Here is a 55,426-nt window from a genome sequence, read left to right as displayed (position 1 = left end):
CATCGCGCACCTCGGGCGGGGTTTGCTGCAGCCAGACTTGCCACTGCTGGCGCGCGGCATCCAAGGTGCCGGCCTGGTGCAGGAAGAGCGCCGTGGAATGGGCATAGCACAGCGCATCTTTCACAATGCACAGTGGCGCAGGCAGCGTGGCCATCGGGTCGTCTTCGAAGTCGATGTAGCCGATCACGCCATCCGGGCAGCGCACCATGTTGCGCGCAAAAGCCTGGCTCAGGCAGGTGCCGCGCTCGTGCACCAACTGCATGGCGGCAAAGCCTTGTTGCCACAGCGGCAGCGTTTGTGCGGGCTGGTTTTTGGCGGCGGCCTCGATCTCGTCGCTGAGCGACGGCGTGGGCTCGCCGGGCGCTCCGAGGTGGCGCATCAGAAATGCGTCTTCGCAGCTGGCCAGTACCTGCGGCACGCGCAGACCGCGGGCTTGCAGGTCGCGCAGGCGGCGCACTTCGGTGGCGATGGCGCTGCGGCCGCCGGGGTTGACCACCGGCTGCAGCACCGGCACGCTCAGCGCGCGGGCCGCCAGGGCCAGGGCGCGGTAGCGCCAGGCGGCAATGCTGGGGCCGGCTTTTTTCAGCCAGACCGATTCGCCCGGCAGCTCGTAACGCACCACGTTGAAGCTTTGGCTTGGCAGGGTTTGCTGCAAGAACTGAGCATAGTCCACCGGCGCGGCGGCGCTGCCCGCAGCAAGCGGGTCAGAAGGCGGGAGCGGGGACAAAGCAGGCTCGGTCATGGCAGGCAAAGAGCGGGCAGCCGTGGGCGGCGCGTCGTTAAAAGCCTGCCATTATGGCGGTGATCAGCGCTTACTGCACTGGCGCCGTATGGGTGCTGTTGGGCACCATGGGCTGCTGGTCTTCTGGCGCCGAGGGTTTGATGACGGGCTTGGCCAGCGCTTGGAAGCTCTCGGCCTGGGCCAGAGGCCAGTAGGTGCGGAACACGTTGTGCTGGTGCTCCAGGTCGTCCAAAATCGCGCCCGGCCGCACTTGCAGCAGCAGGTGGGAGAGCTGGCGTACCTCGTTGTCGCTGACACGGCGCACGATGTGGTGCGCATCGAGCTCGCTGGGGTGCTGCAGCCCGGCCGATTGCACCAGCTCTTGCAGCGCGTGCAAGGTGCTTTTGTGGAACTGGGCCACGCGCGTGGCTTTGTCGGGTACCACCAGGGCTTGCTGGCGCAGCGGGTCTTGCGTGGTGACGCCGGTGGGGCAGTTGCCGGTGTGGCAGGTTTGCGCCTGAATGCAGCCGAGCGCCATCATGAAGCCGCGGCCGGCGTTGCACCAGTCGGCGCCCAGCGCCATCATGCGGGCAATGTCAAAAGCGGTGATCACCTTGCCCGCTGCGCCCAGCGTGATGCGCGTGCGCAGGTTCACGCCCACGAGCGTGTTGTGCACCAGCAGCAGGCCTTCTTGCAGCGGCACGCCTACGTGGTCGGTAAATTCCACCGGCGCCGCGCCGGTGCCGCCTTCGGCGCCATCCACCACAATGAAATCAGGCGTGATGCCGGTTTTGAGCATGGCCTTGACGATGCCAAACCATTCCCAGGGGTGGCCCAGGCAGAACTTGAAGCCCACCGGTTTGCCGCCCGACAGGCGCCGCAGCCGGGCGACGAAATGCATCATCTCCTCGGGCGTATTGAAGGCGCTGTGGCGCGCGGGCGAGATGCAATCCACCCCCACTGGCACGCCACGGGCAGCGGCGATCTCGGGCGTGACCTTGGCGCCCGGCAGCACGCCGCCGTGGCCGGGTTTGGCGCCCTGGCTCAGCTTGATCTCGATCATCTTGACCTGCGGCTGCGTGGCATTGTTGACAAACTTTTCCTCGCTGAAGGTACCGTCGTCGTTGCGGCAGCCGAAGTAGCCCGAGCCTATTTCCCAGATCAGGTCACCGCCGTGCACGCGGTGGTGCTGGCTGATCGAGCCTTCGCCGGTGTCGTGCGCAAAGCCGCCCAGCTTGGCGCCTTTGTTCAGCGCCAGAATGGCGTTGGCCGACAGCGCGCCAAAGCTCATGGCCGAGATATTGAAGACGCTGGCCAGATACGGCTGCGTGCAAGGCTCGACCGACTGCGAAGGCGCATCGGGGGTGCCGCCAATCCAGACGCGGAAATCGTGCGTATCGAGCTTGGTTGGCGCCATCGAATGGTTGATCCATTCGTAGCCCTTGGCGCCCACGTCCTGCAAGGTGCCAAAAGGGCGGTTGTCGGGCTCGCCCTTGGCGCGCTGGTAGACCAGCGAGCGCTGCGCGCGCGAGAAAGGCAGGGCCTCGGTATCGCTTTCGATGAAGTACTGGCGCATTTCCGGGCGAATGAACTCCAGGAAAAAGCGCATATGCCCGATCACCGGGTAGTTGCGCAAGATGGCGTGGCGCTCCTGGTTCAGATCGCTGATGCCTAGCGTGGTGAGCATGGCGCCCACGAACACCGCTATCCACCACCAGGGGCTGGCTTCCATCACCAGGGCGGCGATGCCCAGCAGCAACAGAAAAATGCACAACACCATCACGGTGTAGCGGACGGGGAAGATCTTGTTGAGCTTTCTCATGGGGAGTCTCTGTGGAGCGCGGCGTGGCCAATACCCGGCAGGCAGCAAACCAGCCGAGGCGGCGCTACACTGCAGGCCCTGCCAGGCGCGCTGCGTTGTTGTTGCAAAACCAGGCACCATCATAGGACGCCAACCGCATTGGCGATAGTGCAAGGCCTTGCCGCGCCGCGGCCGCCATAGAGAGAATCCACCATGACCCAGTCCACCCCCATTCCCGCCGGTTTGACCGAAGACCAGTTCAGCGAAATCGACCAGATGCTCGACGACATGCGCGAGCGCGAGCAAGAGATTCCGCAGTGGGAGTTCATCGACGGCATGCTTACCGCCCTGGTCTGCACGCGCCGCCCGGTGCCGGTGGAAGAGTTCCTGCCCATGCTGGCCGGCGACGGCGAAATGCTCGAGCGCAATGCTGACGGCAGCCTGCCGGTGCTGCCGGCTTTTGCCGACCGCGCCCAGCAAGAGCGTTTTCTGGAGCTGTGGCAAATCCGCTGGAACGAGGTGGTGGCCCAGCTCAGCGCCAACGTAGAGAGTCTGGAAGAGGAAGACACCTTCCAGCCCGACGCGATCGACATGCGCGGCGCCATTGCCAGCCTGCCCGAAGAAGAGCGCGCGGAGATCGAAGGCCAGGACATCCCGTCTTTCGGTCAAGTGTGGGCGCTGGGCTTCATGTTCGTGGTGGAGAACTGGGCCGAAGAATGGGAAGCCCCGCGTGACCGCGATGCCGCCCGCTGGCTCAACGATGCGCTCGACAGCGTGGTCGCCCTGACCGAAGACGACACCGGCAAGCCCACCGTCTGCATGTACGACGAAAACGGCCCCGCCAGCACCAGCCAGGAGCGCGTCGAAACCTTTGGTGAAGCCATCTGGGCGGTGTACGACCTGCGCCAGATCTGGAAGAGCATGGGCCCGCGCCAGGCCACCATCGTCAAGGGCGATGTGCCCGGCCGCAACGATCCTTGCAGCTGCGGCAGTGGCAAAAAGTTCAAGAAGTGCTGCGGCGCTTGACGCTTTCCGACCGGCGGGCGCTTGCGCCGGCCATGCCTGCCAAACAGCCACGCCAGTGGCTGTTTTTACATCTGCAGCCGTTTGTGTAACATCGGCAGCTGTCAACGGCCCTAGAATGGGCCGTTTTCTTTTCACTTCCTGTCTTTGCCCAAGGATCATCCATGAATCTCATGAACATCATCACCAAACAGCTGATCGAAATCATCGAGTGGACCGATGATTCGCGCGACACCCTGTCCTACCGCTGGCCCGATGAGGACAAGGAAATCAAAAACGGCGCGCAGCTGATCGTGCGCGAGTCGCAGCAGGTGCAGTTTGTCTCGGAAGGCCAGTTTGCCGACCTGTTCAACCCCGGCCGCTACCAGCTGACGACGCAGAACATCCCGATTCTCTCGACCCTGCGCGGCTGGAAATACGGCTTCAACTCGCCCTTCAAGTGCGATGTCTATTACATCAACACGCGCTTGTTCACCGGTAACAAATGGGGCACCTCCAACCCGGTGATGATGCGCGACAAGGACTTTGGCGTGGTCCGCCTGCGCGCCTTCGGTACCTACGATTTCCGTATCACCGATGCGGCCAAGTTCCTCAAGGAAGTAGCGGGCACGGACCAGAACTTCCGCATCGACGAGTTCGCCGACACCATGCGCTCGCGCATTGTCAGCATCTTCAGCGAAGCCCTGGCCAAGGCCCAGGTGCCGGTGCTGGACGTGGCGCAGCGCTACTCTGAGCTGGGCGACGCGCTGCTGCAACTGATCAACCCCGCCGTCAGCAGCAAGTACGGCCTGGAGATCACCAGCTTCCTGCTGGAGAACGTGTCGGTGCCGCCCGAGGTGGAAGAGGCGATCGACAAGCGCTCGTCGATGACGGCCATCGGCAACCTCAACGACTACGTCAAATACCAGATGGGCCAGGCCATGGCCAACGGCGGCGAAGGCGCGGCGGCTGCCACCATCCCCGCCACCATGGCCATGGGCTTTGGCATGGCGCAAGAGATGATGAAGGGCATGCAGCAGCCTGCAGCAGGAGCTGCCGGTGCGGCTGGCGCTGCTGCAGTGGCTGATCCTTTCTCGCCCGCTGCCGCTCAGGCTGCCCAAGCCCCGGCCGCACCCGCCGCTGGCGGCTTGCAGGTGCTGACGCCCGAGCAGGCTGCGCAGGTGCTGGGCGTGTCGCCGCAGGACGTGCTGGCCGAGCTGGAATCGGGCGCGCTCAAGGGCCGCAAGATCGGCAGCGCTTGGCGCATCTCGCAAGAGTCGCTGAACGAATTCCTCAAGGGCTGAGCGCCTGCCAGGGGTAAAGCATTCATCGGTTGGCACCGGTGAATGCTTTGTTGTTTGTGCCATTGTTCCCCGGGGCTGCCACGGCGGCAGCCTGATCTCATCGTGACTTCCTCCTCTCCTGCCAGCGATCCGTTTGCACCTCCGTCGCCCACGATGGTGGCCAAACATGTGTGCCCGGAATGCGGCGGCAACCTCGAATGGAACGCCAAGGCCCAGGCGCTGCGCTGCCCCTACTGCGGCACGCAGGTGCCGTGGACGGACGAACAGCAAAAGCAGCTGAGCGGCGACATCGTCGAGCAAGACCTGGCCGCTGCCCTGGCCAACCCGGCCAGTGGGCGCGGCTGGGGCGATGCGCGGCGCGAATACCAGTGCCAGAACTGCCGTGCCATCTCGGTTTTTGTCGATGGCCGGGTGGCGGCGCGCTGCGATTTTTGCGGCTCGCCCGCGATCCAGGCGCACGAGGAGCGCAACGATGCCATCACGCCGCAAAGCCTGCTGCCCTTCAAGATCAGCGACGGCCAGGTGCGCGACCTGATCCGCAAGTGGTACGGCAGCCGCTGGTTTGCGCCCAACAAGCTCAAGAACGCTGCGCTCACCGATACGCTCAAAGGCATCTACCTGCCGTACTGGACTTTCGACGCCCATGTACAAGCGCAGTGGCAGGCCGACGCCGGTTATTACTACTACACCACTGAGCAGTACCGCGACAGCAACGGCAACATCAGCACGCGCCAGGTACGCCAAGTGCGCTGGGAGCCTGCGGTCGGCAGCCTGCAGCATTTTTTTGACGACGAACTGGTGGCCGGCACTGTTGGCGTGCACCCCAACCTGTTGCACAAAGTAGAGCCCTTTCCCACACGCACGGATTTGAAGCCGTACTCGCCCGAGTTCGTGCGAGGCTGGACGGTGGAGCGTTACCAAGTGGATCTGCGCAAGGCGGCGCAAATCAACGAAGGCGACATGGACCAGCAGGTGCAAGCCATGTGCGGTCAGCAAGTGCCGGGCGATACCTACCGCAACTTGCAAGTGCAGCGCGCCTACCAGGGGCGCAGCTTCAAACATGTGCTGGTGCCCGTGTGGCTGGTCAGCTATACCTACGGCGCCAAGAGTTACCAGGTGGTGGCCAATGGGTATACGGGGCAGATTGCGGGAGAGCAGCCGTACAGCTGGGTGAAGATCCTGTTCGCCGTCATAGCGGCGATCATCGTGGTGGGTATTTTTATGGCGATGAGCCAGCGATAATTCTGTTCGTCTTGGTTTTTCTCGGGCGCAAGCGCTGTTCCGCAGCTGGCTGCAATGCCTGAGCGGAGAGTCTTCGTTTTGAGGTGGCGATATGGCCGCGTATGCTTTGTTGCTGCGGGGCCGGCCATCCGGCTTTGCCGTACCAAGGTACTGTCTGCAGCCAAGCGTCGCGCCTACGCGGCCATCTCGCCATTGTTGTGAACTGTTCTTGCGCCCGCTTCACTGCCAAGTGATGCTGTTTGAATACCGGGCATTCAGGCTTTTGGCTTCCCCGCCCGTTCAAGAAAATCCAACATTTGTGGACCACGGCGCGAGCAAGTGCCGTGGCGCTGTAACAGGCACAAAAAACCGGGCGCGAGGCCCGGTTGGTTGTGACAGCAGTGGCAGATCAGCGGCGGTTGCGGCGGTTGCCGTCCATGTTGTCGCCCACTTGGTGGCCGAAATAGGCACCGGCTGCGGCGCCGCCAACGGTGCCCAGCGTGGAGCCGAACACGGCATCACCCAACACGCCGCCAGCCACGGCGCCCACACCGGCGCCTATCTGGGCGTTGCTGGGGTTGCTGGCGCAAGCGCTCAGCAGCGAGGTCGCCAGTGCGGCAGTAGCCAGGGTCAAAGCAAATCGTTTCATAAATCCTCCTCGGAATAGCGGTCATGGGTGTTCAGGCAAACAGCGCGTGGCCTCAAGCGTGAACCAGACCATGACAACAGTGTGCAGCAACCGGGGCGCTGCGGTGATCGGTCAAGGCTGTCCTTGATCGTCAGACGGTTCTGACGGGCTGTTTTCACAGCCCGGATATATGTTCAACGAGTCGGCGCAGTGCATGGTTGACCGTGGCTTGGCGGATAGCGTGCCGGTCGCCTTCGAAGCGCATCACCTCGCTGAACACCAGGCCCGCCACTTGCCAACCAAACCAGACTGTGCCAACGGGCTTGGCAGGAGTGCCGCCATCGGGCCCGGCCACGCCGGTCACCGCCACGCTCACCTGGGCCTGCGATTGCTGGATGGCCCCTTGCGCCATGGCGCGGGCCACCGGCTCGCTCACGGCGCCGTGCTCGGCGATCAAGGCCGCAGGCACATCCAGCAGCGCCGATTTGGCGCGGTTGGAATAGGTGACCAGGCCGCAATCGACCCATTGGCTGGAGCCGGGGCGCTCGGTGCAGGCGCCGGCAATCAGGCCGCCGGTGCAGCTCTCGGCGGTGGCCAGCATCCAGCCCTTGGCGGTCAGCAGGTTGGCCAGTTGTGCCACGTACTCGGGCGTGGGCAACTCGTCCTTGGTCAGCAAAGCGGCAGTCGCGTTCATACAAAATGCCTCCACAGTGCAATCACCAGCAGCGTGCAAAAGGCCGCCACCAGATCGTCCCACATGATGCCCCAACCGCCGCGCCAGCCAAAGCCCTTGAAGCACTGGTCGGCCCAGCGCACGGGTTGCGGCTTGACCGCGTCGAAAAACCGGAACAGCACAAACGCCCACAGCTGGCCCCAGAAACCGGTGGGCATGACCAGCCACAAAATAATCCAGAAGGCCACCACTTCGTCCCAGACGATGCTGCCCGGATCGGCCACGCCCATGTGGCGAGCAGTGGCCGTGCAAGCCCACCAGCCCAGCGGAATTGACACCGCAATCACGATGCCGATGGCCTGCGGCGTGAGCCACAGCTGCAGCACCAGATACGCGACCCAGGCCCACAGCGTGCCCACCGTGCCGGGCGCTTTGGGGCTGAGGCCCGAGCCAAAACCCAGGGCTACCCAGTGCAGCGGATGGGCCAGCATGAAAGCCCAGTTAGGCCGGCGCGGTGCAGGCGTTTCGGCTGCGGCCGTGGTGTGGGTTGGAGAAAAAGGCGCATCGCTCATCTGCCAATCATAAGCCCGCGTCAGCCCGTGCAGGCCCGCGCGAAGCGGACAGTGGCTGCCGCTCCGCCTGTGTAAACTGTTTGGAACCGGTTTGCTTGCTGCTCGCGTCTGCCGCTGCCTGCCCATGGAGCGGCTTTTTTCATGCGCTGCGCGGCCCGCACTCTCACGACCACTGGAGGAGATTTTCATGCCCCAAACCAACCGCTTCAAACACGCACTCGCCGCCGGCCAGGCCCAGATCGGGCTGTGGTCGGCCTTTCCTTCGCCTTATGTGACCGAGCTGCTCGGCGGCAGCGGTTACGACTGGATCATGCTCGACACCGAGCACTCGCCCAACGACGTGCCGCAAGTCATGGCGCAGCTCCAAGCGCTGGATGCGTCGCTGCAACCGCGCCCCACCAGCGCCGTAGTGCGCCCGGCCTGGAACGACAGCGTGCTGATCAAGCGCTACCTCGATATTGGCGCGCAAACCCTGCTGGTGCCATTTGTGCAGAACGCGCAAGAAGCGCAGGCTGCCGTGGATGCCATGCGCTATGCACCAGCCGGCATACGCGGCATGGGCGGCTCCACGCGCGCCAGCAACTTTGGCCGCGACAGCAGCTACATCGCGCAAGCGCAGCAGGAGCTGTGCCTGCTGGTGCAGGTAGAGACGCAAGAGGCGCTGGCCGAGATCGAAGCCATCGCCGCGATTGACGGCGTGGACGGCATCTTCATCGGCCCAGCCGATCTCTCGGCCAGCATGGGCTACCCTGGCCAGCCGCGCCATCCGGCGGTAGACGCCGCCATCAACGACGCCATCCGCCGCATCCGCGCTGCCGGCAAGGCGCCCGGTATTCTGATGGTGGACGAAACCCGCGCCCGCGAATGCCTGGCCTTGGGCGCGCAATTCGTGGCCGTGGCCATGGATTTGATCTTGCTGCGCAGCGCCGCCGATGGCGTAGCCGCCAAGTTTGTGGCCGACAGCGGCACCGTGGTGCAGACGGCTTACTGATGCGGCTGCGCTGGCGGGGCGGGCAAAAAACAGGCGTTTCAGCCCGGATCGTCAGCCCGCGCTGACAGCGCCGGGCGGACGCCTGGTTTTTAATGGAGGTTTGCTGGCGCTGCTTTGGCAGCGCTGTCCCTTTGTTTATCCACAGGAGAAACCCATGGCCCAGCTCGACAAGGTTTTGTACACCGCACGCGCCCACAGCACCGGTGGCCGCGAAGGCGTCTCGCGCAGCGACGACGGCAAGCTCGACATCACGCTCACCGCGCCCGGCGGCAAAGGCGTCAACCCCGAGCAACTGTTTGCCAGCGGCTACTCGGCCTGCTTTCTGGGCGCCATGAAGGCGGTGGCGGCCCGGCAAAAAATCACGCTGCCGGCAGAAACCGCGATCGACGCCGAAGTGGATCTGGGCCCGGTGGGCGATGTATTCGGCATTGCCGTGCGCATGACCATCCACCTGCCCGGCATGGACAAAGCCGCTGCCGAAAAACTGGTGCATGACGCCGATCTGGTCTGCCCTTACTCTAACGCCACCCGCGGCAACATCAACAAGACACTGACTGTCGCCTGAGGCGGCGCAGCACCAGCCGCACCTCAAGCGTGTTTGCGGCTACCATCGTGGCGAGTTTGGCCCCATAACACCCAAGATTTGCCACGATGTCTTCTCCCACCGCCAGCCGCTGGACCACGCCCGAGAACCTGCTGCGCATCTCGGTCGTCGTCGCCATTGCCACCATTGCGCTCAAAACCGTGGCCTGGGCCATCAGCGGCTCGGTCGGCTTGCTCTCTGATGCGCTCGAATCATTGGTCAACCTGGTGGGCGCCCTGTTTGCGCTGGGCATGGTCACCATCGCCAAACGCCCGGCCGACGACGAGCACCCCTACGGCCACACCAAGGCCGAATACTTCTCTTCCGGCTTTGAAGGCCTGCTGATTTTTGGCGCCGCCATGGCCATCTTGTGGGCCTCGGTCCACCGCCTGCTGCACCCGCAACCCTTGGAACAACTGGGCTGGGGCATGGCGCTGTCGCTCATCAGCACCGTGCTCAACGGCGGGCTGGGCGTGGTCATGCTGCGTGCCGCCAAGCAGCACCGCTCGGCCGCATTGGAAGGCGATGGCCGCCACCTGATGACCGATGTCTGGACCTCGCTGGGCGTGGTTGCCGGCCTGCTGCTGGCTATGTGGACCGGCTGGCATTGGCTGGATGCCGTGCTGGCCATAGCGGTGGCGCTGCACATCTTGAGAGAGGGCGGAAAGATGATCTGGGATTCATCCCAAGGGCTGATGGACGAAGCCGTCGAACCCGAAACCCTGGCCCGTATCGAAGCCTGCGTGCAAGACTTTGCCACCCGCACCGGCCAGGGCGTGTATTGCGACAAGCTCAGCACGCGCCGCGCAGGTGCGCTCAACTTTATCGACCTGCATCTGCACATGCCCGGCGATTGGAGCCTGGAGCGCGCCACCCGCAAGCGCATGGATCTGGAAGCCGCCTTGCTGCAAGCCGTACCCAGTGCGCGCATCACCATGGAAGTGCTGCCCACCGGCGTGCAGACCCGCAGCGAAGTAGCCGAACAGGCCGAGCAGGCCGAGCAGGCCGGACAGGGCCTATGATGGCGCGCTTGGCTGCATGTGGCAGCCCAGGAGTGTGAGGAATGATCAGCGTGTTGCAACGCGTGCGCGAAGCGCGTGTCGAAGTCGATGGCCAGGTAATCGGCCAAATTGGCCAAGGCCTGTTAGCCCTGGTATGCGCCGAAAAAGGCGACACCGAAGCCGAGGCCGACAAGCTGCTGGCCAAAATGCTCAAGCTGCGCATCTTCCAAGACGATGCCGGCAAGATGAACAAGAGTGTGGTCGACGTGGCCGGCGGCCTGCTCATCGTCAGCCAGTTCACGCTGGCCGCCGACACCACCGGCGGCAACCGCCCCAGCTTCACCAACGCCGCCCCGCCAGCCGAAGGTGAGCGGCTTTACGACTACGTGGTGGCGCAGGCCCGCAAGCTGCACCCGGTGGTTGGCACGGGCAGTTTTGGTGCGGATATGAAGGTGTATTTGATGAACGACGGGCCGGTGACGATTCCTTTGCGGATTGCGCCGGTAATTGGGTGACAAATTTATGGTTTGTAGTTGCCTGTATGCGTGAAAAGTGGGTAGATCTTATTCCTGCACTTACAGGGGACTTATGTAAGGTAATGGACTCTAACTACCTTCATAACTTCATTACAGATTGGAGTTGAGAAACTGCGTATGGATCAAGAGTTACAAAGGTAACTCCTCCACTATGCTGATAGGGGATCGGCCGGTCTAGTCGTTGAATTTTTTCGAGAACCCATGCATGACGGTAAGCGGCCACTTCTTCTGAGTCAATGCGATCAGTAGTGATGCCATGATGTCGAACTGTTTTCTCCATTTCCTCTCGACTTAGTGGTCCACGTGAATCTGTAATGTGAGCGATTCCATAGATGGCCTTGCTTCCCTTTTTAATGAGTGCGATTGGCCCCCTTATTTTTGTTGCCCTAGAGCGCATTTCCCAGATTTTTTGTCCGGATAATATTTTTTCTAATGGCTCCGGTCGAATAATCAGCCCGCGATTAAGCTCAAACATCGGTTCTGTATTTTTGCTGGTCACTGGTGTCTTCTGGGCTGCGTTCGGTTTTTTGAGGCTTTGCGAATCACTAACTGGTACAGTCATGTCTAGTTGGCCTGCATCGTGAAGGCGGTAACATTCTGCACTCACTATTGCTTCGACGATTTCATTGGCCACCTCGTTGAGGTGATCTCCAATTGCAATGGTTTCTGCAAGAGTAAGCTCGGGCAGGACTACCTTGTTCATGAAGTACTGAGCCTCTGAATTCCAACGGCTACCATCAATAATTCCATAGGCATCCTTTGTAATCCCTGATCGCCGCTTCAACACTAATGTTTGAAGATGTTTCTTTACAAGCTGTCTAACCTTGGATTTGCCTGTTTCGAGAGGAGTCAATTTCGGAGTAGAACGAAAAAAGGAAAACATAAAATTTAGTACTCAGTCACTATTTAGACAGAGATCACTTAAAGAAGTTTTGAACTTGTAGTCTAGAGCATGTTGAGAGTAGTTCAAACGTCGCCAATTACAATCGAGACAATATTTTTTGGAGGGTGGAAAAGTTCCACCCTCGTCTTTTGATAACCAGAGACCGATCCTATGAAGACCGTATTTCGTCACACCGCGCTGGCCATCAGCATTGCGCTGGCTTGTGCCGCTGCCCAGGCTGATTTGCTCAAAAAGCCGGCACTCGATGCCATTGCTGCCGATGCCATCAAGACGCCGGCTACTTTCCCGCAGTTTCTGATCAATGCGGCGCAGCAAGACGCGAGCATTGGCAATGCCGTGCAGCGTTATGTGCAGGGCGAGCAGTTGCAAGGCGAAGAGCTGGCCAATGTGGCGCGTTTGCTGGGGCTCTACACGCGCCTGACGCAAGAGCAGCAAGTGCTGGGAAGCATCACGCAAATGGTGGCTTTGCCCACGGTGCGCGATGCCAAGATTGCGCCGCACGAGAACAAGGCCATCATCGACTTTGGTGTGATGGTGGAGAAGATGGCCAAGGACTTTGGCCTGCAGTACCGCAACGTCGACAACCGCATTTTTGAAGTCACTCTGCCTGGCACGGGCAGCGAGGAATTCGGCATTCTCACGCACGCCGATGTGGTGCCTGTGGTGCCTGCCGAATGGGTGGTCGATGGCCAGCAGCTCGACCCCTTCAAGGTCACCCGTATCGGCGACAAGCTCTACGGCCGCGGCACTATCGATGACAAAGGCTCCATCGCGACCGTGCTGTATGCGATGAAGGCGGTCAAAGAAGCCAAGCTGCCTTTGCAGCGCAGCATCCGCCTGATGATCGAAACCACTGAAGAAACTGGTGGCGATGCGATGAAGTACTACCAGGGCAAGACCAAGCTGCCCGAGTACAACATCGTGCTCGACAGCAAGTACCCCGCCGTGGTGGCCGAGAAGGGAACGGGCGCTATCAAGGCGTACTTTGCCGATGTGAAGTCCGATGCACAGCAGCCCGCCATCACTGCCATGGTGGGCGCGGCTTCGTCCAACGCTATTGCGCAAACCGCTACCGCTGCCATTGAAGCGGGTGATGCGGCTGCGCTGGCCGCCGTGGCGCAAAAACTGCAGGCCGCCAAGGATGCATTCGTGGCGCAGAACCAGCAGTTCGGCCAATTCAGCATCGACATTGCGCCTGCTGCCAACAAAATCGACATCAAGGTCACCGGCAGCTCCGCCCACGGCTCGCGCCCCGAAGAAGGCGTGAACCCTGTGCCGCGTTTGGCGCTGTTCCTGCAGCAAACGCTGTTGGCCGACGCCAAGCCTTTGGTGCAGGCCAACCAGTACAGCAACGCGCTGCGCTACATCAACGGCGTGTATGGCTTGGATTACTTTGGCAAGGGCCTGGGTCTGGCTTATGCCGACGACTTTATGGGCCCGCTCACCATTTCGCCCAACTTCATCAAACCTGGTAACGGCCAGTTGGAAGTCACCGCCAACGCCCGCATGCCGCGTGGCAAGACGCCCGAGCAACTGAAGGCCGAAGTGGAGAAAAGCATTGCCAACTGGAGTGCGGCCGCGAATGTGCCGGTGAAGATCGACTACACCCAGGGCAACTGGATGGCCCGCGATCCCAAGGGCGCGTGGCTCTCGACCTTGCTGAACATCTTTGGCGACACCACCGGCCTCGACGCCAAGCCCGTGCCCACCGCCGGCAGCACCACCGCCAAGCTGATGCCCAATGCCATCAACTTTGGCCCTGCGATGCCGGGCAAAAAGTACACGGCGCACAACGCACTGGAATACAAGGAAGTGCCGGATCTGCAAGCGGATATGCAGATGTTTACCGAGATGCTGGTGCGGATTGGTAATCTGCAGAAGATGCAGTAAGCCTCTTCTTTAACGATAAAAAATTGCCCGTTGGCCATTGGGGCCGATGGGCATTTTTTTATTACGAGTCAAAAGAAAAATCTGGCAGCGACGTCACTCTCAGTGATTCAAGCTTCTGTTCCAATGCCGCTTTCTGAGTGGTGTTCAGCACAATGCCATCCAGCCAAACCCGTTTGATACTGGGCAGTTGCAGAACCAGTTGGCAGACCGCATCTGCATCTAACTGAACATGCTGGTCATAGTTGCCAAGCGAGAGGTATTCCAAGTTCGGCAGGTCTTGCAGGCGTGGCAGATCAGCTTCCGTGATGTGTGTAGCCCACAGATCAAGCGATCGCAGTTGCTCCATTCGCAGCAAATATTCCAGACCGATGCCGGTAACAGGCGTGCCGCCAATATCCAGTGTTTCGATGGTTCTAGAGCTGCTGAGTCTTTTTGCCATGCGGTCATCAAAGCGCGTGGCCTCTATGTCCAGCCTGGTCAATTGCGGCAGTGCCAAGATGGCGGCAAGAGCGTCGGGAGTCAGTTCTGAGCCCTGCGCACTGATCTCTTTGAGTGTCGGGCATTGGGCAACTTCCAGAAGATCTTCCCGCGTCATGTACAGGTTGGCGCGGAACTCCTCCAGACTCTGCGCCTTGGCAAAGTATCTCAAGCTGCTCGGCCCTGTCATGCTGAAAACATCCAGAACCCGAAGACCGGGAATTTGAATGATCTGCCGCATGGCGCGGCGGGTCACCTTGGACCAAAGCCACAGCCTGTCGACCGGAAGCTCTACCAGACGTTTGGCCAGCTTGACGGTGACCAGCGGGACCTTGGAGACTGAGAGTTGGGCAATGGGGCCGGCCTGTCGAAGTTGTTCAACGGCACAGAGTTCAATATCGCGCTCCAATGCATACCATCCCTGCGCGTCTGGGGAGATGGTCATATGCGCTGCCTCCGGTTACGCATTGCAGCTATGTACTCAGCTGTTCTGCAAAGCACGCCAATTGCCCGCAAAAGCCTGCGCATCCAAGCCCACTTGCGCAGCCGTCTTTCCGGGTTTGAACAGCGAAGAGCCAATGCCAAAACCGGCGGCGCCGGCTTGCAGCCAGGGTGCCATGTTGTCGGGCGAAATGCCGCCGACCGGGTAGATGCCGGTGCCCTTGGGCAGTACGGCCAGCAAGGCTTTGACGACGGCGGGGGAGGCGAGTTCGGCGGGGAAAATTTTCAGGCCGTGGGCGCCGTGTTCCAGTGCCGTAAAGGCTTCGGTTGGCGTCAGTACGCCAGGCAGGCTGATGAGGCCGAGCTTGACCGACTCGTCGATCACGGCTGGGTTGCAGTTGGGCGAGATGATGAGCTGGCCGCCGGCGGCATGCACTTCGCGCACTTGTTGCACGGTCAGCACCGTGCCTGCGCCTACCAGTACTTCGGGGTAGGCGGCTCGCATGTTGGCAATGCTTTGCAGCGGCTCGGGCGAGTTCAGCGGTACTTCCCACAGGCCAAAGCCTGCGGCGTGCAACGCGGCACCCACGTCGACGGATTCACTCGGTTGCAGGCCGCGCAGAATGGCGATCAGCGGCAGCTGGGCTTGCAGGGTTTGGAAGCGGTCAATCAAAGTCATGCGGTGGTCTTTGTGAGGTGGTCGTAAATGGCTTGGTGGCCGGCCCAGGTGGCTTCGTCGCCAAAGGCTGCGGTTTCGCAGCCCGCGTGTTGCAAGGCCAGCGTGTAGCGCTGCAGCAGTGCGGGCGAGCCGATCAAGGCCACACGGGTGCCAGCAGCAGGCTGCATGGTGCTGAGCTCTTGGCCTATCAGCAGGCCCGACAGGTAGCTGGCCGCTTGCGCCGGGTTCATGGCGTTGAACAGGCTCAGCGCGCGCATGCCGAACAGCAGGTGGCTGAGTGCGTCGCTGCTGCGGGCGCGCTCCAGGCCTTGGGTAAAAGCTGCTTCGTCCAGCGGCGCGCTGCTGTCCAGCGTTTTGCCCAAAATCGAGTGCTGGGCGAGCAGCGCAAACAGCTCGCCCGTCATGAAGGTTTTGAAGCTGGTGATGCTGTGCTTGTGCGCCTGCACCCACTTGCTGTGCGTGCCCGGCAGCACCAGCAGGCCGCTGCTTTGCTGCATCAAACGCAGTGCGCCTATCACCTGGATTTCTTCGCCGCGCATCACGTCCGGCACGCCGTTCACCGCATCCACCTGGGCTTGCGGCGCGGTGCTCATGCCGGGCACGATGGCGGTGGGCACGCCTTGTGCGCTGTCCAGCCACAGCAGCTGGCGGCACAGTGCGTCAAAGTCGGCCGGGCAGGGGCAGTAGGGCGCTTCCTGCCAGCCTTGGCGGCTGCCGATCATGCCCGAGAGCAGGCAGACATCGGGCTGCAGCGCAAGCCAATCGCCAAAGTGCTGGGCAAAGGCGTCGGCAAACTCGCCGGCTTGCACTTGCAATATGCCTTGCGGCAGTGCGCGTTGCGCAGCGATCTGGCCGCTGGCATCGACCAGCACGCCGCGCAGCGAGGTGGTGCCCCAGTCGATGGCGATCATGCGCGGGCGGGTGTCGCCAGGGCGGCGGGCAGCAAACTTGGGTGGGCTGGACATGGCGCTGTAGGTGGCTGTGGTGAAGGGGCAAAACAAAGCACCAGCGTGCAGGGCAGGCGCTGGTGCGGATTGTAGAAGTGCGTGGGCAGCAGGCGCGTCGCGTGGTGGACCGGCCTGGCTGCGTGCATGTAAGGAATTTACAGCGGCTTGTAGGCCGTCACGTCGATCTCGACCTTGGCGTCGATCATCAAGCGCGATTCCACGGTGGAGCGGGCCGGGCGGTGCTCGCCAAAGCATTCCATGTAGACGCGGTTGAAGGCGGCGAAATCGCGCGGATCGTCCAGCCAGACATTGACCTTGGCCACATCGGCCAGCGTGCAGCCGCCCAGGGCCAGCGCTTCTTCGAGGCGCTTGAAGACCTGGCGCGTTTGCACCTCGATACCGCCTTGCACGACCACGCCCTGGTCGTCGGTGGGCACGGTGCCCGAGACAAAAACAAAGTCGCCAGCGCGCACGGCGGGCGAGAGGGGGCGCGCCAGACGATCGGACGCGACGGGGGATTGACCTAGGGTAACTACTGGCATGAAAAAGCCTCCTTTATGTAAAGATATTACATCAACAACACCAAAAACTGTCAAATTATCCGGGTTTGATGCAGTTTATCGGGTTGTTTATGTAATTTATTTTCTTCAACCACGACAAGAAAGCCCACGCCATGAACGCCTTCGCCCTGCTTCCCCAGACTACGCGTCGCCAACTGCTTGCCTCGGCCCTGGTGGCGGCGGGCGTCCTCGGTTTGCCTGCAGGCGCGGCCTGGGCGCAAGCGGGCGCCAAGGGCGGTGCGGCCAACCTGGCCATGATTGGTGAGCCCCAGAGCCTCGACCCGATGATCAGCGCGACCGATCTGGTCGGCACCATCATGCAGCACGTGTACGAGCCGCTCTACACTTTTGATGCGCAGTGGAACATCAAGCCGCTGCTGGCCGAAGGCATGCCGGCGATCTCCGCTGATGGTCTGACCTACACCATCACCTTGCGCAAGGGCGTCAAGTTCCACAATGGCAAAGAGATGACGGCTGACGATGTGGTGGCCTCGCTCACGCGCTGGATGGAAGTGTCGGCTCGCGGCAAGGCCGTGGCGCAAGAGGGCGTGACCCTGGCCGCCAAAGGCCCGCTGACGGTGGAGTTCAAGCTCAAGGCGGTGTACGCGCCGCTGCTGGCGCACCTGGCCATGCCCAGCGGCATGGCCGGCATCATGCCCAAGGAAGCGGTGGCTGCGCAGCTCAAAGACTTTATTGGCACCGGCCCCTACAAGCTCAAGGAGCGCAAGCCCGACCAGTACACCGTGCTGGCCCGTTTTGACGAATACGCTGCCCGCAGCGAACCGGCCAGCGGCTATGCCGGCAAGCGCGAGGCGCTGCTGGACGAGCTGCGTTTTGTGCCCGTGCCCAATGCCACGACGCGCGTGGAAGGCGTGCTCTCGGGCCAGTTCCACTACTCGGATCTGCTGCAGGTCGAATCCATGGGCCGTATCGAAAAGGGCGCGCCCAATGTGGTGCCGATCCTGACGCAGAACTTCGGCTTCCCTTACATCGTCTTCAACACCAAGGAAGGCGTGCTGGCCAAGAAGGAGCTGCGCCAGGCCGTGCAAACCGCCATGGGCCCGGCAGAAATGCTGCAAGCCGGTTTTGGCGACAAGCGCTTCTTTGCCGCCGAGCCCAATTTCTTCCCCAAGGGCACGCCTTACTATTCGGACGCCGGCGCCAAGCAGTACAACCAGAAGAACCCGCAAGCGGCCAAGGACCTGGCTGCCAAGGCCGGCTACAAGGCTGAGCCGATTCGCATCATGGCCAGCCGCCAGTACGAGTTCCACTACAACATGGCGCTGGTGATGGCCGAGCACTTGAAGCGCGCCGGTTTCAAAACCGAGCTGCAGGTGGTGGACTGGGCCACCCTGGTGCAGCGCCGCAACGATGCCAAGCTGTGGGACGTGTACATGACCCACTCCGGCCTGTTCCCCGAGCCCATGCTGTCGCCGCCACAAATGGGCAGCGGCGCACCTGGCTGGTGGGAGACGGAGACCAAGAAGGCCGCGCTGCAAGCCTTCAATGGCGAGCCTGACGTGGCCAAGCGTGGCCCGCTGTGGGGCAAGGTGCAAGGCCTGATTTATGACGAAGTGCCGTTTGTCGAAGTGGGCAAGTTCAACGCGCTGTCGGCCCGCTCGGCCAAGCTGCAAGGCTACGCGCCCATGCCCTGGCCCTTCTTCTGGAACACCTCGCTCGCCAAGTAAGCAGCGCTCTCGGGTTTAGCCATGGTGCAATTTCTTCTCAAGCGCCTGGGCGGCGCGCTGGTGGTGCTCGCCATCGTCGCCGTGCTGGTGTTTCTGCTCACGCGCCTGGCCTCGGGCGATCCGGTGGCGCTGCTGCTGGGCGACCAGGCCACCGCGGCCGACATTGCCGCCGCGCGCGTGCAATACGGTCTGGACAAGCCACTGACCACGCAGTTCGTGCTGTGGATCGGCCAGGTGCTGCAGGGCAACCTGGGCCAGTCGCTGTTCTTGCAAATGCCGGTCACGCATGCGCTGCTGGAGCGCGCCGAGCCCACTTTGTTTCTGGCGCTGTTTGCCGTGTCGATTGCGGCCTTGATCGGCGTGCCTTGCGGCATGGCCGCTGCCGTGTGGCGCGGCAGCTGGGCAGACCAGATTGTCAGCACCGTGGCCATGCTGGGCGCCAGCATTCCGAGCTTCTGGTTCGGCCTGATTCTGATCCAGATTTTTGCCGTGCACCTGGGCTGGTTTCCGGCCTCGGGCTATGGCGATCCGGATGCCTCTTTCCTCGACCGCATCCAGCACCTGCTGCTGCCCGCCATTGTGCTGGGCGTGCTCAACTCGGCGCTGGTGATCCGCTTCACCCGCGCTTCGGTGCTCGACATTCTGGGTGAAGACTATGTGCGCACCGCCCGCGCCAAGGGCCTGGCCGAAGGCGTGGTGCTGATCAAGCATGTGCTGCGCAATGCGCTGGTGCCGATCGTCACCGTGCTGGGCCTGACCCTGGCTTTGATGATTGGCGGCACCGTGGTGACCGAGACCGTGTTCAACCTGCCCGGCGTGGGCAACCTGGTGGTGCGCGCCGTGCTGCGCCGCGACTACCCGGTGATCCAGGGCACCTTGCTGGTGATTGCGGCGATCTACGTGTTCATCAACCTGGCGATCGACCTGCTGTACACCGTGGTCGATCCACGCATCCGTCTGGAGGGCAAGTGATGAATGCAACAACTGCTCCCGCTGCTGTGGCCGCAAGCTCCAGCTGGGCCAACGCCAACTGGGTCAAAACCCTGAAGCGCCTGTTCGCCCGCAAGATTGTGCTGGTGAGCGCCATTGTGCTGCTGCTGATTGCGCTGCTGGCCATCTTCTTCCCGATGCTGACCGATGCCGACCCCAACGACATGAACATCAGCCTGCGTCTGCATGCCCCTTCGTGGGCGCACTGGGCGGGCAACGATGAGTTGGGCCGCGACGTGATGCTGCGCATCATCTACGGCGCCCGCTATTCGCTGATGATCGGCTTTTTCACCGCCGTGGGCGCCGTGGTGCTGGGCACCCTCATCGGCATGCTGGCCGGTTACTTCCGCCGACTCGACGCACCGCTGATGCGCCTGGTCGATGCCATGATGGCCTTCCCCGACATCTTGCTGGGCATTGCCCTGGTGTCGATCCTGGGCGCCTCGCTGTGGAACGTGATTCTGGCGCTCACCATCGTCTACACACCGCGTGTGGCGCGGGTGGTGCGTGCCTCCACCCTGGTGCTGCGTGAGCTGCTGTTTGTGGATGCGGCCAAGGCTTTGGGCGTGAGCACGCCGATGATTCTGTGGCGCCACATTCTGCCCAACCTGCTCTCGCCGGTGCTGGTGCAGGTGACCTTCATCTTTGCCTACGCCATCTTGGCCGAGGCCGGCCTGTCCTTCCTGGGCGTGGGCGTGCCGCCCGAGATTCCCACCTGGGGCACGATGATTGCCGGCAGCCTGGAATACGCCGACAAGGCTTTCTGGACCATCCTGACGCCCGGCATCGCGATTGTGTTGACCGCCTTGTCGCTGCAACTGCTGGGCGACGGCGTGCGCGATTTGCTCGACCCCAAGCTGAAGAAAAAATCATGATGAGCACTGCAACGGAAAACACCAGCGCTGCTGCCACCGTTACACCCCGGCTGGAGGTGCGCTCGCTCTCCACCTCGTTCGCCACCGACGGCGGGCGCGTGCAAAGCGTCTCGGACGTGAGCTTCCGCATCCTGCCCGGCCAGACGCTGGCGCTGGTGGGTGAGTCGGGTTCGGGCAAATCGGTCACCAGCCTGTCGCTGATGGGCTTGCACGCCAAAACCTCGCATGCGCAGGTCGATGGCCAGGCGAACTTTGTGCTGCGCGATGGCCGCACGGTCGATTTGCTGCGGCTCGACGCCAAGGCGCTGCGCGAGCTGCGCGGCAACGAAATGGCCATGGTTTTCCAGGAGCCGATGACCAGCCTGAACCCGGTGCTGACCGTGGGCGAGCAAATCGCCGAATCGGTGCGCCTGCACATGGGCTTGGACAAAGCGGCGGCTTTGAAGCACGCGCAACGCATGCTGGAGCTGGTGGAGATACCAGCCGCCGCGCAGCGCGTGCACGAGTACCCGCACCAGCTCTCGGGCGGCATGCGCCAGCGCGTGATGATTGCGCTGGCCATGGCCTGCAACCCGACCTTGCTGATTGCCGACGAGCCCACCACCGCGCTCGATGTGACGATCCAGGCGCAGATTCTGGCGCTGATGGGCCGGCTGCAAAAAGAAACCGGCATGAGCATTCTGTTCGTCACGCACAACCTGGGCGTGGTGGCGCAGTACGCCGATGCAATTGCGGTGATGTATGCCGGCCGCATTGTGGAGACGGCCAGCGTGCACGATCTGTTTGCCTCGCCCCGCCACCCATACACGCAAGGCTTGTTGGGCTGTCTGCCCGGCATGGCGCGCAAGCGCGAGCTGGAAGCCGTGGCCGCTGAAGTGCGTGCAAACGGCAAAGCCGCCTTTGTGCCCAGGCGCCGGCTGGACGCTATTCCCGGCCAGGTCTCCAGCCTCATGAGCCCGCCACCGGGCTGTGCCTTTGCGCCGCGCTGCAGCCACAAGCTGGCCGCATGCGAAGCCGCCATGCCCGGCCTCGATGTTTTGAACGCAGACAGCTGGCCTTTGCGCCAGGTGCGCTGCATCCGCGCAGGAGAAAGCGCATGAGCACTACCAACACCTTGGAGCGCCCCGCTGCCGTGTCCGCCAACCAGGCCGAGCCGCTGGTCCGCATCCAGAACCTGAGCAAGCAGTTTGGCACCGGCGCACACCCGGTGCGGGCGGTGGAGAACGTGTCCTTCGACATCTTCCCCGGCGAAACCCTGGGCCTGGTGGGCGAATCCGGCTCGGGCAAAAGCACCATCGGCCGCTTGCTCACGCGCCTGATCGAGCCCAGCGCTGGCAGCCTGCAGTTCCGCAAGGGCGGCAAGACGGTCGATCTGGCGCACCTGAGCCAGCGCGAGCTGCGGCCGCTGCGCTCGGATATACAGATCATCTTTCAAGACCCGTACGCCAGCCTGAACCCGCGCATGCGTATTCGCGATGTGCTGGGCGAAGCCTTGTCCACCCACGGCATGGCCACCGGCGCAGCGCGGCAAAAGCGCATCGAAGAGCTGCTGGAGCAGGTGGGCCTGCGGCCCGAGCACGCTGAGCGTTTTCCGCACGAATTCTCGGGCGGCCAACGCCAGCGCATCGGCATTGCACGCGCCCTGGCGGTGCAGCCGCAGTTCATCGTGGCGGACGAGCCGCTGTCGGCGCTGGATGTGTCGATCCAGGCCCAGGTGGTGAACCTGCTGGGCGACCTGAAAGACCGTTTGGGCCTCACGCTGTTGTTCATTTCCCACGACCTGGATGTGGTGGAATACCTCTGCGATCGCGTGGTGGTGCTCTACCTGGGCCGGGTGGTCGAGGTGGCACCGACCGAGGCCTTATACGCCCGGCCGCGCCACCCGTATACGCAGGCCTTGCTGGCGGCCGCGCCGATCCCCGATCCGGCGCAGCGCCGCACCATCCCGCTGCTCTCGGGCGATCTGCCCAGCCCCAAGAACCCGCCCAGCGGTTGCGTTTTTCGCACGCGCTGCCCGCAGGCCGAAAGCCAGTGCGCCCAGGCCGACATGCAGTTGCGTGCCGTGGGCGACGGCCATCTGCAGGCCTGCTGGAAAGTCAAAGATTGAAGGATTTGGACATGCAACCCGATTTCGAGTTGAACCACCGCTGCAAGAGTTTTCCGCTGAACGCGGCGCCCGTGCAGGCATCGCAAATCGCCGCCCGTGGCTGGAATGTGCTGCGCGACGATTTGCCTTACCCGCTGGCAGTCATCCGCCAATCCGCGCTGGCGCACAACGCCCGCTGGATGCAGGATTACGCGGCGCGGCGCAACATCCAGTTTGCGCCGCACGGCAAGACGACCATGTCGCCGCAGCTGTTTGATCTGCAGCTCAAAGGCGGCGCCTGGGGCCTCACCTTCGCCACCATCTACCAGTTGTCGGTAGGGGTGGAAGTGGGAATGCGCCGCGCCATCATCGCCAACCAGGTGGGGGCGCCGTCTGACCTGGATGGGCTGGACGCCTTGCTGGCGCAGCACAGTGATTTGCGCGTCTGGTTCCTGGTGGATTCCATCGCGCAACTGCGTGCCATCGAAGCCTGGGCGCAAGCCCGCAAGAGCCAGCGCGTTTTTGACGTGCTGCTGGAAGTCGGCATTCCCGGCCAGCGCACCGGCGTGCGTACTTTCGACGAAGCCATGGCGCTGGCCCAGGCCATCCACGCTTCGAGCGCTGCGCGCCTGGGCGGTATCGAGTGCTACGAAGGTGGCCTCACCCAGTGCAACAGCGCGCACGATGTGCCGGCTGTGGCCGAGCTGGTGCGCCGCGTGGTAGAGATTGCCAAGGCCTGCGATGCGCAAGCTTTGTTGCCCGACGCCGAGCCGATTCTGAGCGCTGGCGGTTCGGCCATTTTTGACTTGGTGGTGCCGCTGCTGCAAGGCGCGGGCCTGGCGCGCAATTTCATGGGCGTGCTGCGCTCTGGCTGCTACATCACGCACGACCACGGCAATTACCAGCGCTTGCTCAAGCTGGTGGAGCAGCGCGAAGGGCTGCAGGATTCGTTGCAGGCCGCGCTGGAAGTGTGGGCCATGGTGCAGTCGGTGCCCGAGCCGGGCTTGGCGCTGCTGACCTGCGGCCGCCGCGACATTTCTTATGACCTGGAGCTGCCTTCGGTACAGCGCTATGCGCCGCAAGGCAACAGCACTGCGCAGGCCGCTCCGGCCGGTTGGAAGATCAGCGCACTCAACGACCAGCACGCCTATTTGCGCTTTGACCCGGCGCAGGGCACGCCAGCCGTGGGCGACCGCATTGCGCTCGGCATCTCGCACCCCTGCACGACCTTCGACAAATGGCGCTGGCTTCCGGTGGTCGACGATGCGTGGAACTTGGTTGATGCGATCGAGACAAGGTTTTGACATGAACAGCAACCGGCCCGCACTGACCTTGCAGGTCCTGCAGCAACAGCAGGCTGAATTGCCCCTGGCGCAGCGCCAGGTGATCGACGTCATCTTGCAAGACCCGGGTGCCGCCGTGCTGGCCACGGTAGAGCAACTGGCGGCGCAGGCGAATGTATCCATGCCGACCATCGTGCGCATGTGCCGCCGCTTTGGTTTCGACTCGGTGCGCGAGTTCATGGTGGCGCTGGCGCAGACGCTGGCGGTATCGGGCTCGCACTTGCACCGCAGCGTGCAGGCTGACGATTCGACCGAGGCAGTGATCAGCAAAATATCCCACGCTGCGGCCGAGGCGCTGACCAACCTGGGCCGCAATCTGGATGCGAGCGTCATCAACGCCGCTGCCGCCAAAATGGCCAAGGCCACGCGCATCGATTGCTATTCGGTGGGCTCGGCCTCGTCCTTCATGGCCGAAGAACTGCAAAGCCGCTTGTTCCGCCTGGGGCTGACCGCGAACGCGATTTTCGACGCCCACCAGCAGCTGGTGTCGGCATCGACCTTGGGCAAAAAAGGCGTGGCCTTTGTCATCTCGCACGTTGGCCGTATGCCGTACACGCTGGAGGCGGCGCAGTTTGCCAAAGCGCAGGGCGCCACCGTGGTGGCGCTCACCCAGCCCGACACGCCGCTGGCCGAGATCGCCGACCATGTGCTGGCCGTGAGCGTGCCGCAGGACGCGGTGATGCGCGTGGGCACCGAGGCCTACCTGGCGCACCTGGTGGTGATCGAGATTTTGATGGTGCGCCTTGCGCAACTGGTCGACCCCAGCGTGGTCAGCAGCATGGCCCAGTACAAGCGCCTGCTGGAGACGCATGGTTTCGACAGCTACGAATACATGGGCTTCCAACAGCCGGCACAACAACGCCGCAGCGTGGAAGTGGCAGACGCCGCCTCGGCGCTCAAAGCCGCCAAAAAGAATCGAAAAAACGGCTGAACCAGCCGGTGCAACAGCGCGGAAAGCAAGCAATGGAACGCAGAGTGTGGTTGAGGAATGGCGTGGTGGTGGACGGCACCGGCAGCGCCGAATTTAACGGCGATGTCTGGCTGCAAGGCGATCGCATCATCGGCGTCTTGCCGGGCAACGATGCGGCCGAGCCGGCCTGGGTCAAGGCCTGGCAGCAGGAAGACCCGCTGGTGGTGGATTGCACCGGCAAGGTGATTGCGCCGGGCTTTATCGACGTGCACACGCACGACGATGCCGCCGCGCTGAACTCGCCCGGCATGCTGCCCAAACTGAGCCAAGGCGTGACCACGGTGATCGCCGGCAACTGCGGCATCTCGCTGGCGCCCGTGGTGACGGACAAGCCGATTGCGCCCTTGTCTTTGCTGGGCGACAAGCAGTTTCGCTTTACCAGCATGCACGAATACGCGGCAGCGGTTGACCAGGCGCAGCCTGCCATCAACATTGCCGCGCTGCTGGGCCACACCTCGCTGCGCATCAAGCACATGGCCGATCTGGACCGGCCCGCCAATGCCCAAGAGCGTGCGGCCATGGCCGAGGATATGCGCGAGGCCATGGAGGCGGGTGCTCTGGGCTTGTCCAGCGGCATTTTCTACCGCGAAGCCTATGCGGCCGATATGGACGAGCTGGTGGCCGTGGCCACCGTGGCTGCCAAGCATGGCGGCGTGTACGCCACGCATATTCGTGATGAGCTCGAAGGTATTCTGGACGCCATGCTGGAAGCCGCTGGCACGGCCAAGCAATCGGGTTTGCCGCTGGTTTTGTCGCACCACAAATGCGCCGGTTCGGCCAATTGGGGCCGCACCTTGCAAACCTTGCCGCTGGTGGACAAGCTGGCGCAAGAGCAAGAGCTGGCCATGGATGTGTACCCGTATACCGCCGGCTCCACCGTGCTGCGCGAAGACCTGGTTGATGGCGTGATCGACATTCTCATCACCCGCAGCGAAACGCACCCCGAGGTGGCCGGCCGCTACCTGCGCGACATTGCCAAGGAATGGGGCCAGAGCGAGTACGACACCTGCGTGCAGCTCAAGCCCGGCAATGCCTGCTATTTCCAGATGCGCGAGGACGATGTGCAGCGCGTCATCACGCACCCGCTGGCCATGATCGGCTCGGACGGTCTGCCCAACGACGAGCGCCCGCACCCGCGCCTGTGGGGCGCTTTTCCGCGCGTGCTGGCGTTGTACTGGCGCGAGAAGGGCGTGCTGGGTTTGGCGCAGGCGATCCACAAGATGACGGGGCTGTCGGCGGAGCGGTTCCGTATGGCCGACCGCGGCGTGCTGGCCGCTGGCAAGGCCGCTGATGTGGTGGTTTTTGACCCGCGCACCATCAAAGACAACGCAACCTTTGAAAACCCCAAGCAGGTCAGTGACGGCATTGAGGCGGTATGGGTGAATGGCGTGCTCAGCTACACCGGCGCGGAAGGTGCTTTGTCTGCGCGTGGGGGGCGCTTTGTGCGGCGGGCGGCGTGAGGGTTTGATGCTGGCGGCATCAAGCGCTAGGACGGTTGTTTAACTGGCGTTGTTTGGCCTTTGCTGGCGGCAGTTGGCCGGGTCTCGCCCCGGCAGGCGACCGACTTTCTTGCTGCACGGCAAGCAAGTCGGCAAAGAAACGTGCCCTACATCCAGCGTCCCCGAAAGCTTCGCGGTGCGAAACTTTCGGGGCAACCTGCGGCCACAACAAACGCCGGCGAGCGGCATAACTCGCTCCGCGCCAGGGCGCTGCGCTCAGACAGATGCCGCAAGTCAGAGTACGAAGTTTGGCTGCTCTTCGGCAGCCAAACCGCCGGCGTTTGTTGCGTCCGCAGGCGCTGGCTGAAAGGGTGGGGGACATCTTGAACAGCCGAACAGCCAACGGCCTGCATGGGCTGCGCTTATTCACTATTTTTGTTGGCGCGGGAACGGTAGTCTCAACCCAGTTGCGCGACGGCACGCAGCTGCTCGGGCGTGGTGCTGGGCAGGCCAAAGAATTCCAGGTAAGCGGGGATCTGTTCGAAGAGCATGTCGCTGCCCACTTGCACCAGGCAGCCGCGTTGTTGCGCGGCCAGCAGCAGGGCGGTCATCTCGGTGCGCAGTACCACTTCGCCCACCATGCAGCCGGGGCGTAAGCGCTGAACATCGATGGGCAGCGGGTCGTCGGCCTGCATGCCCAAAGGGGTGGCGTTGACGACCAAATCCATCTCGGCCGGGTCTTTGCTGCCGGTGCTCACCTGCAGCTGCGGGTAGTGCTGGCGCAGGCGCACAGCCAGCTGTTCGGCCACGGCTGGGCGCACATCAAACAGCTGTAATTGCGCTACGCCAGCGGCTGCCAGCGAGGCGGCGATGGCGCTACCTACGCCGCCGCTGCCTACAACCAGCGCACGTTGGCCGCTCAAATCCAAGCCTTTGCGCTGCACGCCGCGCACAAAGCCTTCGCCGTCGAAGAGATCGCCTTGCAGGCGGCCATCGGCACTGCGGCGCACGGCGTTGCAGGCGCCGGCAATTTGCACGGCTACGCTTGCTTCATCCAGCAGGGCGACGGTGCTCACCTTGTGCGGCATGGTGATCAAGGCACCGGCAATGTTGGTGAGCGTAAAAACCGCCCGTAAAAACGCCGCGTAATCGGGCGCCTGGCAGCCCATGGGGACGACCACCGCGTCGATGCCGGCTTGCTGGAAATACGGGTTGTAGATCTGCGGCGATTTGAAGGTGAAAGTCGGATAGCCGATATGCGCTATCAAAGAAGTGGTGCCGCAGATCATGACGCAGAGCAGAGAGTTTCAGAGGTTTACTTGCGCAGCTTGTCCAGCTCGGCTTGCAGTTCTTTGACGGTGTCGGCCACGGGTGCGCCGTGTTTTTCGATCACCGGCTTCATGCGCTCGCGGAACTTGGCCATTTCGGCGGCGGGCAGCTCGCCCACTTCCATGCCGGCTTTGCGCAGCGCGTCGATGTCGCCCTGGGCGCTGCTGCGGGCCAGTTGGCGCTCGAACTGCGCGGCTTCGGTGGCGGCGTCGGCGATGATCTTGCGCTCGGCGTCATTGAGCGTATCCCAGATCTTTTTCGAGAAGATCATCGACTGCGGGTTGTACTGGTGGTTGGTGAGCGTCAGGTACTTTTGCACCTCGGCAAACTTGTTGGCCAAGATCACGCTGGCCGGGTTCTCCTGGCCGTCCACCGCTTTTTGCTCCAGCGCGGCATACAGCTCGGGGAAGGCGAGCGGCGTGGGGTTGGCGCCCAGGGCCTTGACCCAGTCGATATTGATCGGGTTGGGGATCACGCGCAGCTTGAGGCCGGCCAGATCGTCGACCTTCTGGATGGCGCGCTTGCCGTTGGTGATCTGGCGGAAACCGAGCTCCCAGTAGGCGAGGCCCACGATGCCTTTGTCTTGCAGCTTGGCGTGCAGCTTCTGGCCGAAAGCGCCGCCTACTACGGCATCGACTTCTTTGGCATTGGCGAACATGAAGGGAAAGTCGTAGACGACAAAATCCTTCACCTGCGCGGCCAGAATGCCGGAGTTCAGCACCACGATCTCCAGCGTGCCGCCTTGCAGTGCGCTCACATTGGCGGCATCACCGCCGAGCACGCCGCCGGGAAAAATGTTGACCTTGAGCTTGCCGCCCGAGCGCGTGCCCACCAGCTCGGCAAATTTTTCGGCACCGGTGACCAGCGGATGGCCTTTGGGGTTTTGCAGCGCCAGCTTGAAGCTGCGCTCGCGCAGCTCTTGCGCGCTGGCCATGCCCAGCGTTGCCACGGCCAGTGCGGCCACCACGGTTTTCAGAAAAATGCGCTTCATTCTTGTCTCCTGTTGTTGGCGTTTGCCTTGTCAATAGAACCAGCGTGCGGGCACGGTCACCAGTTGCGGGAACAGCACCATCAAGAACATGAAGAGGAACTGCACCGCCATGAAGGGCAGCACGCCGCGGGTGACGTCGTCCATGCGGATTTTGCCGACGCCGGCCACGGTGTTGAGCACAGTGCCCACGGGCGGCGTGATCAGGCCGATGGCGTTGTTGATGATGAAGAGCACGCCGAAGTAGACCGGGTCGATGCCGGCGGCTTTGACCACGGGCATGAGCACGGGTGTGAGCAGCAAGATGGTGGGCGTCATGTCGAGCGCGGTGCCGACGATCATGACGAACACCATGATGGCGAACATCAGCAGGCGCGGGCTGTCGAGCAGCGGCTGCAGCAGTGCCACGATCTGGCCGGGCAGTTGCGCCACGGTGATGAGCCAGGCCGAGACCATGGCGGCCGCCACCAGAAACATCACCACCGCGCTGGTGCGGGCTGCGCTGACGAAGAGTGCAGGCAGGTCGCGCCAGCGGATTTCGCGGTACACGAACATGGCCACCAGCAAGGCGTACACCGCTGCCACCACGGCCGCTTCGGTGGGCGTGAAAATGCCGAACTTCAGGCCCAGCACCACGATCACCGGCAGCACCAGCGCCCAGGTGGCCTGGCGCAGCGCTTGCAAAATCTCTTGGCGGTTTTTGCGTGGCGGCGGTTGCACATGCTCGCGCCGCACCAGCCACCACCACATCAGCCACAGCGAGACGCCGAGCATCAAGCCGGGCACGATGCCGGCCAAAAACAGCTTGGAGATGGAGACGTTGGCGGCCACGCCAAAGATCACAAAACCGATGCTTGGCGGAATGACGGGCGCGATGATGCTGGCCGCCGAGATCAGCCCTGCAGCGCGGGCCTTGTCGTGGCCGGCGGCCACCATCATCGGGATCAGCAGCGCGCTCAGCGCCGCCGCATCGGCCACGGCCGAGCCCGACAGCGCCGCCATGATGACGGCGGCCACAATCGTCACATAGCCCAGGCCGCCTTTGATGTGGCCGACCAGCGCCATGGCGAACTGCACAATGCGGCGCGAGAGGCCGCCGGCGTTCATCAGCTCGCCGGCCAGCATGAAGAACGGCACGGCCAGCAGCGGAAAACTGTCGGCACCGTTGATCAGGTTTTGCGCCAGGATTTGCGCGTCGAACATGTCCAGGTGCCACATCAGCGCCGCGCCTGAGATGAGCAGCGAGAACGCGATCGGCACGCCCAGCGCCATGGCGATGAGCAGGGAGCCAAGAAAGATGGTGATCGTCATGGGGTGGCTTCAGCGCTGCGCATCGTGCGCGTGTTCTTCGCTCTCCTGGATGGCGAGCAACTCGTGGTCTTGCAGCTTGCCGCCCAAGAGGCGCAGCAGATCGCGCAGTACGATCAGGGCGCCGAGCACGGCAAACACTATGCCGCTGGCGTAGAACCAGGCCATGGAGACTTCCATCACGGCGCTGGTGGTTTCCCAGTTGATGCGGGTTTGCTCCAGCGCGCCGCGGAACACCAGCCAGCACACGCCGAGCATGGCCAGGTAGGCGAGTGCCAGGCACAGCTGTTTGCCGCGCCGGCCCAGGCGGCCTACGAGCATGTCGGTGCCCAGGTGGGCGCGGTCGCCCAGCGCGGTGATCGCGCCGAGAAAAGTCATCCAGACAAAGAGCCAGCGCGAGAGCTCTTCCGACAGGCTGATGCCGGAGTTGAAGGCATAGCGCAGCACCACGTTGCCAAATACCAGCACCACCATCAGCGCCAGGGCGATGGCCAGCAGGTAGTTGAGCACGGTGCAGTAACCGGCGATCAGGCGGTCGAGCATGGTGGGAATCGGCTGTGGCAGAACCAGTAATGTACTAACTGGTTAATTTTGCATGAAGCGCGTTTTCCCCAAGCTGGCGGCCCAGGCTTTCAAGTCGGCTGCGCGACACAGACAAAGCGCAGCACCATGTCGATGACATTGGCGCGGCGCCGGGCCAGCAGCTGTGCGCAATCGGGGTCGCGCTGGAAGATCAGGCCAAAGGTATAGCGGTTGGAGACGTTGAAAAAGCTCAGCGCCGAGATGGAGGCGTGGATGTCGACCGCGTCCAGCCCGGGACGAAACTCGCCGCTGGCCAGGCCGCGCTGGTAGAGCTGCTCGACGGCGTGAATCGCCGGTTTGTTGAGCTGCTCGATGAGCTCGCTTTGCGCCAGGTATTGGCCGCGCTGGATGTTCTCGTTCATCACCAGGCGGATAAAAGCCTGGTTGCTGTGGTGGTGGTCGAAGGTAAAGCCGACCAGGCGCTCCAGCGCCGCTACGGGCGGCAGGTCGTCCAGGTGCAGCTCGGCCTCGGTGGCCCGCGTGCGGCGGTAGGCTTCTTCCAGAACTGCCAGGTACAAGCCTTCTTTGCTACCAAAATAGTAGTAAATCATGCGCTTGCTGGTGTGTGTGGCGGCCGCGATGGTGTCGATGCGGGCGCCGTCGAGCCCCTTGTCGGCGAACTCGGCGCTGGCCATCTCCAGAATGCCGGCCATGGTGCGCTCCGGGTTGTGGCTGCGCTTGACGGCGGCGGGCGTCGGCGCATTCTCGCGCATCAGGTCTCTCCCAGGCTGTAGTGGACGCAAAGTATAGGGGAGCGGCAGGCTGGCAACAGCCGATGCGGCCGGGGCGCGCTGCCCGCCTATCGATTCGAAACGTGTATCAATCCATCGTTAGAAAGCATTGGACTCGAATCGTCAAACCCCGCACCATGGAGGCTCGGCCCGCAGAGGCTGGTTGACAAGCAGACAGGAGACATGAGCATGCAAAGACGCCAATTCGGAGTTTGGGCCGCCATTGCGCTGGCCAGCACCGTTGCCAGCAGCGCCAGCTGGGCGCAAGGCAGTTATCCGAACGCCCCCATCACCATGGTGGTGCCGTTTGCCGCTGGCAGCGGCACCGACGCAGTGGCCCGCGCCGTGGGCCAAGAGCTGGGCAAACGCCTCAAGCAGCCGGTCATCGTGGACAACCGCGCCGGCGCCAATGCGCAAATTGCCGCCGGCATTGTGGCCAAGGCCAAGCCCGACGGCTACACCTTGTTCATGACCACCAACACCTCACACTCGGCCAACCCCTGGCTGGTGAAAAACCTGAAGTACGACCCGGTCAAAGACTTCACGCCGATCGCCCGCGTGGGCGAGCTGCCTTTTGCCTTGGTGGTGCACCCGTCGCTGCCGGTCAAATCGGTGGAAGAGCTGATCGCCTATGCCAAGGCCAACCCGGGCAAGCTGTCTTACGGCACGCCCAACAGCACCTCGCTAGTGGCGTCGGAAACGCTGCGTTATCTCTCGAAGATCGACATCGTCGGCGTGCCCTATAAATCAAGCCCGCAAGCGCTGACCGATCTGATGGGCGGCCAGATCCAGATGTATGTGCCCGATCTGGGCTCAGCCTGGAGCACGCTCAAGACCGACCGCGTGCGCACGCTGGCCGTCACTGCCGCCAAAGGTACCAAGCTGCTGCCCGATACGCCGCCGATCGCTAAAACCCTGCCGGGCTTTGACATCACCTCGTGGAACGGCATCTTCGCGCCAGCCGGCACACCGCCCGAGGTGGTGAACAAAATCAACACCGAGCTGCAAGCCGTGCTGGCCGACGAAGCGGTGCAAAAGCAGCTGGAGCAGATCGGCTTTGAAGTCTGGCCCACCAAGACGCCGCAGGAGTTTGCGCAGTACGTGAACGATCAACTGGCGTACTGGGGCAAGCTCGTCAAACAGGCCGAGATTCCCGCGCAGTAAAGCTGCCAGCGCCGCCCAGATACCGCTATTACCGCCACTTCACCGGTTATTGCCATGCCCTCCAAATACCTGATCCGCGCCGCCGATGTGCCGGCCTACAGCCCGGCCAACCACACCGGCACCTTCAACCGCCGCCTGGTCAGCCAGGCCAATGTGGGCGCACAGCACATGGAAGTGGTGCTGGGCGAAATAGCCAAGGGCGGCGGCGCGCTGCCGCATGCCCACCCCGGCATGGAGCAAGCCTGCTACTTGCTGGAAGGCACGGCCCATGTCGAGGTGGAAGGCGAATCCTTCGAAATGCTGCCGGGCGACACCTGCTTTTTCCCGGCCGACAAAATGCACATCTTCCAAACCACCAGTGACACGCCTGCCAAGCTGCTGGTGATTTACAGCCCGCCTTACGGTGAGAACCCAGCCCGTGTACGCCGACCTGACGGCTCCAGCCACTGATTTTTGAATTGCGTTATTGAGAGAGAAACACCATGGATTTCGCCCTGACCGAAGAGCAGCAACAGATCATCGACGCCATCGAAAAAGTCTGCGAACCGTTTGACGCCGATTACTGGCATGCCCGCGACGAAGACGGCGCCTTCCCCGAGGCCTTTTACCGCGCCCTGGCCGATGCCGGCTGGCTGGGCATTGCCATGCCCGAAGCCTATGGCGGCGCCGGCCTGGGCATTACCGAAGCAGCGTTGATGATGCACACCATTGCTGCCACGGGCGCTGGCCTCTCGGGCGCATCGGCCGTGCACATGAACATCTTCGGCCTGCACCCGGTGGTGGTGTACGGCACGGACGAACAAAAACAACGCATGCTGCCGCCGCTGATTGCCGGCAAAGACAAAGCCTGCTTTGGCGTGACCGAGCCCAACACCGGCCTGAACACGCTCAAACTCAAGACCCGCGCGGTGCGTGGCACCGATGCGCAGGGCGAGCACTACATCGTGCATGGCCAAAAGGTGTTCATCTCTACCGCGCAAGAGGCCAGCAAAATCTTGCTGCTGGCGCGCACCAAGCCGGTGGAAGAATGCAAGGGCGCCGAAGGCCTGAGCCTGTTCTATACCGACTTTGATCGCACGAAAATCGAGGTGCACGAGATCCCCAAAATGGGCCGCAAATGCGTGGACACCAACCAGCTGTTCATCGACGGCCTGCGTATCCCTGTGGAAGACCGCATTGGCGAGGAAAACCGCGGCTTTGAATACATCTTGCATGGCATGAACCCCGAGCGCATTCTGATTGCCTGCGAGGCCATCGGCCTGGGGCGCGCCGCTTTGTCGCGCGCAGCCAAATACGCCGGTGAGCGCGAGGTGTTCAACCGCTCGATTGGCAAAAACCAGGGCATCCAGCACCCGCTGGCCGAGCGCTGGATCGAGCTGGAGGCCGCCTACCTGCTGGCCATGAAAGCCGCCTGGCTGTACGACCAGCACAAGCCCTGCGGCGCCGAAGCCAATGCAGCCAAGTTCATGGGCGCGGAAGCCGGTTTCCGCGCATGCGAAACCGCGATATTTACGCACGGCGGCATGGGCTACGCCAAAGAGTTCCATGTGGAGCGCTACATGCGCGAGAGCTGGATTCCGCGCCTGGCGCCGGTCAGCCCGCAGCTGATTCTTTGCTTTATTGCCGAGAAGGTGCTGGGCCTGCCCAAGTCGTACTGAGCGCCGCTGACAGCGCATGCCTGCCGCGCCGCGCAAGCCTGCCAGCCCCGCCGGGCTCGGGCATGATACGCAGATGAAAACCCATTTGCTGCGTTACTTTGTGGTGCTGGCCGAGGAGCTGCATTTTGGCCGCGCGGCCCAGCGCCTGTCGATCACGCAGCCACCGCTGTCGGTGGCGATCAAGGCGCTGGAAGAAGACCTGGGCGTGCGCCTGTTCGAGCGCGAGGCCAAACAGGTGCGCCTCACCGCCGCCGGCGCCGCTTTTCTGGTGGAAGCACGCCTGGTGCTGGGCCAGATACAGCGCGCTGCTGATGTGGCGCGCAACGTGGCCCAAGGCCGCCAAGGCCAGCTGGCCATTGGCGTGACCGGCTCCATGATTTTTCGCGACCTGCCGCGCGTGCTGGATGCCTTTGGCGCGCAGCGGCCGGATATCGACATTACCTTGCACGAGATGTCCACCACCGAGCAGCAAGCCGCCATCTTGCGCGGCCAGTTGCAAGGCGGCTTTGTCAACATCATCACGCCTGCACCTGGTTTGGAGTTGTGGCCGCTGGCGCCCGACACCCTGGTCTGTTGTTTGCCAGAAAGCCACCCGCAGGCGCAGCAAAGCAGCATCGATCTGCGCAGCCTGGCGAACGAGCGCTTTGTGATGTTTGTGCGCGAAGTCAGCCCCGCCAACTACGACAACGTGATCGCCTGCCTGCACAACGCCGGCATCCACCCGCGCACCAGCCATGCCGTGCGTCAGTGGCTGGCCGTGATTGCGCTGGTCGCCATCGGCCAAGGCGTGGCGCTGGTGCCCTCGTGCATGCAACGCGCCGGCATGGCCGGCGTGCGCTTTGTGCCGCTGCAAAGCAGCAATGGCATGACAGCCCACACCGCCGGCGCCTTTCTCTGGCACCCGCAAACCATGTCGGCACCGCTGCAGGCGTTTATTGAGGTGGTGCGGGGCGAGTGAGTTGTAACAAAGGAGATGGCAGGTATTGCACAGTGGGCCTACAGTGAGCGCCATTCTGTTTTGTTGAACCACCATGGACTACTGCCTCAGCCCCTTGCCGAATGTAGAACCCGCCAGCTTCGTGCTGCCGCCGGGTGCTTGCGACACACACGCCCATGTGGTAGCCGAAGACATGCAGAAGTACCCTATGGTGGCTAACCGCAGCTACACACCGCACCCCGCTACCGAAGGCGATTATTTGCAGATGCTGCACGCCACGGGCATGGAGCGCGGGGTCTTGGTACAAATCAGCGTGTACGGTACCGATAACCGCTACATGCTGGAGGTGCTCTCACGCCACCCCCAGAAGTTGCGCGGCATTGCCGTGGTCGATGCGGATATTTCGGAGCAAGAGCTGGAGCGCATGCACCACCTGGGGGTACGGGGCCTGCGCATCAATGTCTTGTTCGGCGGCGGCATAGGCTTTGCGGCGATGGAAAAGCTGGCGCAAAAGATCGCGCCGCTCGGCTGGCATATGCAGTTTTTGCTGGATGCAGCGCAATTGCCTGAGCTCATGCCGCGGCTGGAGAAGTTGCCTGTCATTGGCGTTGTAGACCATATGGGCCATACCCCCGTGGCCTCAGGTTTGCATAGTCCTGCCATGCAGTCACTGCTGCATCTGATGAAGGACAAAGGCTGGTGGGTCAAGCTCTCGGGCGCGTACCGCATCGGCGAGGAGTTTCCGGGTTTTGCCGATGTGGTGCCTTGGGCACAACAGCTGTATGCTGCGGCGCCAGAGCAGTGCGTCTGGGGCAGTGATTGGCCCCATGTAGCACTGCAAAAGATGCCCGATACCGGCGCCCTGCGCAACCAGCTGCCTCGGTGGTTGCAAACAGCTGAGGACCTGCAGCAAGTGCTGGTGCACAACCCGCAAAAGCTCTACGGGTTCGAGGACAAGTACTGAAAGAAGGTCGAAGGGTACGACGCAGCGGGCGCTGTGTCGGCTTACACCGGCCCGTGGTAAGGAGGCGATATGCGGTGGTTTAAAGAACTGAGTGGTGCGGAGAAGAAAACCTTTGTCGGTGCATTTGGCGGCTGGGCTATTGATGCCCTGGACTTCATGGTTTTCACGTTTGTGATCTCCACGCTGATTACGCTTTGGGGTATCGACAAGAGCCAGGCCGGCATGCTGGGGACAGTCACTTTGTTGTTCTCTGCCATAGGCGGTTGGATAGCGGGGATCTTGGCTGATCGCTACGGGCGGGTGCGAATTCTGCAGTACACCATTCTGTGGTTTTCTACTTGTACGGTGTTGATAGGCTTTACACAGAATTTTGAACAGTTGTTTGTTCTGCGGGCTCTCCAGGGGCTGGGTTTTGGAGGTGAATGGGCCGTGGGCTCGGTGTTGATGGGCGAGATTGTGCGCGCCGAGCACCGGGGCAAGGCTGTGGGCACTGTGCAAAGCGGCTGGGCGATTGGTTGGGGGGCTGCGGCTTTGCTGTACACCGTTGCGTTCAGCGTGCTGCCACCCGAGATTGCATGGCGCAGCTTGTTCTGGATTGGCGTATTGCCGGCGCTGCTGGTGCTGTTCATCCGCAAGCATGTCCCCGAACCTGAAGTGTTCCAACGCACGCAGAAAGTGCGAAGAGAGAATGCTGTCAGCTTTTGGGCCATTTTTTCACCTCGTCTGCTCAAGACGACTTTGCTCACCGCGGTGCTATGCACCGGTGTGCAAGGCGGTTACTACGCGATTACCACCTGGTTGCCAACTTACCTGAAAACTGAGCGCGGGCTGTCGGTGCTCAACACGGGCGGCTACTTGGGCGTGATCATTCTGGGCTCGTTTGTTGGCTATATTTGTGGCGCTTATTTGGCGGACAAATGGGGGCGCAAGGCAAATCTTTTCGTGTTTTCTGTGCTCTCCTGCCTGAGCATCTATTTCTACACGCAGTTCCAGCTTTCTAACGATCTGATGCTGGTGCTTGGCTTCCCGCTGGGCTTTGCGGCCTCTGGCATCTTCAGCGGCCTCGGCGCCTATTTGACGGAGCTGTTCCCGAACGAGCTGCGCGCCAATGGGCAGGGCTTTGCCTACAACTTCGGGCGCGGCATTGGGGCTCTGTTTCCCACCTTGGTGGGCTTTTTGGCGCAAAAGCACGGGCTGGCCTGGGCGATTGGTGCATTCGCAGGGGGCGCTTATCTGGCGGTAATTTTGATCACCTTTTTCCTACCGGAGACCAAGGGACGCGAGCTGCATACTGCCAGCCACTAGCAAATGGGCAGTGCCAGATGCAAGCCAGATCCAGCCCGCCCGTGAGCGGGCTTATTCCACCTGGATGTGGTTGGCCTGGATCAGTTGCTTGAAAAAAGCACTGTCGTCTTGGATCTTGCGGGCGAAAGCCTGGGAGGGCAAATAGTCCGGATACTGGCTGAACTTGAGCAGCATCTCGCGCGTCGTTGGCAGTTGGAGAATTTTTTCGGTTTCTGCCGCCATCCGTTCTACGATGGCTTGCGGTGTGTTCTTGGGAGCGAAAAGGCCAAACCAGGAGCGAGAGTCCACATTCAGCCCTTGCTCCTTGGCGGTCGGAATGTCTGGCAGCTCGGGGTGGCGTACCCGGCTCAGGACACCAATCGCTTTGGCGTTGCCGTTCTGAATTTGCGCCAGGCTGACCGGGTCGAACTGGAGGTCGATGCGCCCGCCCATCAGGTCGGACAAGGCATCTGCCGATCCCTTGTAGGGCACATGGAGCAATTGAATGCCCGCCACGCTGCTGAGCATTTCTCCGGACAGGTGGGTAGCGGTTGCCAGCCCTGCGGAGCCATAGCTGAATTTGCCAGGGTTCTTCTTGGCTTGCGCCACCAGCTCCCTGAGGGTGTTAAAAGGCGCGTCCTTGCGAGCTGCTGCAATGGAGTAGCTGCCTGACAGTTGTGCGATGGGGATGAAATCCTGGTCTGGCTTGTAAGGAATTGCCCGCAGGTGCTGGGTGATGGTGAAGACGGCGTTGGGGGCCACGAGAAAGGTGTAGCCATCTCCGGCAGCGCGTGCAGCCGCCTCGGTGCCGATGATGGCGCCCGCTCCCGTCTTGTTCTCGACCATGATGCTTTGGCCCAGCGCGACGCCCAGTTTGTCGGCCACAAAGCGGGCTATCGCGTCGGCATTGCCGCCTGGCGAATACGGAACAATGATGCGCATCGGCTTGGTGGGCCAGTTTGCCGGGTTGGTGGTTTGGCCGATGGCAGGCGGCAAGGCCGCCAGCAGTGGCGTGAGGCCGGCCAGCGCAAGCAGGAAGCGCCGACGCAGAGATCGGGAGTGTGATGGCATGCAGGTGTATCTCCAGAAAGCGAATGGCGAGGAGCAGGTGTTGGGGTGAGGCTGGCTGGTGGAGCTTCAGAGCCCTTGGTAGGACGGCGTGCGCTTCTCGCGGAAGGCATTGCGTCCTTCTTGCGCGTCCAGGCCTTCGTTGACCTGTTTGAGTTGGCGTACCGTTTCTGCCATCAGCTCCGAGGGCCCTTTGGGCAGCACATGTTGGTTGACAAAGCGCTTGAGCGTGCGCAGCACCAAGGGCGCCGACTGGGCCAGCGCCTCCGCGTGTTGCATGGCGGTTTCCACTTGTTTGCCGACAGCGGTGATTTCGTTTGCCAGGCCAACGTCATAGGCGCGCTGTGCTGGCACCGTGCGCCCCAGCAGCATGATGTCCATGGCCACCTTGTGGGGGATGCGCGAGGCCAGGCCGCTGATCATGCCGCCGGTGAAGCCCAGGCGGGCTTCCGGGTAAGAGAACTGGGTGTTCTCGGCCGCCACCAAAATGTCGCACATCATGGTCAGTACCATGGCACCGCCCACTACCCAACCTGCGGTGGCGGCGATGACAGGCTTGTCTGTGGTGAAGCCGGAACCTGGGATGCAGCGCCACAACTCGGGCAGATTGCTGACATCCGCGCCCGAGGAAAATGCCTCGTTGCCGGCACCGGTGATGACCGCGACGCGTTGCTCGGAGGCATCGAACTCTTCGAAGGCGGCTTGCAGCTCCAAGGCGGTGTCTTTGCAGATGGCGTTTTTCCGTGCGGGACGGTTGATGGTGAACAAGCTGACTTTACCGTGGTGTTCAATGGTGATCTGTGGCATGGGAATGTCTCCTGTGGGTGTTGAGGGTGAGAGCGTGCTTTGCTCAGCTGGCTTGATCGATGCGCGCGCGGGCATCTACCGCAACGACGCCTTGGCCTTGCAGGCGAACTTTGAGAGGGTTGATCTCGATCTCGAAATCTGAGCCGGCGCCCTGGGCAGCAAGGTCGTGGGCCAGCCAGCTCAGGCGCACCACGGTGTCGACGACAGCGTCCACATCCAAGGGGCCGCGGCCTCGATAGCGCTTCAGCAGGGGGGCGATCTTCAGCGCCTCGATGGCGCGGCGGGCACTGAGCGCATCGACTGGCGCCGGCAACAAGGCAACGTCTTTGAGCAGCTCCACCAGTACGCCGCCGGCGCCCACCAGCACCTGGGCGCCAAACTGCGCATCGAGCCGTGCGCCGACAATCAGCTCCAGCTCGCCAGATTCCTGCGATTGCAGGGAATAGCCATCGATGCGCGCTTGCGCTGCGGCTTGGGCGATGCTGGCCTGCATGGCTGCAAAGCGCGTGCGCAGATCGCTGGCGCTGACGATGTTCAAGGCGACGCCGCCCACATCGGATTTGTGCACGATGTCGGGGGAGATCACCTTGAGCACCAGGGGGAAGCCCAACTGCTCTGCCGCTGCCAAGGCCTCGTCGAGCGTTTGAACCACTCGCTCCTGGTTGACGCGAATGCCCGCTTGGGCGAGCAAGGATTTGCTGGCGGACTCTCCCAAGGCGCCGTGCGGGGTTTGGATGGGCGGCATGCCCGATGGGCGCACAGGCGCAGCAGGCGCCTGGTAGCTCGACCACTGCTTCCATCCCTTGAGCACATCCATGGCTTCTGCCAGCGTGTCGACATAGGGCAGGCCGCGCTCAACCAGCATGGCGCGTGCGGGCGCCGCAACGCGGCCAGGCAGCATCACGTAGAGTGCAGGCTTGCCCAGAGCCGCCGGGCGCTCGGCGCCATCGGCGAGTTGGCGCGTCAGCCCGGGCACGTCGGGTGCCGTGGTCAGCACCATCAGGCCCAGGTCGGTGTCGGGATCGCTCAAAGCCAGCTCGGCCGTGACCACGCCGAGTTCATCGGTGCCATCGTGTTTTCTGCCGCCCACGTCGATGGGGTTGGCGGCCTGGCCTTCCGAATAGTGCTCCGCCAGCCCCGCCTGGGTGTTGGCGTTGAAGCGGGCCAAGCCAATGCCTGCGTGGGAGAGCTGATCGGCGGAGATGGCGCCACCTCCGCCTGAGGTGGTGATGACCGCCACTTTGCGCATTGGCCGATTCGGATAACGCACCATGGCGCGCGCCAGGCTCAGCATGTTCAGCGGGTCGGTCATCATGACCACGTTCTCGCGTTCACAAATGGCCTGCAGCGCGGCAAAGTCACCTGCCATGCTTGCCGTGTGCGAGTAAGCCGCGCGGCTGCCGTCATCGGAAGCACCGGCTTTCACCATCAGCCAGGGCTTGCCGGCGGCACGGGCTCGGCGGGCGAGCGCCACAAACCTTTCAGGTGATTTGATGCCTTCGACATAGCTGCAGATGACCTGCGTTCGCTCGTCGTCGATGAGGAATTCCACAAAGTCGTTGAGTTCCAGATCGGCCTGGTTGCCCACCGAGACGCAGTGGGAAAAGCCGATACCCATGCCGTGCGAGCGATCGAACAAGGTGCCCATCAGCGCGCCGCTCTGGCTGACAAAGCCGATGGGCGCCTCGATCAGCTGCTCCACATTCAGTGCTGGTGAGGAGCACAGCACCAGCTTGTTGGCCGGGCTGATCAGCCCCAGGCAATTGGGGCCGATCAGGCGCATGCCGTGCTCAGCGGCGGTCGCTACCACCTCTTTCTCCAACGCCAGGCCTTCGGCGCCTGCGTCGGAGAATTTGGAGGTGATGATGATGCCGGCCTTGGCACCATGGGCGGCGCAGGCGGCAATCTCGGCTTTCACCTTGTCGCGTGGCAAGGCCATGATGACCATGTCGGGCGCCGTGGGCGTGGCCGAGACATGGGGAAAGGTTTTCAGGCCGAACAGCGTATCGCGCCCCGGGTTGATGGGGTAGACGGTGCCGGCGTAGCGGTGTTGCAAAAGTGTTTTGTACAAGCGGCCGCCAAATTTGCTCTGGTCTTCCGATGCACCGATGACGGCCACGGAGCGCGGGTTGAGCAAGGTCTTCAGTGGCGTGGGGGAAGGGGTTGGGGTCATGGTGGTTCCTCCTCAATGCAGTGGCTGTCAGCCTGGGTGGGGTGCGTTGCGGTATGCGGCTATGCGCTGTTTGAGTCCGGGCGGCGAGGCTGACTGCACCAGGCGCATGAGATCCTGGGCATCTCCGTCGTCGCCGCGTGGTCTGCGGGTTGGCTCCAGTGCGGAGTGAATGGCGCGCTGTGTGCTCTGTTCAAGCCGGCGCAGGCGCTTTTGCAGTTGCGCCAAGGCCGCATCAAGCTCATAGACCTGAAGGCAGCGGGTGGCCAGGCCTGAGTCCAAGGCCTCGGTGCGATCGATGGATGAGCCGTTTTGCAACCATTGCGCGGCTTGGGCAGCGCCTACCAGGTCGCCAAGGCGAGCGGTACCCAGCACCAGCCCAAAATTCACGCCAGGAAAGGCGAGCTTGGCGTCGTCAACAATCCAGCGCTCGCTGCACGCGCAAAACAGGTCGGCCCCGGCGCCCATGGTGCGTCCGTGGGCCAGTGCCAAGGTGGTGAAGGGGGCACGGAACACCAGTTGCAGCAACAGCTCGATGCGGGTGAAGCGTGCCAGCAGCGTGTCATCCGTTTCCGCATCCAGGTCTGACAAGTCAAAGCCAGTGCAGAAATGCCGCCCATCGCCCGACAGCACCAGGAGTCGCAGGCTGGGATCTTGCGTGGCTCGGCTGATCTCGCTGGTCAGCGCATCCACCAGCGCGCTGGACAAAGCGTTGCCCTTTGGCGCACGCTGCAAGCACAGATACAGGGTGTCGTCTTCACGACGTACCAGCAGATCGGCGGGGGTCACTGTTTCTGCGGTACTCATGCCTGCTCCTTGGCCCAAAGGTTGGGAGCCAAAGCGTTCGAGTAGCCAGAGACGAAGGGCTTGACCTCGTCGGTGTCGGCTACGAAAACGTGGCGCTGAATACGGCCAATGTTGCCGCCATACAGGTGGATGCTGATAGACGTGCGGTCATCGTAGGCATTGCGTACCCGGTGGATATCGCCGATGGTCGGTGACACCATGCCAATATCCCCGGGGTGCAGCTGTTGCTCGGGGCCATTCGGCGCCAATACGCCATTGGGCTGGCGCTGGTAAGCCTGTTCGTATTCGCTGCCTCGCAGCATGCCGATGATGCCCCAGACGGTGTGGTCGTGAATCGGGGTTTTTTGCCCTGGCCCCCAGACAAAACTCACCAGCGAGAAGCGGTCCAAAGGGTCGCCATACAAGAGATGTTGCTGGTAGTGCAGCGGGTGGCTGGCGGTCATGGCCTCGGGTAACCAGTCGTCGCAGGACACCAGATCTTTCATCAGCGGCGCCGCAGCGGCGAGCCACTGGGTGTCATGGGATGGTCCTTGCTCGACGAGCCGGGTCATGGCCGTCACGAATTGCAGCAGTCGAGATGTAGTCATCAGGCAGCCCTCCCTGCGTAAAGTGCACGCAGCTCTTGCGTGTGCTGCCCGAGTTCGGGCGGCATGGACCGTATGGCAAAGCCTTCGCCATTGAGCCGCACGGGCGAGGCGAAGGTCTGTGTGGTGTTTCCGTTGGGGAGCTCCAGCGGCTGTACCCATTGCATGAACTCCGTCTGGATATCGGAGAGCGCAGCCGCGTAGTCGTTGATGCGGGCATGCGGCACCCCAGCGGCTTTGAAGGCCTCGATCCAGTGGGCGACAGGGTGTTGGCAGAAGACGCCTTCGAGAATCTCTTTGAGCGCAGTTTGGTTTTTGGCGCGGTCGGTGGTGCTGACAAAACGGGTGTCGTGCTGCAGATCGGGCAACTGCACCACACTGCAGACATTGAGCCACAGCTTGTGGTTGCCGGCGGCAATCGCAAAATAGCCATCTGCGGCCTTGAAGGCCTGGTAAGGCGCATTGCGCGGGTGCGCCGAGCCCAGCTTCACGGGGCTGCGGTGGTTGCCAAAGTACTCGCTGGTTTGCAGCGCCGCTATACCCAGTGTGCAGCCGAACATGGGAATATCGATGTGGGCGCCTTGGCCGCCTGCGCGCACATGGGCGAGCATCGACGCAATGGAAAACGCGGCATACAGGCCGGAGGCAAAGTCAGACAGAGGGACTCCACACTTCACCGGTGGCCCGTCGGGCTCGCCGGTCACGCTCATGACACCGGCTGCGGCTTGAATGGTGAGGTCAAAGCCGCCTTCTGCGGAGCGCGGCCCGCTTTGGCCAAATGCCGATATGGAGCAGTAGAGCAGTTGCGGCTTGGCCTCGGCAAAGTCTGCGTAGCCCAGACCCAACCTGTCCATGACGCCGGGCCGGTTGTTCTCCACCACGATGTCCGCATCCAGAATCATGGCGCGTGCGAGTGCGGCGTCTTCGGGAGTTTTGAGATCCAGCACTACCGAGCGCTTGTTGCGGTTCAGCGAAGCAAAGTTCTCGCTGAAGCCTTGGTTCAGCGGTGGCCATTGGCGCAGGCCGTCGCCGGCAGGAGGTTCTACCTTGATGACATCGGCTCCCATGTCCGACAGCAGCATCGCTGAGAACGGGCCAGCTGCAGTGGAGCAGAATTCGATGACGCGGACGCCGGCAAGTGGAAGCGTAGGAGGCATGGGTGTGGGCATGGAGAAAAGTCCTCAAGTGCTGGAAATCAATGGCCAAGGCGGCAGATGTCGGGGAGCTGTGATCGGTGTTGCCATCGCAGCTGGCTTTAGTAAGCGGGCATGGCTGGCCGTTCTTTCAAACGTGCATGGCGGCCTCCAACAGGCGCTTGGCCTCAGGGGATTGCAGTTGCCCTGCGAGCAGTTCGTCACGCGTGACCAAGTCGACAAAGCGGCCATGCACCATGAAGGCAATGCGCTCACACATGTGTGCCACCACATGCAGGTCGTGGCTGACCATCACAAAGGCGGTGCCATATTGCTGGCGTACACGGCTCAGCAGGTTCAAAACCTCGGCCTGAACGGAAACGTCCAGGGCAGACGTCGGCTCATCGAGCAGCAGCACCTTGGGCTCGACCAGCAGCGCACGCGCAATGCAAACGCGCTGGCGTTGCCCGCCAGACAGCTGCCCCGGAAGCCGGAAACGCAGGGCCGTTGACAGAGCGACGGTTTCCAGTGCTTTGGCGATGCGCTCTTCATGGCGGTCCATGCGGTGCACGATCAGCGGTTCACGCAAAATCTCGTCGATGGTGTGGCTGGGATTGAGAGCTGCCAGCGGGTCTTGAAAGACCATTTGCATGGCACGCCGGTCGACCAGTTGGCGGCGGCGGAGAAGGGGCTGGCCGTCAATGGCCATGGAGCCACTCCATTGGGTATCAATGCCGGCGACAGCACGCAAAATACTGCTTTTCCCGCAGCCGGACTCGCCCACAATGCCAATGCTTGCGCCACGCTCCAGCGCAAAGCTGACGCCATGAACAACCTGGGCCGTTCCTCGCTGTACCGACAGTTGTTTTACCTGCAGGGCGGCTTCAGTTACTGCAACCATGTGGCCTCCCTTTGCAGTACCGGCAGATCGCCACCAAGGTGCTTGAGCGAAGGTCTGCAGGCCAGCAAACCCTGGGTATAGGGGTGGGTTGCATGCTGCAGTTGGTTGCCGGCCAGCTCTTCCACTATCCGGCCTGCGTACATCACCAGAATGCGGTCGGCGTAGCGAGCGACCAGGTCCAGGTCGTGGCTGATCAGCACCAGGCCCATGCCGCGCTGGCGCACCTGTTCGTCGATCAGATCCAGAATGCGGTGTCGTACCAAGGCATCGAGTGCGGAGGTGGCTTCATCAGCGATCAGCAAATCGGGCTGGGCAGAGAGCATCATCGCGACCATGGCCCGCTGCGCCATGCCGCCGGAGACCTCATGCGGGTACAGCTTGGCGACTCTTTCCGGCTCTCGAATATGCACCTCCGCCAGCAGCTCCAATACGCGGGCGTGGGCCTTTGCCGGCGGCACTACGCGGTGGACGGTGAGCATTTCTGCGAGTTGCTTGCCGATAGTCATCAGCGGATCCAGGCCTTGCTTGGGGTCTTGCACCACCATGCCGATGCGGCGCCCCCTCAACTGCCGCAAAGCGCGCGGTTGAATGGCGAGCAGGTCTTGCCCTTGCAAGGCCAGCTTGTCTGCCGCCAGCGTGGCGCTGGGTGGCAGAAGCCCGAGCAGTGAACGAAAGCTGATGGATTTGCCAGAGCCGGATTCACCCACTACCGCTATGCGCTCGCGGCCCATCTGGAGGTTGATGCCACGTACTGCCTCATTTCTTCCTTGCGGGGTGGCAAAGCTGATTCGCAGATTGCGAATATCCAACAACGGACATGTGCTGTTGTCACTCATGGACGCCTCCTTATTTCACGCCGGGATCGACGATGTCCCGCAATGCGTCGCCAAGAAAGTTGAAGCCCAGGCTCAACAGCAAGATCAAGACGCCCGGCAGAGTGGACACCCACCAGGCCTCCAATACGATCGCCCGGCCTTCCGCAACCATGGCACCCCATTCCGGCGTGGGAGGCGGCAGCCCCAAACCGAGGAAGCCCAGGCCGGAGACGATAAGCACAATGCCGGGCGCGTCGAGCGCCGCACGCACCAAGGCCGAAGGCATGCACAAAGGCAATGCGTGGCGCAGCAGCAGCCGGGTGCGTGAGACACCCAGCGCTCGCGCGGCCTGGATGAATTCGGCATGGCGTACTGCCGCCACTTCCGCACGTGCAACCCGCGCATAGGGTGGCCAGCCTGTGATGGCTATGGCAATCACTGCGGTCCACAGGCCGGAGCTCAGTGTGGCGGCCACGGAGATCGCCAGTATCAGCCGCGGGAAGGCCATGAATACGTCGGCTATGCGCATCAAAATGGCATCGAGCCACCCGCCCCACAACCCGGCTGCGGCACCAATCAGCAAGCCTGCGGGAACGCAGCAGACCAGCACCAGGAAAACGATGGCCAAAGTGGGCCGGGCGCCGAAGACGACGCGCGCAAGAATGTCCCGGCCCAGGGTGTCGGTGCCCAGCCAATGCGCAGAGGAAGGAGGCAGCAGGCGATCGCCCAGTGATTGGGAAACCGGGTCGGCCAGCGGCAAGCCAGGTGCAAGCAGCGCCATCAGTACGATCAGCCCGACCAGGATCAGCCCTGCCAGGCCGATAGGATTGGCGAGCAAACGACGCAGCAGCCGGTAGAGCGCACCCAGGCGCGCCTGGGTACGGGTGGCGGGCAGGTCGGTGGTCAGCCATTGGGCGGTGGAGAGGCGTGTGTTCATGCTGTGCGCGCCCGGGGATCGAAGGCGGTTTGAATCAGCTCGCTCGCAATGTTCACGAGCATGAAGATGGTTCCGACCAGCAGCGTGGCGGTGAGTACGGCAGGAATGTCGGCGGCGAAGAGCGAGTCTGTGATGTACATGCCCAAGCCAGGCCAGGCGAACACCGTTTCGGTGAGGACGGCGCCTTCGAGCAAATAGGCGTAGGTGAGTGCGACGACGGCGATGATCGGGCCGGCTGCATTGCGCAAGGCATGGCGCCAGAGGATGGCGCTTTCGCTCAAGCCCTTCAGCCGCAGCACCGTGGTGTAGTCCTGGCGCAGTTGCCACAGCAGGAAACTGCGCGTCATCCGCGCCACAAAACCGAGGGCGACCATGGCCAGCAGGCCGGCGGGCAAGATCAGATGCGAGAGTGCGTTGCGAAAAGCATCCCATTCGCCGGCCAGCAGCGTGTCAATCAGCATGAGGTGGGTGACGGCCGGCACCGAGTAGCGGTAGCTGACGTCCAGCCGACCCGGCCCAGCCACCCACCCGAGCTGGGCATAAAAGAGCAACAGGCCCACGATCCCCAGCCAGAAGATGGGCACGGAATGCCCGCCGAGCGACAGAATCCGCCCCCAATGATCGGGCCAGCGGTTGGCATACTGCGCACACAGCAGCCCCAAAGGAATGCCCAGCAGTGTGCCCCAAATGATGGCCACCGTGGCCAATTCGAAGGTGGCGGGAAAGTAGCGCCGAATATCTTTGCCTATGGGCTGCCCCGTGACCAGCGATTGGCCGAAGTCGCCGCGTGCCATATCCTTCACAAAGGCTGCGAACTGATGGGCCAGTGGCTGGTCCAGGCGCAGTTCGCGGCGCACTTTCTCGTACTGCTCCTGGGACGCGCGGTCACCAACGATTCGCAACACCGGATCGGTCGGCAGCACGCGACCCAGCGCGAAGGTGACCACCAGCAAGCCTAGCAAGGTGATGCAAGCGGTCAGTACAGTGGAGCCCAGCCAGCGCAGGCTGCGGCGCAGGGTGCGGCCAGACACGGAAGCGGGAGCAAGCGCCGAGCTATCGGTTGGAGCTGGTGATACGGTGGATTCAGTCACGGTTCTGGGGCTCAGTTTTTCTCTATCACGTGGTAGGCGGTAGAGTCGAAGGTCACTGCGCCGTGGTAGTTCTTGACGTTGGCGCGCATGGCAATGGGCTCGATCTTTTGAACGATGAAGCTGAAGGGCGAGTCATCGCGCAGCGTGCGTTGCAGCTCGGCATAAACAGACAGGCGCTTTGCGTTGTCCAATTCATGGCGCGCAGCATCTGCTTTAGCGCTGAGCTGCGGCGTCAGCCAATTGGCACGCCATGGGGCGTTTTTCAGAGCAGAAGCATCCGCGTTGTCGGTATTGCGGCTGAAGAACTCCAAGGTGGAGCTGGGGTCTGAATAGTCGGGCGCCCAGACGAAAACGATCATGTCGTGGCGGCGCTCGCGGTAACGGGTCAGTACTTGCGATGGCTCACCCACCTTCAGATCCAATGCAATGCCCGCCTGTCCCAGGCTGGATTGCAGGGCCTGGGCAATCTCGCGGTAAGGGCTGGCGCTCATGACATCGATAGACATGGTGAATCCATCTTTCATGCCCGCTTTGCTCAACAGCGATTGGGCCTTGGCGATGTCCAGCTGGTAGGGCTCCTCGGCCAGTGCACCGTCGGTGCCTTTGGCCACCGGTGACTGGTTCACCTGGTACTGCCCGCGAAACAGTTGTTTGGCGATTCCTTCGTAGTCAATCGCCCAGCGCATGGCTTGCCATACCTCCGGTTTTGCCAGCTTTGGGTTGGCGGTATTGAGTGCCAGGTAATAGACGTTGCCGCGCGGAATCTGGACCAGTTTCAAATCCGGCTTGCTGGAGATGGCCTGGACCTGGTCAGGATTGAGATCCGAGGCCACATCCACATCGCCTTTTTCCAGCAGCATGCGCTGGGCGGCCGGCTCGGCGACATGCCGAACGATGACGCGCTTGAGCTTGGGCGGCCCGGCCTGGTAGCCAGGAAAGGCTTCCAGAACCACCGCGTCTTTGGCTTTCCACTCCAGCAAACGGTAGGCACCAGCGCCGGCTGAATGGCTGCGCAACCAGGCATTGCCCAGGTCGCCATTTTTCGCGTTGGCCAGCACCGTCTTCTTGTCAACCACCGAAGCGATGGTGGCGCTCAAGGCGCTCAGCAACAGGTCTGTAGCAAAAGGCTGCTCAAAGCTGAGTATCAGTTTGTCGCCTTCCGCACGTACGCGCTCTTTCACGTTGTCGCGCGTCCAGCCGAACTGTTTGAGAATGATGGCCGGCTGCTTGTCCAGCAAAATGCCGCGCTGCAGCGAGAAGGCGGCATCGTCAGCGGTGAGCGGGTTGCCGGACTGGAACTTCAACCCCGGGGCCATGGTGAATGTGATCTGCTTGCCATCGGGCGATGCGAACCAGCTTTGGGCAGCACCGGGAATGATCTTGCTGAAATCGAGCGGGTCGTGCTGAACCAGCCGCAAGTAGAGGTTGTTGAGGCTGTCGCCGGATGCAATCTCAAATGCCTCTTGCGGGTCGAGCGTGAGAAAGGAGCTGATGTCCCGTGCAATCACCAAGGTGTCTTTGGGTGTTGCCGCCCAGGCAGGCAGCGCCAGAAGAGGGGCAATCAGTGCGGCGGCACGCAGCGACGGGGACAGAATTCTTTTCATCATGGCTCCTCGGTTGGGTGTGGATGGAAGCGGGCGCGTGCACAGGCAAGCTCAGTCCGCCAAAACCTCGTATTTGCGGATGAGCTCCGCATAGAAGAGGCTGTCTTTCTGAATTTGTTGGGCAAACTCGGCGGGAGCTTGGTAGTGCGCAGATACGCCACCCATCAACAGCTTCTGTTGAACTTCTGGGTCAGCCAGCGCTGCGGCCATGAGCGCCGACATGCGCTCCACTGTGGAAGGCGGCGTAGCCTTGGGAGCAAACAGGGAGATCCAGCTGGGCGCTGCCGTGATGCGAACCTGGCCTTCTCTGATGGTGGGAACCTCGGGCAGGCTCGCCACCCGCTGGGGGGCGTTCACGGCCAGGGCTTTGAGTGCGCCACTTTTCACATGGCTGATGGCGGTGGGGTCAATGATGAAGTCGATCTCACCGCTCAGGGCTGCATTCACATTGTCGGTATTGCCCTTGTAGGGAACAGACAGCAGTTTGACGCCGGTTTCGTTGCGGATGATCTCTCCCATCAAATGGGTGATGGTGCCCACGCCCACGTAGCCAAACCTGAGTTCGCGGTTCTCCTGCTTGGCTTGGGTAATCAGCTCGTCAAAATTGTTGGCTTGGATGTGCTTGTTGGCAGCGAACAAACTGACCGTATCTGCCAACCTTGCTACGGGGATAAAGTCGCGCTGCGGAACAAAGGGCACTTTGCGCAAGTGTGGAACGATGGCCATGACCGCGGTCGCGGCAACCAAAAAGCTGTGCCCGTCGCCTGCAGCGGCAGCCATAGCCTGCGTTCCGACAATGCCTGATGCGCCTGCGCGGTTCTCCACCACAATGGGTTGGCCTAGTTGCGGTGCAATGGTGTGGGCCAGCAGCCGCGCAACGTAGTCCACACTGCCACCCGGTGGGTAGGCCACGACAAAGCGAATAGGCCGGGTGGGAAAATCTTGCGCCTGGGCCAGAGCGGAGCCGCTGGCAACCAGAGCCGTGAGCAAAGAGAAGGCAAAAATTTTCCAGTGAAATTTCCTGCCTCGGCAGAAGGTCAGAGTGAGGTAAGACATGGACATGCGGGAACTCCTGAATCTGATGGGGCGGCCCGATGCTCAGGTTGCAGCTTGGTGGAACAGCTGGACGTCGCGCTCCCACGCTTGTCCCGGCATGGCTGCAAACAGTTTTTGGGTGTAAGGGTGGCTGGGAGCTTGGGCGATTGCTTGTACCGTTCCCGTCTCAACAATTCGCCCTTGGTGCATGACCGCAATGCGGTCACAAATCTGGCTGGCCACACGAAGATCGTGGGTGATGAAAAGCATTGAGAGATTGAGCCTGGTACGGACCTCGCGCAGCAGGCATAGCACCTGTTGTTGCACAGACACGTCCAGAGCAGAGACCGCTTCGTCAGCCACGATCAAACTGGGCTGCATGACCAGGGCGCGAGCCATGCCTATGCGCTGACGCTGTCCACCGCTGAACTCATGGGGATAGCGATGGACAACGCTGGCATCCAAGCCGACCACCTTCAGCACTTCCTGCATCCGCCGATGGGCTTCGTCGGCCGAGACGCCACAGACAATGGCGTTTTCAGTGATGATCTGCCCGACTCGGTGGCGCGGGTTGAGTGAGGCGAAAGGATCTTGGAAGATCATCTGTATCTGTGGACGCAGAGCCTTGAGTGCGCGCCCTTTCAGATCTTGGATGGCTTGCCCGCGGAACAGAATCTGACCGCTATCCAGGTCCAGCAAACGCATCAGACATTGGCCCAAGGTGGTCTTGCCGGAGCCGGATTCGCCAATCAAGCCGACGGTCTCACCCTCGCCAATAGTGAGACTGACATCGTTCAGTGCCATTGTGCGGCTGCGCTTGTCAAACAGGCTAATACCGAGGGAACGGTAACTCTTGTGGAGGTTTTCAACCTGCACCAGAGTTGGCCGTGCATGCTGGCAGTTGTCGTTGTTGCCTGAGCGAAGGCGCGGTACAGCGTTGATCAGACTGCGGGTGTATTGGTGTTGCGGTGCGCGCAGCACCTGGTCGGCTGTACCGGCCTCTACCACCCGCCCTTGCTGCATCACCACCACACGATCGGCAATGTCGGCCACTACGCCGAAATCATGGGTGATAAAGAGAACACCAATGCCGTGGGTCTGCTGCAACTGCCGGATGAGAGCCAGAATCTGCGCTTGCGTCGTAACATCCAGCGCCGTTGTCGGCTCGTCTGCAATCAGGATTTGGGGCGCCAAAGCCATCGCGATGGCGATGACCACTCTTTGCCGTTGCCCGCCCGATAGCTGGAACGGATAGCGGTGCCGTAGCGCTTCTGGCTCAGGCAAGTTCATTTCTCTCAGCAGCTCGAGAACCCGACGCTCACGGCTTTTGGCGTCTTTGTGACCATGCACCAGCAGCACTTCTTCAATCTGCTCGCCGATGCGCATGACCGGGTTCAGGGCAGTCATGGGTTCTTGGAAAACCATGCCTATGCGTGCACCGCGTACTAGACGCAGTTCCTCGCGCTGGAGCGCCAGCAGGTTTTCACCAGCAAGCACAATTTCCCCTTCGACGATGCGCAAGCTGTGTGCGGGCAGCAGTTGCATGACGGCGTTGGCCATCACTGATTTGCCGGAGCCGGACTCTCCCACCACGGTCACAGTCTTCCCTGCAGGCACATCGAAGGAGACACCGTGCACGGCAAACTGCCGATCGCCACCTTCTGGCAGCGCGACGGTGAGGTTGCGGACTTGAAGCAAGGCTGTATGGGATGGCTGATCCATCAGTGACCTCCCGTGAAGCGGCGGCGCGGGCTCAGCGCTTTGTTAAGCGCGTCACCAAGAAAGTTGAGCCCCAGTACCGTCAAGAAGATCGCACTTCCTGGAAGTGCGGAGAGCCACCAGCTCTGCAGCAGGGTGGTGCGCCCGGAGCCGATCATGTAGCCCCAGGTGATCATGCTGCGGTCGCCCAGCCCAAGAAAGCTGATGGCTGATTCCAGCAAAATGGCCGTAGCCATCATCAGCGAGGCCGCAACGATGATCGGAGACAGCGTATTGGGAAGGATCTGCCGAAACACAATGCGCAGATCGGACTGGCCGCCCTGCACTGCCGCTTTGACGAAGTCACGCGAGCGCAGCGATAGAAACTCGGCTCGGACGAGGCGAGCGACCGAGGGCCAGGAGATCACACCAATGGCTGTCACTATGGAATAGAGTGACGGACCGAATATGGCCACCATCAGTAGTGCCAGCAAAAAGCCAGGGATAGTCTGGAATATTTCGGTGAAACGCATGATGGTGTCGTCCACCCAACTGCCGTAGTAGCCTGCGACGGCCCCCAGAATGGTGCCGACGCTCACGGCCACCAGGGTGGCGATTACACCGATCAAGAGCGACACCCGCGCGCCATGTGCCACGCCGGCAGCCACATCACGCCCCAGCATGTCTGTGCCAAAAGGGTAGCCGGGGCTGAACGGCGGCAGATTGGGCTCGGACACCATGGCCCACGGGTCGCCAGGGTAGAACCAGGGCGCGCCCAATGCCAGCACCAGGATGGCCAGCAGTATCAGGCTGCCGGCGATGCCAACGGGCTGACGCAACAGTTGCTTGAAGATGGCTTTCATGTCTGCAGCTCAATTCGTGGGTCTGCCATGCTGTAGAGCAAGTCGGCAATCAGATTGAAGAGGACGACCATCACCGAGCTGACGAAAAAAATCGCCAGCAGCAGGTTGTAGTCGCGCTGAAATAGCGCATCGAAGGCCAGGCGCCCGATGCCGGGCCAGGCGAAGACGGTTTCAATTAGCACCGATCCGCCCAGGATGTGACCGGCTTGCAGCGAGACGAAGGTGATGACCGGCAACAAGGAGTTGCGCAGGATGTGGTTTCGCCACACACGGCCCTCGGGTACGCCTTTGGCGCGCGCCGTTTTGACAAAGTCCTGGTCCATCACTTCGAGTGCAGCGGCGCGTGTGACGCGGGTATAGATGGCTACATAGAACAGACCCAAGGTGATGGCCGGCATCACCAGGTGTTTGGCCGTATCAAGCAAGGCTGCGAAACCGGTGTTATCGGCACCGACGGTGCTCATGCCATAAGGAGGCAGCCACCCCAGCTTCATTGAAAACAAGACAATGGCCAGGAGCCCGATCCAGAACAGCGGCATGGCAAAAAAGACCAGCGATCCCGCGGTAATAGCCGTATCCAGCCAGCTGCCTGCGCGCCTGGCCGCAGCGATCCCCAGGCCTATGCCTGTGACCACGGAGAAGCCCAGAGCGCTGAGCGTCAGCAGCAGCGTTGCAGGCAGCTTTTCCAGCACGATCTCCTTGACAGGCCGGTTCTCTCGGTAAGAGTTGCCGAACTCGAAGCTCATCAGCTGCTTCATATAGGTGAGCAACTGCACCGGAATCGGCTTGTCCAGGCCATATTCCTGGCGAATTCGCTCAACGAACTCCGCGTCTACAGCGCCAGCTTCGCCTGCAAGAATGGTGGCTGGATCGCCAGGCGCAGCGCGGATCAGTGCAAAGTTGATGGCTATGACGAATAGGATGACCAACACTGCTTTGAAGCAACGCTGGGCAAAGTAGACCGTTCGCTCCATGGTGATCGCCCTATTTCGCCGTGCCCGCTGTGGGCTTGGCATCTAACCAGACATCGGCGAAGTTATCGTTCATGCCGAGTCCGCTGCTGATGAGATTTTTGACCTTGGTGCGGAAGACCGTGGGCATCACCATTTGATGGGTCCAGAGAATGGGCAGATCGTGTGACAGGGTCTTTTGTAATTGCGAATAGTGCTTGGCGCGCTCTTGCGGGTTGATCTCCTGCTCGGCCTTCACCAGCAGGGCATCCACCTCCTGGTTGACATAGCCATCGATATTGGCCGCTGTACCGCGGTTGAGCTGGTTGGTGGAGAGATAGGTCTGGCTGATGCCTATGGCCGGATCGCCTAGCAAGTAGACAAAGTTGTAGGCCAGATCAAAGTCGCCGGAGGAGGCGCGGGACGACCAGCCGGGAACATCGGTCGCGACAATCGTGGTCTTGATTCCCACCGCATTCAAGCGTTCGCGCGTGTATTCAGCCAGCCGCTGCCATGCCTCGCCATAGGGCAAGGGCAGCAAGCGCAGTGTCACCCGGGTGCCGTCGCTAGCGGGTTTGAGCCCCATGTCATCGAGCAGCGCTTTGGCGCGAGCCGGGTCGTAGGGATAAAGGGTTTCCACGCTGGTGTCCCGAAAGGCGTAGCCCTGTGGGAAAGGGCCGTTGACCATTTCACCAAATGTGGAAAAGATGTTCTTGATGATGAACTGGCGGTCGATTGCGTGTGCAATGGCCTGTCGAAAACGCAGGTCATCAATGGGTTTGTTGCGCAGGTTCAGGTTCAGAAAACCGACCGGCTGGAGAAACTCCCAACCAGCCTTGGTCAGGTTGGCATTCGGTAACGCTGCCAGCCGTGCAATCTCGAAGTTCTCTACATCGCCGGCGCGGATGGCGTCGACCTTTCCACTTTCGAATGCGATAGAGCGCCCTACCGCATCGGGAACAATATGAAAGTACAGTGTGTCGAGATACGGCTTGCCAGGGTCCCAGTATTGGGGGTTCTTGACCAGCTTGATAAATGCCCCGCGGCGCCACTCGCCCATCTTGAACGGGCCGGTGCCGACGATGGTGTTGTTCACCGGTGTGCTTCGGTAGTCCGTGACGCCCTCGTAGAGATGCTTGGGCATGATGGTGCCGCCCGTGGCTTCGAAGATGAGCATGAAGGCCGGGTAGGGGTTCTTCAGCTTGAAAACCACCGTCAAGTCATCAGGCGCCTCGATAGATGCGACCTGATCCATGACCAGCCTGGTGCGCGCAAAGGTCGCGGGCAGGTATTGCTTGAAGCTGAACACCACATCGGCCGCGCTGAAAGGTTTGCCGTCATGCCACTTGACGCTGGGACGGAGCTGAAAGGTGTAGGTTTTGCCGTCAGGCGAGATGGACCAGGACCGGGCCAGGCGTGGAATGGGCTCGAGCTTGGGGGTGAGCGAAATCAGCCCTTCGTAGACTTTGCTGCCTACGAAGGAGCTTGGACCCAATTTGGAGTTGCCCAGATTGATACCAGGGGGCTCCGGGTTGACGATGAGGTTCAGCGTACCGCCAACGCGTGGAGCCTGCGCGAATGCGGTGCTGGCGAGCAGAGTAGCGCCCAGGGCGAGAATGAGTTGGCGGAAGGCTTTCATGGTCGTCTTGGTTGGTTGAGGGTTTCAGGTTCGGGCTGCGACGCCGAAATGGCTCTC

54 protein-coding genes (2 of these 54 running past the window's edge) are annotated in these 55,426 nt (G+C 62.0%); 22 read left to right on the top strand and 32 right to left on the bottom strand.

Going from position 1 to position 55,426, the window contains the following annotated elements:
• Positions 1-727, bottom strand: the 5' portion of a protein-coding gene (locus ACFIQF_RS04785) for an RIO1 family regulatory kinase/ATPase domain-containing protein (RefSeq protein WP_393940648.1). It extends 122 nt beyond the left edge of the window; 727 of the gene's 849 nt are visible here — the first part of the coding sequence; the start codon lies at positions 725-727; the stop codon falls past the left edge of the window.
• Between the two features lie 85 nt (positions 728-812).
• Positions 813-2,543 carry an FMN-binding glutamate synthase family protein gene (locus ACFIQF_RS04780; protein ID WP_393940646.1) on the bottom strand — a complete coding sequence of 577 codons (1,731 nt, stop codon included), beginning with the start codon at positions 2,541-2,543 and terminating at the stop codon, positions 813-815.
• 192 nt (positions 2,544-2,735) lie between these two features.
• Between ACFIQF_RS04780 and ACFIQF_RS04775 the strand changes: the two genes are divergently transcribed.
• The 3 genes from ACFIQF_RS04775 to ACFIQF_RS04765 all read left to right on the top strand — a co-directional run bounded on the left by ACFIQF_RS04775 (position 2,736) and on the right by ACFIQF_RS04765 (position 6,070).
• Positions 2,736-3,548, top strand: a complete 813-nt coding sequence (locus tag ACFIQF_RS04775) for a UPF0149 family protein (protein ID WP_393940645.1) — start codon at positions 2,736-2,738, stop codon at positions 3,546-3,548.
• A gap of 161 nt (positions 3,549-3,709) precedes the next feature.
• The gene (locus tag ACFIQF_RS04770; RefSeq protein ID WP_393940643.1) at positions 3,710-4,828 is read left to right on the top strand and encodes an SPFH domain-containing protein; all 1,119 of its coding nucleotides are present in this window, start codon (positions 3,710-3,712) and stop codon (positions 4,826-4,828) included.
• A 153-nt stretch (positions 4,829-4,981) separates the two neighbouring features.
• A complete protein-coding gene (locus ACFIQF_RS04765; protein WP_393940697.1) occupies positions 4,982-6,070 on the top strand; it encodes a TFIIB-type zinc ribbon-containing protein in 1,089 nt (362 codons plus the stop codon).
• A 388-nt stretch (positions 6,071-6,458) separates the two neighbouring features.
• On the opposite strand, the gene ACFIQF_RS04760 is transcribed toward ACFIQF_RS04765, so the two are convergent.
• From ACFIQF_RS04760 to ACFIQF_RS04750, 3 genes are all read right to left on the bottom strand, one after another.
• Positions 6,459-6,698: a YMGG-like glycine zipper-containing protein gene (locus ACFIQF_RS04760; RefSeq protein WP_393940641.1), complete on the bottom strand. Its 240-nt coding sequence runs from the start codon at positions 6,696-6,698 to the stop codon at positions 6,459-6,461.
• A gap of 154 nt (positions 6,699-6,852) precedes the next feature.
• A complete protein-coding gene (locus ACFIQF_RS04755; protein ID WP_393940639.1) occupies positions 6,853-7,371 on the bottom strand; it encodes a CinA family protein in 519 nt (172 codons plus the stop codon).
• Positions 7,368-7,922, bottom strand: a complete 555-nt coding sequence (locus ACFIQF_RS04750) for a phosphatidylglycerophosphatase A family protein (RefSeq protein WP_393940637.1) — start codon at positions 7,920-7,922, stop codon at positions 7,368-7,370. Before ACFIQF_RS04750 ends, ACFIQF_RS04755 begins: the two co-directional genes overlap by 4 nt.
• 187 nt (positions 7,923-8,109) lie before the next feature.
• Here ACFIQF_RS04750 and ACFIQF_RS04745 point away from each other — a divergent pair, with 187 nt between their 5' ends.
• From ACFIQF_RS04745 to dtd, 4 genes are all read left to right on the top strand, one after another.
• On the top strand, positions 8,110-8,913 hold the full coding sequence (locus ACFIQF_RS04745; protein ID WP_393940635.1) for an HpcH/HpaI aldolase family protein: 804 nt from the start codon (positions 8,110-8,112) through the stop codon (positions 8,911-8,913).
• 154 nt (positions 8,914-9,067) lie between these two features.
• On the top strand, positions 9,068-9,478 hold the full coding sequence (locus tag ACFIQF_RS04740) for an organic hydroperoxide resistance protein (protein ID WP_393940632.1): 411 nt from the start codon (positions 9,068-9,070) through the stop codon (positions 9,476-9,478).
• A gap of 86 nt (positions 9,479-9,564) precedes the next feature.
• Entirely contained in the window at positions 9,565-10,518 is a 954-nt protein-coding gene (locus ACFIQF_RS04735) for a cation diffusion facilitator family transporter (protein ID WP_393940629.1), read from the top strand.
• Between the two features lie 41 nt (positions 10,519-10,559).
• Positions 10,560-11,012: a D-aminoacyl-tRNA deacylase gene (gene dtd / locus ACFIQF_RS04730; RefSeq protein ID WP_393940626.1), complete on the top strand. Its 453-nt coding sequence runs from the start codon at positions 10,560-10,562 to the stop codon at positions 11,010-11,012.
• Positions 11,013-11,112: 100 nt separating this feature from the next.
• Here the strand turns inward: dtd and ACFIQF_RS04725 are convergent, their stop codons facing one another.
• Positions 11,113-11,916 (bottom strand): ASCH domain-containing protein, encoded by an 804-nt coding sequence (locus ACFIQF_RS04725; protein WP_393940623.1) that lies wholly within the window; start codon positions 11,914-11,916, stop codon positions 11,113-11,115.
• A gap of 171 nt (positions 11,917-12,087) precedes the next feature.
• Between ACFIQF_RS04725 and ACFIQF_RS04720 the strand changes: the two genes are divergently transcribed.
• Positions 12,088-13,827, top strand: coding sequence for a dipeptidase (locus ACFIQF_RS04720; RefSeq protein WP_393940620.1), 1,740 nt, complete (start codon positions 12,088-12,090; stop codon positions 13,825-13,827).
• Between the two features lie 61 nt (positions 13,828-13,888).
• Here ACFIQF_RS04720 and ACFIQF_RS04715 read toward each other — a convergent pair whose 3' ends face one another.
• From ACFIQF_RS04715 to ACFIQF_RS04700, 4 genes are all read right to left on the bottom strand, one after another.
• A complete protein-coding gene (locus ACFIQF_RS04715) occupies positions 13,889-14,749 on the bottom strand; it encodes a leucine-rich repeat domain-containing protein (RefSeq protein WP_393940617.1) in 861 nt (286 codons plus the stop codon).
• 36 nt (positions 14,750-14,785) lie between these two features.
• Positions 14,786-15,424 (bottom strand): 2-dehydro-3-deoxy-6-phosphogalactonate aldolase, encoded by a 639-nt coding sequence (locus ACFIQF_RS04710; protein ID WP_393940614.1) that lies wholly within the window; start codon positions 15,422-15,424, stop codon positions 14,786-14,788.
• Positions 15,421-16,389: a 2-dehydro-3-deoxygalactonokinase gene (locus ACFIQF_RS04705; RefSeq protein ID WP_393940612.1), complete on the bottom strand. Its 969-nt coding sequence runs from the start codon at positions 16,387-16,389 to the stop codon at positions 15,421-15,423. Before ACFIQF_RS04705 ends, ACFIQF_RS04710 begins: the two co-directional genes overlap by 4 nt.
• A gap of 137 nt (positions 16,390-16,526) precedes the next feature.
• On the bottom strand, positions 16,527-16,913 hold the full coding sequence (locus ACFIQF_RS04700) for a RidA family protein (RefSeq protein WP_393940609.1): 387 nt from the start codon (positions 16,911-16,913) through the stop codon (positions 16,527-16,529).
• A 131-nt stretch (positions 16,914-17,044) separates the two neighbouring features.
• On the opposite strand from ACFIQF_RS04700, the gene ACFIQF_RS04695 reads away from it, so the two are divergent.
• From ACFIQF_RS04695 to ACFIQF_RS04660, 8 genes are read left to right on the top strand one after another with little or no spacing between them, the layout of a single operon-like run.
• Entirely contained in the window at positions 17,045-18,619 is a 1,575-nt protein-coding gene (locus ACFIQF_RS04695) for an ABC transporter substrate-binding protein (protein ID WP_393940606.1), read from the top strand.
• Between the two features lie 21 nt (positions 18,620-18,640).
• A complete protein-coding gene (locus ACFIQF_RS04690) occupies positions 18,641-19,591 on the top strand; it encodes an ABC transporter permease (RefSeq protein ID WP_393940603.1) in 951 nt (316 codons plus the stop codon).
• The gene (locus ACFIQF_RS04685) at positions 19,591-20,484 is read left to right on the top strand and encodes an ABC transporter permease (protein ID WP_393940601.1); all 894 of its coding nucleotides are present in this window, start codon (positions 19,591-19,593) and stop codon (positions 20,482-20,484) included. The genes ACFIQF_RS04690 and ACFIQF_RS04685 overlap by 1 nt, the downstream gene beginning before the upstream one ends.
• Positions 20,481-21,584, top strand: a complete 1,104-nt coding sequence (locus tag ACFIQF_RS04680) for an ABC transporter ATP-binding protein (RefSeq protein ID WP_393940598.1) — start codon at positions 20,481-20,483, stop codon at positions 21,582-21,584. Before ACFIQF_RS04685 ends, ACFIQF_RS04680 begins: the two co-directional genes overlap by 4 nt.
• Positions 21,581-22,591: an ABC transporter ATP-binding protein gene (locus tag ACFIQF_RS04675; RefSeq protein WP_393940595.1), complete on the top strand. Its 1,011-nt coding sequence runs from the start codon at positions 21,581-21,583 to the stop codon at positions 22,589-22,591. Before ACFIQF_RS04680 ends, ACFIQF_RS04675 begins: the two co-directional genes overlap by 4 nt.
• An 11-nt stretch (positions 22,592-22,602) precedes the next feature.
• Complete coding sequence (locus tag ACFIQF_RS04670) at positions 22,603-23,874, top strand: amino acid deaminase (RefSeq protein ID WP_393940593.1); 1,272 nt, start codon at positions 22,603-22,605, stop codon at positions 23,872-23,874.
• The gene (locus tag ACFIQF_RS04665) at positions 23,852-24,844 is read left to right on the top strand and encodes a MurR/RpiR family transcriptional regulator (RefSeq protein ID WP_393940590.1); all 993 of its coding nucleotides are present in this window, start codon (positions 23,852-23,854) and stop codon (positions 24,842-24,844) included. Before ACFIQF_RS04670 ends, ACFIQF_RS04665 begins: the two co-directional genes overlap by 23 nt.
• Before the next feature lie 32 nt (positions 24,845-24,876).
• Entirely contained in the window at positions 24,877-26,343 is a 1,467-nt protein-coding gene (locus ACFIQF_RS04660) for an N-acyl-D-amino-acid deacylase family protein (RefSeq protein ID WP_393940587.1), read from the top strand.
• A 437-nt stretch (positions 26,344-26,780) separates the two neighbouring features.
• Here the strand turns inward: ACFIQF_RS04660 and ACFIQF_RS04655 are convergent, their stop codons facing one another.
• The 5 genes from ACFIQF_RS04655 to ACFIQF_RS04635 all read right to left on the bottom strand — a co-directional run bounded on the left by ACFIQF_RS04655 (position 26,781) and on the right by ACFIQF_RS04635 (position 31,242).
• Positions 26,781-27,611: a shikimate dehydrogenase family protein gene (locus ACFIQF_RS04655; RefSeq protein WP_393940584.1), complete on the bottom strand. Its 831-nt coding sequence runs from the start codon at positions 27,609-27,611 to the stop codon at positions 26,781-26,783.
• 26 nt (positions 27,612-27,637) lie between these two features.
• Positions 27,638-28,642, bottom strand: a complete 1,005-nt coding sequence (locus ACFIQF_RS04650) for a TRAP transporter substrate-binding protein (protein WP_393940581.1) — start codon at positions 28,640-28,642, stop codon at positions 27,638-27,640.
• A 30-nt stretch (positions 28,643-28,672) separates the two neighbouring features.
• Positions 28,673-29,950, bottom strand: a complete 1,278-nt coding sequence (locus tag ACFIQF_RS04645; protein WP_393940578.1) for a TRAP transporter large permease subunit — start codon at positions 29,948-29,950, stop codon at positions 28,673-28,675.
• 9 nt (positions 29,951-29,959) lie between these two features.
• Complete coding sequence (locus ACFIQF_RS04640; protein WP_393940576.1) at positions 29,960-30,490, bottom strand: TRAP transporter small permease; 531 nt, start codon at positions 30,488-30,490, stop codon at positions 29,960-29,962.
• Between the two features lie 89 nt (positions 30,491-30,579).
• On the bottom strand, positions 30,580-31,242 hold the full coding sequence (locus ACFIQF_RS04635; RefSeq protein WP_393940573.1) for a TetR/AcrR family transcriptional regulator: 663 nt from the start codon (positions 31,240-31,242) through the stop codon (positions 30,580-30,582).
• 207 nt (positions 31,243-31,449) lie between these two features.
• Between ACFIQF_RS04635 and ACFIQF_RS04630 the strand changes: the two genes are divergently transcribed.
• The 6 genes from ACFIQF_RS04630 to ACFIQF_RS04605 all read left to right on the top strand — a co-directional run bounded on the left by ACFIQF_RS04630 (position 31,450) and on the right by ACFIQF_RS04605 (position 37,288).
• Entirely contained in the window at positions 31,450-32,424 is a 975-nt protein-coding gene (locus tag ACFIQF_RS04630; protein WP_393940570.1) for a Bug family tripartite tricarboxylate transporter substrate binding protein, read from the top strand.
• A 54-nt stretch (positions 32,425-32,478) separates the two neighbouring features.
• Positions 32,479-32,874, top strand: a complete 396-nt coding sequence (locus ACFIQF_RS04625; protein WP_393940567.1) for a cupin domain-containing protein — start codon at positions 32,479-32,481, stop codon at positions 32,872-32,874.
• Between the two features lie 32 nt (positions 32,875-32,906).
• Positions 32,907-34,082, top strand: a complete 1,176-nt coding sequence (locus tag ACFIQF_RS04620) for an acyl-CoA dehydrogenase family protein (protein WP_393940565.1) — start codon at positions 32,907-32,909, stop codon at positions 34,080-34,082.
• A 73-nt stretch (positions 34,083-34,155) separates the two neighbouring features.
• On the top strand, positions 34,156-35,040 hold the full coding sequence (locus tag ACFIQF_RS04615; RefSeq protein WP_393940562.1) for a LysR family transcriptional regulator: 885 nt from the start codon (positions 34,156-34,158) through the stop codon (positions 35,038-35,040).
• Between the two features lie 73 nt (positions 35,041-35,113).
• A complete protein-coding gene (locus ACFIQF_RS04610) occupies positions 35,114-35,983 on the top strand; it encodes an amidohydrolase family protein (RefSeq protein WP_393940560.1) in 870 nt (289 codons plus the stop codon).
• Positions 35,984-36,052: 69 nt separating this feature from the next.
• On the top strand, positions 36,053-37,288 hold the full coding sequence (locus ACFIQF_RS04605; RefSeq protein ID WP_393940557.1) for an MFS transporter: 1,236 nt from the start codon (positions 36,053-36,055) through the stop codon (positions 37,286-37,288).
• Between the two features lie 51 nt (positions 37,289-37,339).
• On the opposite strand, the gene ACFIQF_RS04600 is transcribed toward ACFIQF_RS04605, so the two are convergent.
• The 17 genes from ACFIQF_RS04600 to ACFIQF_RS04520 form a co-directional block, all read right to left on the bottom strand.
• A complete protein-coding gene (locus ACFIQF_RS04600) occupies positions 37,340-38,338 on the bottom strand; it encodes a Bug family tripartite tricarboxylate transporter substrate binding protein (protein ID WP_393940554.1) in 999 nt (332 codons plus the stop codon).
• A 66-nt stretch (positions 38,339-38,404) separates the two neighbouring features.
• Positions 38,405-39,142, bottom strand: coding sequence for an enoyl-CoA hydratase/isomerase family protein (locus ACFIQF_RS04595; RefSeq protein WP_393940551.1), 738 nt, complete (start codon positions 39,140-39,142; stop codon positions 38,405-38,407).
• A 43-nt stretch (positions 39,143-39,185) separates the two neighbouring features.
• Positions 39,186-41,315 carry an acetate--CoA ligase family protein gene (locus ACFIQF_RS04590; RefSeq protein ID WP_393940548.1) on the bottom strand — a complete coding sequence of 710 codons (2,130 nt, stop codon included), beginning with the start codon at positions 41,313-41,315 and terminating at the stop codon, positions 39,186-39,188.
• A 27-nt stretch (positions 41,316-41,342) separates the two neighbouring features.
• Positions 41,343-42,119: an enoyl-CoA hydratase/isomerase family protein gene (locus tag ACFIQF_RS04585; RefSeq protein ID WP_393940545.1), complete on the bottom strand. Its 777-nt coding sequence runs from the start codon at positions 42,117-42,119 to the stop codon at positions 41,343-41,345.
• Positions 42,116-42,706 (bottom strand): cysteine dioxygenase family protein, encoded by a 591-nt coding sequence (locus ACFIQF_RS04580; protein WP_393940542.1) that lies wholly within the window; start codon positions 42,704-42,706, stop codon positions 42,116-42,118. The genes ACFIQF_RS04585 and ACFIQF_RS04580 overlap by 4 nt, the downstream gene beginning before the upstream one ends.
• Entirely contained in the window at positions 42,706-43,860 is a 1,155-nt protein-coding gene (locus ACFIQF_RS04575) for a CaiB/BaiF CoA transferase family protein (RefSeq protein WP_393940695.1), read from the bottom strand. The genes ACFIQF_RS04580 and ACFIQF_RS04575 overlap by 1 nt, the downstream gene beginning before the upstream one ends.
• A 127-nt stretch (positions 43,861-43,987) precedes the next feature.
• Positions 43,988-44,737 (bottom strand): ABC transporter ATP-binding protein, encoded by a 750-nt coding sequence (locus ACFIQF_RS04570; protein WP_393940540.1) that lies wholly within the window; start codon positions 44,735-44,737, stop codon positions 43,988-43,990.
• Complete coding sequence (locus ACFIQF_RS04565) at positions 44,725-45,573, bottom strand: ABC transporter ATP-binding protein (RefSeq protein ID WP_393940537.1); 849 nt, start codon at positions 45,571-45,573, stop codon at positions 44,725-44,727. Before ACFIQF_RS04565 ends, ACFIQF_RS04570 begins: the two co-directional genes overlap by 13 nt.
• Positions 45,574-45,583: 10 nt before the next feature.
• Complete coding sequence (locus ACFIQF_RS04560) at positions 45,584-46,489, bottom strand: ABC transporter permease (RefSeq protein WP_393940534.1); 906 nt, start codon at positions 46,487-46,489, stop codon at positions 45,584-45,586.
• Positions 46,486-47,580, bottom strand: coding sequence for an ABC transporter permease (locus tag ACFIQF_RS04555; RefSeq protein ID WP_393940531.1), 1,095 nt, complete (start codon positions 47,578-47,580; stop codon positions 46,486-46,488). Before ACFIQF_RS04555 ends, ACFIQF_RS04560 begins: the two co-directional genes overlap by 4 nt.
• Before the next feature lie 11 nt (positions 47,581-47,591).
• On the bottom strand, positions 47,592-49,187 hold the full coding sequence (locus ACFIQF_RS04550) for an ABC transporter substrate-binding protein (RefSeq protein ID WP_393940529.1): 1,596 nt from the start codon (positions 49,185-49,187) through the stop codon (positions 47,592-47,594).
• Between the two features lie 48 nt (positions 49,188-49,235).
• On the bottom strand, positions 49,236-50,246 hold the full coding sequence (locus ACFIQF_RS04545) for a Bug family tripartite tricarboxylate transporter substrate binding protein (protein WP_393940527.1): 1,011 nt from the start codon (positions 50,244-50,246) through the stop codon (positions 49,236-49,238).
• Between the two features lie 36 nt (positions 50,247-50,282).
• Positions 50,283-51,941 (bottom strand): ABC transporter ATP-binding protein, encoded by a 1,659-nt coding sequence (locus ACFIQF_RS04540; protein ID WP_393940526.1) that lies wholly within the window; start codon positions 51,939-51,941, stop codon positions 50,283-50,285.
• Positions 51,941-52,780 (bottom strand): ABC transporter permease, encoded by an 840-nt coding sequence (locus ACFIQF_RS04535; RefSeq protein WP_393940524.1) that lies wholly within the window; start codon positions 52,778-52,780, stop codon positions 51,941-51,943. The genes ACFIQF_RS04540 and ACFIQF_RS04535 overlap by 1 nt, the downstream gene beginning before the upstream one ends.
• Positions 52,777-53,754, bottom strand: a complete 978-nt coding sequence (locus ACFIQF_RS04530; RefSeq protein WP_393940522.1) for an ABC transporter permease — start codon at positions 53,752-53,754, stop codon at positions 52,777-52,779. The genes ACFIQF_RS04535 and ACFIQF_RS04530 overlap by 4 nt, the downstream gene beginning before the upstream one ends.
• A gap of 10 nt (positions 53,755-53,764) precedes the next feature.
• A complete protein-coding gene (locus ACFIQF_RS04525) occupies positions 53,765-55,369 on the bottom strand; it encodes an ABC transporter substrate-binding protein (protein WP_393940519.1) in 1,605 nt (534 codons plus the stop codon).
• 24 nt (positions 55,370-55,393) lie between these two features.
• A protein-coding gene (locus ACFIQF_RS04520) for an aminotransferase (protein WP_393940517.1) crosses the window boundary here: on the bottom strand, positions 55,394-55,426 show its final stretch. Its footprint extends 1,350 nt past the window's final position; the window shows 33 of its 1,383 coding nt (coding positions 1,351-1,383); the start codon falls outside the window, past its right edge — the gene reads right to left on this strand; its stop codon occupies positions 55,394-55,396.

This window comes from Comamonas trifloxystrobinivorans (assembly GCF_043359985.1).
GTDB lineage: Bacteria > Pseudomonadota > Gammaproteobacteria > Burkholderiales > Burkholderiaceae_C > Comamonas > Comamonas trifloxystrobinivorans.
The sequence above is the reverse complement of the archived record's forward strand: the minus strand, read 5'-3'. Positions and strand labels throughout refer to the sequence as shown.

Excerpts from the sequence above, each read along its gene's own strand:
- ACFIQF_RS04670 (WP_393940593.1), top strand. The coding sequence starts at position 22,603 with ATGCAACCCGATTTCGAGTTGAACCACCGCTGCAAGAGTTTTCCGCTG.
- ACFIQF_RS04575 (WP_393940695.1), bottom strand. The coding sequence starts at position 43,860 with ATGCCTCCTACGCTTCCACTTGCCGGCGTCCGCGTCATCGAATTCTGC.
- ACFIQF_RS04720 (WP_393940620.1), top strand. The coding sequence starts at position 12,088 with ATGAAGACCGTATTTCGTCACACCGCGCTGGCCATCAGCATTGCGCTG.
- ACFIQF_RS04655 (WP_393940584.1), bottom strand. The coding sequence starts at position 27,611 with ATGATCTGCGGCACCACTTCTTTGATAGCGCATATCGGCTATCCGACT.
- ACFIQF_RS04560 (WP_393940534.1), bottom strand. The coding sequence starts at position 46,489 with ATGAACACACGCCTCTCCACCGCCCAATGGCTGACCACCGACCTGCCC.
- ACFIQF_RS04660 (WP_393940587.1), top strand. The coding sequence starts at position 24,877 with ATGGAACGCAGAGTGTGGTTGAGGAATGGCGTGGTGGTGGACGGCACC.
- ACFIQF_RS04770 (WP_393940643.1), top strand. The coding sequence starts at position 3,710 with ATGAATCTCATGAACATCATCACCAAACAGCTGATCGAAATCATCGAG.
- ACFIQF_RS04590 (WP_393940548.1), bottom strand. The coding sequence starts at position 41,315 with ATGACCCCAACCCCTTCCCCCACGCCACTGAAGACCTTGCTCAACCCG.
- ACFIQF_RS04765 (WP_393940697.1), top strand. The coding sequence starts at position 4,982 with ATGGTGGCCAAACATGTGTGCCCGGAATGCGGCGGCAACCTCGAATGG.
- ACFIQF_RS04750 (WP_393940637.1), bottom strand. The coding sequence starts at position 7,922 with ATGAGCGATGCGCCTTTTTCTCCAACCCACACCACGGCCGCAGCCGAA.
- ACFIQF_RS04580 (WP_393940542.1), bottom strand. The coding sequence starts at position 42,706 with ATGACTACATCTCGACTGCTGCAATTCGTGACGGCCATGACCCGGCTC.
- ACFIQF_RS04635 (WP_393940573.1), bottom strand. The coding sequence starts at position 31,242 with ATGCGCGAGAATGCGCCGACGCCCGCCGCCGTCAAGCGCAGCCACAAC.
- ACFIQF_RS04600 (WP_393940554.1), bottom strand. The coding sequence starts at position 38,338 with ATGCCATCACACTCCCGATCTCTGCGTCGGCGCTTCCTGCTTGCGCTG.
- ACFIQF_RS04675 (WP_393940595.1), top strand. The coding sequence starts at position 21,581 with ATGAGCACTACCAACACCTTGGAGCGCCCCGCTGCCGTGTCCGCCAAC.
- ACFIQF_RS04525 (WP_393940519.1), bottom strand. The coding sequence starts at position 55,369 with ATGAAAGCCTTCCGCCAACTCATTCTCGCCCTGGGCGCTACTCTGCTC.
- dtd (WP_393940626.1), top strand. The coding sequence starts at position 10,560 with ATGATCAGCGTGTTGCAACGCGTGCGCGAAGCGCGTGTCGAAGTCGAT.
- ACFIQF_RS04685 (WP_393940601.1), top strand. The coding sequence starts at position 19,591 with ATGAATGCAACAACTGCTCCCGCTGCTGTGGCCGCAAGCTCCAGCTGG.
- ACFIQF_RS04540 (WP_393940526.1), bottom strand. The coding sequence starts at position 51,941 with ATGGATCAGCCATCCCATACAGCCTTGCTTCAAGTCCGCAACCTCACC.
- ACFIQF_RS04570 (WP_393940540.1), bottom strand. The coding sequence starts at position 44,737 with ATGGTTGCAGTAACTGAAGCCGCCCTGCAGGTAAAACAACTGTCGGTA.
- ACFIQF_RS04755 (WP_393940639.1), bottom strand. The coding sequence starts at position 7,371 with ATGAACGCGACTGCCGCTTTGCTGACCAAGGACGAGTTGCCCACGCCC.
- ACFIQF_RS04585 (WP_393940545.1), bottom strand. The coding sequence starts at position 42,119 with ATGAGTACCGCAGAAACAGTGACCCCCGCCGATCTGCTGGTACGTCGT.
- ACFIQF_RS04645 (WP_393940578.1), bottom strand. The coding sequence starts at position 29,950 with ATGACGATCACCATCTTTCTTGGCTCCCTGCTCATCGCCATGGCGCTG.
- ACFIQF_RS04700 (WP_393940609.1), bottom strand. The coding sequence starts at position 16,913 with ATGCCAGTAGTTACCCTAGGTCAATCCCCCGTCGCGTCCGATCGTCTG.
- ACFIQF_RS04780 (WP_393940646.1), bottom strand. The coding sequence starts at position 2,543 with ATGAGAAAGCTCAACAAGATCTTCCCCGTCCGCTACACCGTGATGGTG.
- ACFIQF_RS04775 (WP_393940645.1), top strand. The coding sequence starts at position 2,736 with ATGACCCAGTCCACCCCCATTCCCGCCGGTTTGACCGAAGACCAGTTC.
- ACFIQF_RS04710 (WP_393940614.1), bottom strand. The coding sequence starts at position 15,424 with ATGACTTTGATTGACCGCTTCCAAACCCTGCAAGCCCAGCTGCCGCTG.
- ACFIQF_RS04760 (WP_393940641.1), bottom strand. The coding sequence starts at position 6,698 with ATGAAACGATTTGCTTTGACCCTGGCTACTGCCGCACTGGCGACCTCG.
- ACFIQF_RS04545 (WP_393940527.1), bottom strand. The coding sequence starts at position 50,246 with ATGTCCATGTCTTACCTCACTCTGACCTTCTGCCGAGGCAGGAAATTT.
- ACFIQF_RS04650 (WP_393940581.1), bottom strand. The coding sequence starts at position 28,642 with ATGAAGCGCATTTTTCTGAAAACCGTGGTGGCCGCACTGGCCGTGGCA.
- ACFIQF_RS04735 (WP_393940629.1), top strand. The coding sequence starts at position 9,565 with ATGTCTTCTCCCACCGCCAGCCGCTGGACCACGCCCGAGAACCTGCTG.
- ACFIQF_RS04620 (WP_393940565.1), top strand. The coding sequence starts at position 32,907 with ATGGATTTCGCCCTGACCGAAGAGCAGCAACAGATCATCGACGCCATC.
- ACFIQF_RS04550 (WP_393940529.1), bottom strand. The coding sequence starts at position 49,187 with ATGATGAAAAGAATTCTGTCCCCGTCGCTGCGTGCCGCCGCACTGATT.
- ACFIQF_RS04665 (WP_393940590.1), top strand. The coding sequence starts at position 23,852 with ATGCGATCGAGACAAGGTTTTGACATGAACAGCAACCGGCCCGCACTG.
- ACFIQF_RS04630 (WP_393940570.1), top strand. The coding sequence starts at position 31,450 with ATGCAAAGACGCCAATTCGGAGTTTGGGCCGCCATTGCGCTGGCCAGC.
- ACFIQF_RS04535 (WP_393940524.1), bottom strand. The coding sequence starts at position 52,780 with ATGAAAGCCATCTTCAAGCAACTGTTGCGTCAGCCCGTTGGCATCGCC.
- ACFIQF_RS04565 (WP_393940537.1), bottom strand. The coding sequence starts at position 45,573 with ATGAGTGACAACAGCACATGTCCGTTGTTGGATATTCGCAATCTGCGA.
- ACFIQF_RS04640 (WP_393940576.1), bottom strand. The coding sequence starts at position 30,490 with ATGCTCGACCGCCTGATCGCCGGTTACTGCACCGTGCTCAACTACCTG.
- ACFIQF_RS04745 (WP_393940635.1), top strand. The coding sequence starts at position 8,110 with ATGCCCCAAACCAACCGCTTCAAACACGCACTCGCCGCCGGCCAGGCC.
- ACFIQF_RS04625 (WP_393940567.1), top strand. The coding sequence starts at position 32,479 with ATGCCCTCCAAATACCTGATCCGCGCCGCCGATGTGCCGGCCTACAGC.
- ACFIQF_RS04705 (WP_393940612.1), bottom strand. The coding sequence starts at position 16,389 with ATGTCCAGCCCACCCAAGTTTGCTGCCCGCCGCCCTGGCGACACCCGC.
- ACFIQF_RS04680 (WP_393940598.1), top strand. The coding sequence starts at position 20,481 with ATGATGAGCACTGCAACGGAAAACACCAGCGCTGCTGCCACCGTTACA.
- ACFIQF_RS04690 (WP_393940603.1), top strand. The coding sequence starts at position 18,641 with ATGGTGCAATTTCTTCTCAAGCGCCTGGGCGGCGCGCTGGTGGTGCTC.
- ACFIQF_RS04725 (WP_393940623.1), bottom strand. The coding sequence starts at position 11,916 with ATGTTTTCCTTTTTTCGTTCTACTCCGAAATTGACTCCTCTCGAAACA.
- ACFIQF_RS04610 (WP_393940560.1), top strand. The coding sequence starts at position 35,114 with ATGGACTACTGCCTCAGCCCCTTGCCGAATGTAGAACCCGCCAGCTTC.
- ACFIQF_RS04740 (WP_393940632.1), top strand. The coding sequence starts at position 9,068 with ATGGCCCAGCTCGACAAGGTTTTGTACACCGCACGCGCCCACAGCACC.
- ACFIQF_RS04695 (WP_393940606.1), top strand. The coding sequence starts at position 17,045 with ATGAACGCCTTCGCCCTGCTTCCCCAGACTACGCGTCGCCAACTGCTT.
- ACFIQF_RS04595 (WP_393940551.1), bottom strand. The coding sequence starts at position 39,142 with ATGCCACAGATCACCATTGAACACCACGGTAAAGTCAGCTTGTTCACC.
- ACFIQF_RS04615 (WP_393940562.1), top strand. The coding sequence starts at position 34,156 with ATGAAAACCCATTTGCTGCGTTACTTTGTGGTGCTGGCCGAGGAGCTG.
- ACFIQF_RS04530 (WP_393940522.1), bottom strand. The coding sequence starts at position 53,754 with ATGGAGCGAACGGTCTACTTTGCCCAGCGTTGCTTCAAAGCAGTGTTG.
- ACFIQF_RS04605 (WP_393940557.1), top strand. The coding sequence starts at position 36,053 with ATGCGGTGGTTTAAAGAACTGAGTGGTGCGGAGAAGAAAACCTTTGTC.
- ACFIQF_RS04715 (WP_393940617.1), bottom strand. The coding sequence starts at position 14,749 with ATGACCATCTCCCCAGACGCGCAGGGATGGTATGCATTGGAGCGCGAT.